Origin of the sequence: Burkholderia reimsis (genome assembly GCF_003294055.1) — a bacterium.
GTDB classification, from domain to species: domain Bacteria; phylum Pseudomonadota; class Gammaproteobacteria; order Burkholderiales; family Burkholderiaceae; genus Burkholderia; species Burkholderia cepacia.
The window spans coordinates 1-49,960 of the sequence record NZ_QMFZ01000050.1; the positions used below are offsets into that span (position 1 = coordinate 1).

Sequence of the window (49,960 nt, forward strand, 5' to 3'; positions counted from 1 at the left end):
GCGCGGGCGGGGCGGCGGGCGCCGACGGTGCGGCGGCCGGCCCGTCGAAGAGCGGCAGATCCATCTGGCGATGATCGAGGGCCACGACGGCAGGCCGTGGCCGCGGACGCTGTTTCATCAGTTCGCTTCTTTTTGTCGTACGCAACGGCTGCCACCCGGGGGCGTCAGACACGCGCGGCATCGCGCGTGCCGGCGTTGCCCGCCTGGCGATACGAATCCGGATCGATCCGGCGCATTTCCGCTTCGATCCATGCTTCGACCTGCGAGTTCAATGCATCGGGCGTCAGCCCCTCGCTGGGGATCGGCTTGCCGATCGACACGGTGACGACACCCGGGAATTTCGTGAACGAGTTGCGCGGCCACACCCGGCCTGCATTGTGCGCGATCGGTACGACGGGTGCACCGGTTTCGATCGCGAAGCGCGCGCCACCCGTCTTGTACTTGCCCTGCTTGCCGACCGGCGTGCGCGTGCCTTCCGGGAACATGATCATCCATGCGCCTTCCGACAGGCGCTTCTTGCCCTGGCGGATCACCGACGTGAACGCGTTCTTGCCTTCCTTGCGGTTGATGTTGACCATGTGCAGCAGCCCGAGCGCCCAGCCGAAGAACGGCACGTACAGCAGCTCGCGCTTGAACACGTAGCAGAGCGGTTTCGGCATCAGCGCGGGAAACGCGAGCGTTTCCCATGCGGACTGGTGCTTCGACAGCAGTACGGCCGGGCCGTCGGGCAGGTTCTCGTAGCCTTCGATCCGGTAGCGGATGCCGTTCAGCCAGCGCACGACCCACAGCGTGGACTTGCACCAGCCGGCCGCCATCCAGTAGCGCGCGTCGGCGCGCATGAACGGAAAGGCGATGAAGCACGCGGTGGCGTACGGCACCGTGTACACGACGAAGTAGATCAGCAGCAGCAGGGAGCGGACGAAGCGCATCGGCGTAAGTCTGGCGTTAGGGAGGATGCGCGCGGCGGCCGCATCACTCGTGTTCGTGTGAAAGGAAATCGAGCGCGAACGCGCGCAGGTCGTCGTGCACCTTCGTGCCGGGCGGCAGGTTGCCGGCGGCGAGCGTCTTCTTGCCCTTGCCGGTGAGTACGAGGTGCGGCTGGCAGCCGACCGCGACGCCGGCCTGCAGGTCGCGCAGCGAATCGCCGACCACCGGCGTGTGATCGGGATCGATCTCGAAGCGCTCGGCGATCATCTGCATCATCCCGGGTTTCGGCTTGCGGCAGTCGCAGTGATCCTCGGCCGTGTGCGGGCAGAAGAACACCGCGTCGATCCGCGCGCCGACCGAGGCCGCCGCGCGATGCATCTTCAGGTGCATCTCGTTGAGCGCGGCCATGTCGAACAGCCCGCGACCGATGCCGGACTGGTTGGTCGCGACGACCACGCGATACCCCGCGTGGTTGAGCCGGGCAATCGCCTCGAGGGCGCCGGGCAGCGCGATCCATTCGTCGGGCGTCTTGATGAACGCATCCGAATCGACGTTGATCACGCCGTCCCGGTCGAGGACGACGAGCTTTCGGTTGGGGCTGGTCGGCATCGTGCGGCCCTTATGCGGCGAGCTTCGAGATGTCGGCGACGCAGTTCATCTGCTGGTGCAGCGCGGACAGCAGCGCGAGACGGTTCGCGCGCAGTGCCGGATCTTCCGCGTTGACCATCACGTCGTTGAAGAACGTGTCGACCGGTGCGCGCAGCGCGGCGAGCGCCGACAGCGCGCCCGTGTACGCCCGCGCCTCGAGCTGCGACTGCACGTGCGGCGTCACGGCGGCGAGCTGTTCGTGCAGCGCCTTCTCGGCGGCCTCGACGAGCAGCGTCGGCTGCACCGCGCCGTTCGCCCCGCCTTCCGACTTCTTCAGGATGTTCGAGATCCGCTTGTTCGCGGCCGCGAGCGCTTCGGCTTCCGCGAGGTGCGTGAATTCGCGCACCGCGTCGAGGCGCGCGACGAGATCGTCGACGCGCGTCGGGTTCAGGCTCAGCACCGCGTCGATTTCGCCGGCCGAATAGCCGCGCTCGCGCAGCAGGCCGCGCAGGCGATCCATGAAGAACGCGAGGATCGCGTCGGTCGATTCGGCGACGCCCGGCACGCCTTCGAAGCGCGCATGGGCCGTGCGCAGCAGCGACACGAGATCGAGCGGCAGCTGCTTCTCGAGCAGCAGGCGCAGCACGCCGAGTGCGTGGCGGCGCAGCGCGAACGGATCCTTCTCGCCGGTCGGCGCGAGGCCGATCCCCCAGATGCCGACGATCGTCTCGAGCTTGTCGGCGAGCGCGACGGCGGTCGACACGGGCGTGGTCGGCAGTGCGTCGCCGGAGAAACGCGGCTGGTAGTGCTCGGCGCAGGCGAGCGCGACGTCGTCGGCTTCGCCGTCGTGGCGCGCGTAGTACGTGCCCATCGTGCCCTGCAGTTCCGGGAACTCGCCGACCATGTCGGTCAGCAGGTCGGCCTTCGCGAGGCGCGCGGCGCGCTTCGCGTGCGCGGCGTCGGCGCCGATCGCCGGGGCGATCTCGCCGGCCAGCGCCTCGAGGCGCTCGACGCGCGCGAGCGCCGAACCGAGCTTGTTGTGATACACGACGTTCGCGAGCTGCGGCACGCGGTCGGCGAGCGGCTTCTTCTTGTCCTGCTCGAAGAAGAACTTCGCGTCGGCGAGGCGCGGGCGCACGACGCGCTCGTTGCCTTCGATGATCTCGCCCGGCGTCTTCGTCTCGATGTTCGACACGATCAGGAAACGCGAGCGCAGCTTGCCGGCGACGTCGGTCAGTGCGAAATACTTCTGGTTCGTCTGCATCGTGAGGATCAGGCATTCCTGCGGAACCTGCAGGAATTCGTCCTCGAAGCGGCACGGGTAGACGACCGGCCATTCGACCAGCGACGTCACTTCGTCGAGCAGCGACTCGGGCATCACGACGGTATCGCCGTTCGCGTGTTCGTTCAGCTGCGTGCGGATCGTTTCGCGGCGATCGGCGAAGTGCGCGATCACGCGGCCCTTGTCGCGCAGCGTGTCGGCGTACGCGCGTGCATGCTGGATCGCGACGAGGCCGTCGGACAGGAAGCGGTGGCCGAGCGTCGTATCGCCGGCATCGACGCCGAATGCGGTGACGGGCACGATGCGGTCGTCGTGCAGCACCGTCAGGCGATGCACCGGGCGCACGAACTTCACGTCGGAGCCGTCCGGGCGCTGGTAGGTCATCACTTTCGGGATCGGCAGCTTCTCGAGCGTTTCGTCGAGCGCGGCCTGCAGGCCGTCGGCGAGCGTCGCGCCGGCTGCCGAATAGTTGATGAAGAACGCTTCGGCCTTGCCGTCCTGCGCACGCTCGAGATCGGCGATCGACAGGTTCGGGTGGCCGAGCGCCGCGAGCTTCTTCGCGAGCGGGGCGGTCGGCTTGCCTTCGGCGTCGAGCGCGACCGACACGGGCAGGACCTTTTCGCGGACCTGCTTTTCAGGGGCGACGGCGCGCACGTTCTGCACGACGACGGCGAGGCGGCGCGGCGTGGCGTAGCGTTCGAACACGAGTTCGCCGTCGACGAGGTCGCGTGCCGCGAGGCGTTGCGCGAGGCCTTCGGCGAATGCGTCGCCGAGGCGCGCGAGGGCCTTCGGCGGCAGCTCTTCGGTCAGCAGTTCGACGAGCAGGGGGGCGGGATGATTGTGCGTCATGTCTGGAATAAATCTCGTCTCGTCAGTCCTGATCGATCTTGCGTTCGACCTTGAGCGGCGGCGCCCATGCCGGCTGCGCGGCATCCTGGGCGTCGGTGGTGAGGCCCGGCACGCCCGGCGGGTTGCCGAGCATCGGGAAGCCGAGCTTCTCGCGCGAGTCGTAGTAGGCCTGTGCGACGAGACGCGACAGCGCGCGGATGCGGCCGATGTACGCTGCCCGCTCGGTGACCGAGATCGCGCCGCGCGCGTCCAGCAGGTTGAACGTGTGGCCGGCCTTGAGGACGAGCTCGTACGCGGGCAGCGCGAGCTGCGCGTCGATCATCTTCTTCGCTTCCGCTTCGTAGCTGTTGAAGAACGTGAACAGCAGGTCGACGTTCGCGTGCTCGAAGTTGTAGGTCGACTGCTCGACCTCGTTCTGGTGATAGACGTCGCCGTACGACAGGCGGCGCAGCTCGGGGCCGTTCGGGCCTTGCTCTTCCCACTCGGTCCACACGAGGTCGTAGACGTTCTCGACCTTCTGCAGGTACATCGCGAGGCGCTCGAGGCCGTACGTGATCTCGCCGAGCACCGGCTTGCAGTCGAGGCCGCCGACCTGCTGGAAATACGTGAACTGCGTGACTTCCATCCCGTTCAGCCACACTTCCCAGCCGAGGCCCCACGCGCCGAGCGTCGGGTTTTCCCAGTCGTCCTCGACGAAGCGCACGTCGTTCTGCTGCAGGTCGAAGCCGAGCGCCTCGAGCGAGCCGAGGTACAGGTCGAGGATGTTTTCCGGCGCCGGCTTGAGCACGACCTGGTACTGGTAGTAGTGCTGCAGTCGGTTCGGGTTCTCGCCGTAGCGGCCGTCCTTCGGGCGGCGCGACGGCTGCACGTACGCGGCGCGCCACGGCTCGGGGCCGACCGCGCGCAGGAACGTGTGCACGTGCGACGTGCCTGCACCGACTTCCATGTCGATGGGCTGGAGCAGGGCGCAACCCTGCTTGTCCCAGTAGGACTGCAGCGTCAGGATGATTTGCTGAAACGTAAGCATGAAGAGCCTTCGTGGCGCTGGCGCTCCGTTGCGGGCGGCGCTCCGGGCGGGGCCCGGAGGGTCGGCTCGCGCGGCGGCGCGGCTTGTTAGTGTGCTGAAACGCGTAATTTTACCGGATCGGCGAGCGGATGCGGCCGGAACGCGGGCGGGCGTGCCGTCGGCCCCGTCCGGGCGGCCTGCGCGGGCATGGCCGGCGCGCGCCGGGCGGCCGCGCGCGACAGGTCGCGACGCGCGTGCCGCACGGCTTCGCACGGGCGTTAAGATGCGCGTATTGCGGTGCGCGCGACGCGTGCCGCGCCACCGCTTGCCGATCCCGACTGCATGGACGAACCGACCGACATCCTCATTCCGCTGCTTCCGCCCTTCCTCGCGCTGCTCGGGCAGGCCGCCGACGCGCAGGCGCGCGGCGAGGCCGCCGCGCACGATCTGTGGCTGGCCGCCGCCGCGCACCTGCATGCGGTCGACGCCGATGCGCTCGCGCAGCTCACCGGCGCGCTCGTCACGCGGCAGCGCACGGCCGATGCGGTCGCGCTCGCCGAATGCGCGGCGCGCGTGCAGCCGGGCGCGACCGCGTACTTCAATCTCGGCTACGCGCTGCAGATGGCCGGTCGTCACGCGGACGCCGTGGCGCCGTATCGCGCGGCGCTGGCGCTCGACGCCGGGCGGCCGTCGCTGCGCAACAACCTCGCGATCGCGCTGCGGCTGTCGGGCAGCGACCGCGCGGAGGAGATCGCGCTGCTCGACGCGGCCGTGCGCGCCGATCCGTCCGACGTGCAGGCATGGATCAACCTCGTCGTCGCGCGGATCGCGACGCACGACCTGGACGGCGCGCTCGCGTGCGCCGCGCGGCTCGTGGAACTTGCGCCCGACAACGCGCTCGCGATGAACAACGTCGCGATGGCGATGAAGGAGGCGCAGCGCTGGGACGATGCCGAGCGCTGCGCGGCGCGCGCGTGCGAGCTGGCGCCCGACGACGCGTCCTACCGTTTCAACCTGGCGATCATCCAGCTCGTGCGCGGCAACCATGCGGCCGGCTGGCGCGGCCACGAGGCGCGCTGGGACGGCGCGGGCGAGTTGCGCGGCCGCCGGCCGGTGCTGCCGGGCCCGCGCTGGCAGGGCGAGCCGCTCGCCGGCAAGACGCTGCTCGTGTGGGGCGAGCAGGGGCTCGGCGACGTGCTGCAGTTCTGCCGCTTCGTCGCGCCGCTCGCCGAGCGCGTGCATCGCGAGGGCGGCCGGCTCATATGGAACACGTTTCCGCAGGTGGGCACGCTGATGCAGCGCAGCCTCGGCGCGCATGCGGATGCGTTCAGCGCGGGCGGCGGCGTCGACGTGCTGCCCGCCTTCGATTACGAAATACCGCTGATCGGCCTGCCGCTGATGCTCGGCATGGAAGTGTCGACGCTCGCGTCGTCGGTGCCGTACCTGCATGCCGATCCGCCCGCGCGCGACGCGTGGCGCGCGCGGCTCGCGGGCGACAGCCGGCTGAAGGTCGGGCTCGTGTGGACGGGCAGTGCGGGGCACCAGCGCAACCCGTTCCGGCGCGTCGGGCTCGAGCGTTATGCCGACGCATTCCGCGGGATCGACGGCGTCGCGTTTCATTCGCTGCAGCCGGGTGCGCAGGCGGATGTCGCGGCGGCGCGCGCGGCCGGCTTCGCGATCGAGGACTTCACGGCGGAACTGACGAGCTTCGACGATACGGCCGCGTTCATCGGCGCGCTGGATCTCGTGATCACCGTGTGCACGTCGGTCGCGCACCTGGCGGGCGCGCTCGGCGCGCGCACGTGGGTGCTGCTCGACGTGAATCCGCACTGGCCGTGGTTGCTCGAACGCACGGACAGCCCGTGGTACCCGAGCGCGACCCTGTACCGGCAGCCGGCGTTCGGCGCATGGGAGCCCGTGATGGAAGCGGTGAGCCGCGACCTGCGGCGCCTGTCTGCGCAGCCGGTTCAGGCGGCGGAGTCGGCGGAGTCGGCCCGGCAGGCCTGAGCGGCCTGAGCGGCCGGCCGGTTCGCGGTCAACGGCCGCTGCATGCGGCGGCCGCCACCACGCGCTGCGCGGCGGCGGCGTGCCGCATCATTTCGGCGGGGCGTCGCCGTTGTTCCTGCCGTTGCGCCGGCGCAGCCCGGGGCCGAACGTGAAGCCGAACGCGAGCAGCACCAGCGACACCGCGAGCACGATGTTGTTGCCGCTCGTCACGTAAGGCGTGAAGCCGCTCGTGCCTTCGATCCGCACGTCGAGCGAGCCGATCGTGAACGGCTTCAGCTGGCCGAGCACGCGGCCGCGCGCATCGATCGCGGCCGTCATCCCGGTGTTGGTCGAGCGCAGCATCGGCCGGCCCGTCTCGAGTGAGCGCATCCGTGCGATCTGCAGGTGCTGGTCGAGTGCGATCGTGTCGCCGAACCACGCGAGGTTCGTCACGTTGACGAGCACGCCCGGCGGCTGCGGGTTGTCGCGGATCGTCGCGGCGATTTCCTCGCCGAACAAGTCCTCGTAGCAGATGTCGGCCATCACCGGCTGGTTGTGCACGAGGAACGGCTTCTGCACCGGCGCGCCGCGCGCGAAGTCGCCGAGCGGCATCTTCATCAGGTCGACGAACCACCGGAAACCCCACGGGATGAATTCGCCGAAGGGCACGAGGTGGTGCTTGTCGTAGTGATAGATGTCGCGCGAATTCGGCGTCACGCCGTACAGGCTGTTCGTATAGTCGACGTAGTGGCCGTCCTCGGTCACCGATGCGCCGACCGCGCCGAACAGCACGGCCGAGCCCGTCGTGTCGCTGAACTTGCGGATCGCGACGGCGAACGGCTCGGGCAATTCCTGGATCATCACCGCGATCGCGGTTTCGGGCGTGACGATCAGGTCGGCCGGCTTCTCGACGATCATCTGCGTGTACATCTTGATCGCCGCGTCGATGCCCGCTTCCTCGAACTTGATGTCCTGCTTCACGTTGCCCTGCAGCAGCCGCACGGTGAGCGGCGCGTTCGCGGGCACGGTCCACGTGACCTGCGACAGCCCGAGACCGGCCGCGATCAGCGCGACCGCGATGCCGGCCGGCGCGGCGATGCGCACACGCGCATTGCCGGCACGGGGTTCGGCGAGCGGCGACGGCCGGGCGGCGGCGAGCGCCTGTACGACGAGCGCGGTGAACAAGGCGAGCACCCACGCGATCCCGTACACCCCGGCGACCGGCGCGAAGCCCGCGAACGGGCCGTCGACCTGCGGATAGCCGCTTGCGAGCCACGGGAAGCCGGTGAAGACGGTGCCGCGCAGCCATTCGCCGAGTGCCCATGCGCTCGCGAATGCGAATGCGCCGTGCCAGGTCGGCGAAAACGGCCGCGGGTCGGGCGTGCGGCGATGCCACGCATGGCCTGCGCAGAACGACCACAGCCCGGCGGAGAACGCCGGGTACAGCGACAGGTACAGCGAGAACAGCACGAGCGCGCCGCCTGCGAGCGGCGCGGCCATCTCGCCGTAGACGTGCATGCTGATGTAGAGCCACCAGATGCCGCTGATGAAGTTGCCGAAGCCGAACGCGCCGCCGGTGAGCGCGGCGCTGCGCCAGCTCGCGGTGCGCGTGAGCTGCGCGAAAAACCAGACGAATACGACGAGTTGCAGCCAGCCGCCATGCGGCGTCGGCGCGAAGCTGAGCGTATTGGCGGCGCCGGCGAGCAGCGCGGCCGGGTAGTGCCAGCGCGGCAGCGCGCGCCCGGGAGGCGGCGCGAGAAGACCGCCAGCCGGGCGGGACAGGATCGGATCGTCCATGTGAAGCGAAGGTGGGCGAGCGGTTGTGGAACGCGCGGCTGGCGCGCGACGGTCAGTCCTCGTGCGAGGTTTCGGCGCGACGGCTCGCGAGCGGATTGCGGCGCACCAGCAGCACGTGGACCTGGCGCGCATCGCCGCGCTGGATCTCGAACACGAGGTTGCCGAGCTGCAGCTTCTCGCCGCGATGCGGGACGCGGCCGAAATGATGCGTGATCAGCCCGCCGATCGTATCGACTTCGTCATCCGGGAAATCGGTGCCGAACGTCTCGTTGAACTGTTCGATCTCGGTGAGCGCACGCACGCGGTAGCGGCCGTCGGGCCCCGAGATGATGTTGCCGGCTTCCTCGTCGAAATCGTATTCGTCCTCGATGTCGCCGACGATCTGCTCGAGCACGTCCTCGATCGTGATCAGGCCCGCGACGCCGCCGTATTCGTCGACGACGATCGCAAGGTGGTTGCGGTTCACGCGGAAGTCGTGCAGCAGCACGTTCAGGCGCTTCGATTCGGGAATGAACACGGCCGGGCGCAGCATCCCGCGCACGTCGAATTCCTCTTCGGCATAGAAACGCAGCAGATCCTTCGCGAGCAGCACGCCAATGACGTTGTCGCGGTTCTCCTCGTACACGGGGTAGCGCGAGTGCGCCTTTTCGAGGACGAACGGGATGAAATCCTCGGGCTTGTCGGCGATGTTGATCGCGTCCATCTGTGCGCGCGGCACCATGATGTCGCGCGCGCACAGGTCGGACACCTGGAACACGCCTTCGATCATCGACAGCGAATCGGCGTCGATCAGGTTGCGTTCGTGGGCGTCCTGGAGGATTTCCAGCAGCTCGCCGCGGGATTCGGGCTCGGGCGAGATGAAGTCGGTCAGGCGCTCGAGCAGCGAGCGCTTTTCTTGCGGTTTGTCGGTTGGCTTACGACTGGGATACGAATCGTTCATGGTGGTGCGCCCGGGTCATGCCGGAGCGCGCTGTCACGGAGTAGGCAAGGATACACCAAGGGCACGACGCGACCGTGTCACACCGGCCGCACGGCCAGGGTGGGCAGCGCGTACGGGCCCCGCTCGCGGACGGCCGCGCCGGGCGCGACATCGTCCTCGCGCCCATCCTATCCCAGAAAAGGGAGGCGGGGCAGTGGCGAAAAAAACGGGTGCGGACGGGAAGCGGAGCCGTGACGCGGAAAAGCGTTCGGCCGGGGTGGTGAGCGGCGGCATTCTGCCGCACGCGGACTTCGCCCGGCCGCGGCTCAGAACCGCATGCCGGCCGAGCAGCCGCCGGCGGCCGCGCCGTTGGTCGCGGCGCCGCCGCAGCCGAGTATTCCGCAGCCGGACAGCGCGACGCTCGCGGCGACGATCAGCGCGGCAACCCTGCAACGCGACCAGCGAGACGGTCTCATCGGTCTTGCCCTCCCAAGAATGCGCCCACGGCGCGGCAGCGCGTGGCGGCGAGCCGGGCGCCGTGCCGCGTCACCGGCATCGCGCGAGCAGCCCTTCGAGCGCGCGATCGGGGATGCCGCTCGCGCGCAGCGCGTCGACCGTGCGGCTGACGTAGTCGAGCGTCGTGCCGTAGCGGCCGGCCGCGCAACTGAACACTTCCTTGACGACGGGGTCGGGCAGCTTGCCCGTATAGGTCGGCGCTTCGCGGCGCATCACGAACGCGAGTGCGTTCACGCGCTCGCCGTTCTCGAGCGAGCACGGCAGCCATGCGGGCCGGTACGAACCCATCGGCATCTCGCGTTTCCACAACGTTTCGAGGTGCGGTTGCGCGGTCGGGCCGGCGAGCCGGAACGCGATGCCCGAGCACGAGCCGCCGCGATCGAGCGCGAGCACGAGGCCCGGGCGTTCGGGCGTGCCGCGGTTCACGCGCGACCACAGATAGAGCCCGCGATGATAGCCGTGCACCTTGCCGCGTATGGCTGCGACGGTCGGCAATCCCGGGTTCCAGATCAGCGAGCCATAGCCGAACAGCCACAGATCCTGCCGGCCGTCCCAGTCGCGCATCGTGTGCGCGAGCGACGCCGCGAGTTCGTCTTCCGTCAGCAGGCGCCCGTCGCCGATCGACGGCGGGTAGGCGGGCGAGAGCGTCGCGGCGTTGCGCATCGTGCGGACGGCTTACTGGTACGGGTTCGGGAAGCCCAGCTTCGCGAGGATGTCGACTTCGAGCGCTTCCATTTCGGCTGCGTCCTCGTCGCTCGTCTCGTGGTCGTAGCCCTGCGCGTGCAGCGCGCCGTGCACCAGCAGGTGCGCGTAATGGGCGGTGAGCGGCTTGTCCTGATCGTGCGCTTCCTTCTCGACGACCGGGCAGCACAGCACGAGGTCGCCGATCACGGTGCCGTCGGGCGCCGCGTCGTACGCGAAGGTCAACACGTTGGTCGGATAGTCCTTGTGGCGGTAGCCGGCGTTCAGCGTGCGGCCTTCTTCTTCGCCGACGAAGCGCACGGTGAGCTGCGCACTGGAGAACAGCGCCGGTTCGAGCCATTCGGCAATCAGCTTGCGCTTGGGCAGCGTCTTGCGCACGTCGCTCGTGATCTCGTCGCCGTACTGCACGGACAGGTCGAGCTCCGGCTCGCGCAGTGCGTCTTCGGTGTCGTCCTCGCGCGGTGCGGGCTCGGCACCCACGTGCAGCGTCACGCTGTCGTAGTGCTCGGGCTGCAGCGCGATCTTCGCGCGCATGGCCGGATCGTTGTGCTGCGCGACGATCGCGACGGCGGCTTCCCCGGAACTGCCCGACAGGTCGAACATCAGGCTGCGGCCGTCAGGGAAGTCGATGCGCAGCCCTTGCGCGTTGACGGTCCGGGCCTTGCCTTTCGCATCGAACAGCGAAAGGCGGGGGGAGGCGGGCGCGGCGGACTGGGCGCGCCCGGACTTGCGGGAACGGGAGGATTTCATGACGCGTGCGGCGATTAGGACGCGTTGAGGATACACCAAACGGCCGATCGCGCCCGAATTCGCACAGGCGAAAAAAAGCCCGGCGCGCCGTCTGGCGGGCCGGGCCGGGCTGTCAGGCCGGGCGGCGTGCAGGTGCTGCCGGCCGGTCAGCCGTCCTGGTGCTGAGCGTGGAATTCGTCGTACGCCTCGACGATGCGCGCGACGAGCGGATGGCGCACGACGTCCGCGCTCGTGAAGCGCGTGAGCGCGATGCCGCGCACGCCGCCGAGCACCTGCTGCGCCTCGACGAGGCCGCTCTTGTGGCCGCGCGGCAGGTCGACCTGGCTCGTGTCGCCGGTCACGACCGCCTTCGAGCCGAAGCCGATCCGCGTGAGGAACATCTTCATCTGCTCGGGCGTCGTGTTCTGCGCCTCGTCGAGGATGATGAACGCGTGGTTCAGCGTGCGGCCGCGCATGTACGCGAGCGGCGCGATCTCGATCATCTGGCGCTCGAACATCTTCGCCGTCTTGTCGAAACCGAGCAGGTCGTACAGCGCGTCGTACAGCGGACGCAGGTACGGGTCGACCTTCTGCGCGAGATCGCCCGGCAGGAAGCCGAGCCGCTCGCCGGCCTCGACGGCCGGGCGCGTCAGGACGATCCGCTTGACCTGGTCGCGCTCGAGCGCGTCGACCGCGCAGGCGACCGCGAGGTAGGTCTTGCCGGTGCCGGCCGGCCCGATGCCGAACGTCACGTCGTGCGACAGGATCTGCTTCAGGTATTCGCGCTGCGCCGGCGTGCGGCCGCGCAGGTCGGCTCGCCGCGTGTAGAGCTTCGGCGCGGGCTCCTCGTCCGGCTCGCTGGCGTCGAGCTGGACGACGGGGTCGTCGAACGGATGGTCGGGGTCGCCGCGGAAGCGCACGTCGAGCGTGTCCTGGCGGCCGTTGCCGCCCGTGTGGCGCACTTCGACCAGCGCGAGCTGGATGTCGTCGACTGACAGCGCATCGCGCGCGCGGTTGTAGAAGTTCTCGAGCGCGGCGAGCGCGAGCTTGGCGCCGCGCCCGCGGATCGCGATCCGGTGGCCGCGTCGCGACAGCGTGACGTCGAGCGCCTGTTCGATCTGCCGCAGGTTCTCGTCGAGCGGGCCGCAGAGGTTGGCGAGGCGCGCGTTGTCGTCGCGCGGCGCGACGAATTCCAGTGCTTGGGTCGGCTTCAAAGTGGCGTCGGGCTCCAGTGGAACGTCAGTGCGTGGCCGCGCTCGCGTCGTCGCTCACGAGCACGAGCTCGCCGCGCAGCGAATGCGGGTACGCGTGGTTGATCTTCACGTCGATCATCTGGCCGATCAGGCGCGGGTGCGATGCGAGCGGCGCCGGGAAATTCACGACCCGGTTGTTCTCGGTGCGGCCCGCGAGTTCGTTCGGGTCCTTGCGCGACGGGCCCTCGACGAGGATCCGCTCGACCTTCCCGACCATCGACTGGCTGATGCGCGCGACGTTTTCCTCGATGGTCGCCTGCAGATGTTGCAGGCGTTTGAGCTTGACCTCGCGCGGCGTGTCGTCGTGCAGGTTCGCGGCCGGCGTGCCGGGGCGCGGGCTGTAGATGAACGAGAAGCTGGTGTCGTAGCTCATCTCGTGCACGAGCGCCATCATCTTGTCGAAATCGTCCTCGGTCTCGCCGGGGAAGCCGACGATCATGTCGGTCGACAGCGACAGGTCCGGGCGGATCGCGCGCAGCTTGCGGATCACCGACTTGTATTCGAGCACCGTGTAGCCGCGCTTCATCGCCATCAGGATGCGGTCGGAGCCGTGCTGCACGGGCAGGTGCAGGTGGCTCACGAGCTTCGGCACCTTCGCGTAGGTGTCGATCAGCCGCTGCGTGAACTCCTTCGGGTGCGACGTCGTGTAGCGGATCCGCTCGATGCCCGGGATGTCGGCGACGTATTCGATCAGCGTCGCGAAATCGGCGATTTCGGACGAGCCGGCCGCCAGCGCGCCCCGATAGGCATTCACGTTCTGGCCGAGCAGCGTGACTTCGCGCACGCCCTGGTCGGCGAGGCCGGCCACTTCGGTCAGCACGTCGTCGAGCGGGCGCGACACTTCATCGCCGCGCGTGTACGGCACCACGCAGTAGCTGCAGTACTTCGAGCAGCCTTCCATGATCGACACGAACGCGCTCGGCCCCTCGACGCGCGCGGGCGGCAGGTGGTCGAACTTCTCGATCTCGGGGAAGGTGATGTCGACCTGCGCGCGGCCGCTCTCGCGGCGCGCGTCGATCATCTGCGGCAGGCGGTGCAGGGTTTGCGGGCCGAACACGAGGTCGACGTACGGCGCGCGCGACACGATCGATGCGCCTTCCTGGCTCGCGACGCAGCCGCCGACGCCGATCAGCAGGCCGGGCTTCGCTTCCTTCAGCTCGCGCACGCGGCCGAGATCGGAGAACACCTTCTCCTGCGCCTTCTCGCGCACCGAGCACGTGTTGAACAGGATGATGTCCGCGTCTTCCGGCGTGTCGGTCTTTTCGAGGCCTTCGGCCGCATTCAGCACGTCCACCATCTTGTCCGAGTCGTACTCGTTCATCTGGCAGCCGAAGGTCTTTACGTAAACTTTCTTGGTCATGGGGATTCGCCGTTCGCAGTGGTTGACCTGGGGGCGTCGTCAAGAGTGAATCGGGACGGCCGCGCGCGCCGCACGCGGATCGCGTGCAGCCAGCATGTGAAAGGCCGTCGGGAAAGCTTTCCATTATAGCTTTTCACGCTGCCCGGGACGGGCGGCGGGTTGCGGCCGCGCGACGCCGGCCGGCGCGTTCCGACCCTCGAGCCGCGATGCGCCGGCCGTCAGCGGCACGCGTTCAGCAGGTCGTCGTGCGCGGCTTCCTCGCGTGCGAAGCGTTCGGCGAGAAAGTCGAGCAGCACGCGCACGCGCGGCGCCATGTAGCGCTTGCCGGGATAGATCGCGTGCAGCGGCGCGCTCTGGTGCCGCCAGTCGGGCAGCAGGACCTTGAGCCGCCCGGCGCGGATGTCGTCGGCGACATCCCAGATCGAGTTCAGCACGATGCCGCGGCCGCGCAGCGCCCATTCGCGGGCGAGGCCGCCGTCGTTGGTCTCGAACGCGGTGGCGAGCGGCACCGTGCAGGTCTGCGTGTCGTCGCCGCGCGTGAAGCGCCACGTGTTCATCGGCCCGGACGCGACCGTGATCACGTTGCATGGAAAGCGGGCCAGATCGTGCGGATCGCGCGGCATGCCGTGGCGTTCGACGAACGACGGCGCCGCGCACGGCACGCGCCGGTCCGCGGCGAGCCGGCGGGCGATCAGCGCACCGTCGGGCGGCGCGGCGAAACGGATCGCGAGGTCGATCTCGTCCTGCCACAGGTTCACCGTCGAGTCGGACGCCGTCAGCGAGAACGTCACGTCCGGGTGAAGCGCGGTGAATTCGTCGAGCCAGTCGAGCAGCCGGCGGCGGCCGAAATCGGACGTCGCCGACAGCCGCACCCGGCCGGCGACCACGTTGCGGCCGGCCTGGAGCAGCGCGTTTGCGTCGTCGAGCGCCTGCAACGCCTGCCGGCAGCCGTTCAGGTACAGGCGGCCCTCGTCGGTGAGCCGCAACTGCCGGGTCGAACGGTCGAACAGCCGGGTGGCGACCGCCGCCTCGAGCTTCGCGAGGCGCGCGCTCGCCGCGGCCGGCGTGAGGTTCAGCTTGCGCCCGGCGGCGGACAGGCTGCCCAGTTCGGCCGCCTCGACGAACAGCCGGATATCGCCCAGTCGGTCCATGAGATTTTTCAGAAATATTTGAAAATGGTTCAAACGCCACGCCAATTATCAAATATCGATGTCTTCGGGACAATGCGCACATCCTGCCTTTTGTGCGGTGCGGCACCGACCGGGCGCCGCGTCCGCCGCCTTCCGGAGAACGTCATGCCCATTCCGTTACTGGCGCTTGCGATCAGCGCCTTCGCCATCGGTACCACCGAGTTCATCATCATGGGCCTGCTGCCCGAAGTGGCGCACGACCTGGCCGTGTCGCTGCCGTCGGCCGGCCTGCTGGTCACCGGCTACGCGCTCGGTGTCGCGGCCGGCGCGCCGCTGCTCGCGGTGCTGACGAGCCGCATGCCGCGCAAGGCCGCGCTGCAGCTGCTGATGGCGATCTTCATCGTCGGCAACGTGCTGTGCGCGACCGCGTCCGGCTACGCGATGCTGATGGTCGCCCGCGTCGTCACGTCGTTCGCACACGGGTCGTTCTTCGGGATCGGCGCGGTGGTCGCCGCGTCGCTCGTGCCGGCCGACAAGCGCGCGAGCGCGATCGCGCTGATGTTCACGGGGCTCACGCTGTCGAATGTGCTCGGCGTGCCGTTCGGCACGTTCGTCGGCCAACTGCTCGGCTGGCGCGCGTCGTTCTGGATCGTCGCCGGGCTCGGCGTGCTGGCGCTCGGCGGCGTCGCCGCGCTCGTGCCGAACCGTCACGACAGCGGGCCGGGCGGCCTCGGCCACGAAGTGCGCGTGCTGAAGGAGCCGCAGGTGTGGCTCGCGCTGTTGATGACCGTGCTCGGCTTCGGCGGCGTGTTCGTCGTGTTCACGTACATCGCGCCGATCCTCGAGACCGTGTCCGGTTTCTCGCCGCGCTCGGTCGCGCTGATCCTCGTGCTGTTCGGCGCGGGGCTGACGATCGGCAACACGCTCGGCGGCAAGTTCGCCGACCGCGCGCTGATGCCGTCGCTGATCGCGATCCTCGTCGCGCTGATGGCCGTGATGGCCGTCTTCGCGAAGACGAGCCACCTGCCGGTCGCGGCCGCCGTCACCGTGTTCGTGTGGGGGATCGCCGCGTTCGCGACGGTGCCGCCGCTGCAGGCGCGCATGGTCGAGAAGGCCGCGAGCGCGCCGCATCTCGCGTCGACGCTCAACATCGGCGCGTTCAACGTCGGCAATGCGGGCGGCGCGTGGCTCGGCGGCCTTGCGCTGGAACACGGCCTCGCACTCGATGCGCTGCCGTGGGTCGCCGTCGCGGTGACGTTCGCGGCGCTCGTCGTCACGTGGTTCGCGATGCGGCTCGACACGCGCGGGTCGGCACGCGGTGCGGCGCCGGCGGCGCAATGAGCGAGCCCGGCGGCGCGACGCGATAGCGGCGGGAAACGGGGCGCGAGAAACGCATTCCTCCGCGATGCTGATAACGGTGTGAAGATAACTTCGTTTGCCGGTGCAAGGCCGGGTGATAGCGTTTCGATACGCGCCGTTGCTGGCGCAACCCGATTCCCCATCCCGGCTTACCCCATACGCAGGGCCGCACAGCGGCCCGGAGGCAATGCTATGTCTTCATCCCTGGCGCTCGTGCGCGACGTGTCTTCCTTCGAGTCCGGCGACGCCGCCGATGCGCGGGCGTCCGCGTCGCTCGACGTTCTCGAGCAGGTCGTCGGCGTGAACCTCGCGCGGTTGCGTGCCGAGCGGCAGTTGTCGCTCGATGCGCTCGCGCGGCTGTCCGGCGTGTCGCGCGCGATGCTCGCGCAGATCGAGTCGGCGCGCAGCGTGCCGTCGATCAAGGTGCTCTGCAAGATCGCCGCGGCGCTGAAGGTTTCGGTCGCCGCCTTCCTGCGCCGCCATGCGGTGAACGGCTTCGAGCACCTGGCGGCCGAGCGCGCGTCGCGCGTCGTCAGCTCGAACGGCCGCTTCTCGGCGCGCGCGCTTTATCCGGAAGGCGAGCCGGCCGCGGCCGAATTCCACGAGCTGCGGATCGCGCCGCTGCACACGGAGCCCGGCGCACGCCGCGCGCCCGGCACGACGGTCAACCTCGTCGTCAGCGAGGGCACGCTCGAAGTCAGCGTGCACGACCGCCGCCAGTTGCTCGCGACCGGCGATGCGATCGTGTTCGATGCCGACCAGCCGTACAGCCTGCGCAACCCGGGCGACAGCGAGGCGCGCGCGTTTCGCGTGACGGTGAGCCCCGAGGTGCCGCCCCGCTGGCTCGTGCCCGATGCGGCACACGCCGCGCATGCGGCCGGCTGATCGCGCAGGCCGCCCGGAGCGGGCCGCGTTCCCGTCGTCCGGGCGGGAGCGCAGGTCGTCCGTCGGCCGTTCGGACGATGCCGTTAGACGGGGTCGTCGGTAAGGTTTTAGCTGGAGTTCACTGCGCCGCGCGCGCAGCTGTTGTATGCTTGGCCCGCCGTTGACGGGGTTGTCCCGTCCGGCAATCAGTGCGTCTTCAGGGCGGGGCGAAATTCCCCACCGGCGGTAGGCTGGCGTAAGCCGGCGAGCCCGCGAGCGCCCGCGCATCCGCGCGGGGTCAGCAGATCTGGTCGAATGCCAGAGCCGACGGTCACAGTCCGGATGAGAGAAGATGTGCAGATAGTCATGTCCGCCAGGGCCGCTTCGCCACATGTGCGAAGCGGGTTGTCGTTCTGTCTGTTTGCAATGCCCTGAAACGTTTTTCGCCCAAACCGTATTTGCGAGGAGCGTTTCACATGTCCTTGATGTCCGTTTCGTCGGCACCTGCCGACGCCTTTGCCGATCTCCCGTTGCTGGATTCCGAACCGGTGCCGCCGCGCATCGCCGCCGCGCTCGATGCGATGCGCGCAGGCCGTGCGGTCGTGCTGCAGGACGACCACGACCGCGAGAACGAAGCCGACCTGATCGTTGCCGCCGAGCGCATCACGCCCGAGACGATGGCGCTGCTGATCCGCGAGTGCAGCGGCATCGTATGCCTGTGCCTGACCGACGACACGGTGCGCGCGCTCGAGCTGCCGCCGATGGTGCAGACCAACGAGAGCCGCAACGGCACCGCGTTCACCGTCTCGATCGAGGCACGCGAAGGCGTGCATACGGGCGTATCGGCGGCCGATCGCGTGACGACGATTCGCGCGGCGATCGCCGAAGGGGCGAAGCCGCACGACATCGTGCGCCCCGGCCACGTGTTTCCGTTGCGTGCGCAGCCGGGCGGCGTGCTGGCACGCCGCGGTCACACCGAAGGCACGGTCGACCTGTCGATCCTCGCGGGCCTGAAGCCGGCCGGCGTGCTGTGCGAGCTGATGAATCCCGACGGCACGATGACGCGCGGCGACGATGTCGAGCGTTTCGCGCAACGGCACGGGCTGCCGATGCTGACGATCGCGGAACTCGTCGAGTTCCGCGAGGCGCTGGCCGCCGCGCGCGAGCGCTGCTGCGAACCGGCCTGAGTGAAAGGGAAGGGGAAAGCGGGCGCGTTCATGCGCCCGTGGCACGGCGTGCGTGAAGCGGCGCACGCCGGACAGGCCCGGTCAGCCTGACCGGGCCGGAACGACCGTCAGGACTGTACGTCCGCGAATTCTCCGCGCATGCCGGCTTCGACGAACGCCGGCAGCTCGTCCATCCTGCGCATGATCCGCGTGATGCCCATCGCGCGCAGCGCGTCCGCGTAGTTGTCGGGGATGTGGCTCGCGCCGACGAACGCGATCGTCTTCATGCCCGCCGCCCGCGCGGCATTCAGCCCGGACACGCTGTCTTCGACGACGATGCAGCGCGCCGGCGCGACGCCGAGCGTTTGCGCCGCATGCAGGTAGACGTCGGGGTAGGGCTTCGGCCGCGCCACCTGCTCGGAGCTGAACACGCGATCGCCGAAGATCTCGGTGAGCGATGCGCGCTTCAGCGAACTGCGCACGCGCGCGAGCCGGCTGTTCGACACCACGGCCGCCGGCAGGCTCACCTGCAGCAGCGCGTCGCGCACGCCGGTGATCGGCGCGAGCGATTGCGCCAGCGCGCTCTCGATGTTGTGCTCGATCGTTTCGATGAAGTTGGCGGGCATCTCGATCCCGAAGCGGGATTCGATCCCGGCCAGGAAGCGCGACGTCTGCTGGCCGAACGCCGACTTCGCGGCGGCTTCGAAATCGATGTTCGGGAACGTGGAGGACAGCGTATCGAGCAGCACGCGGTCGGCGATGACTTCGCTGTCGACGAGCACGCCGTCGCAGTCGCAGATGAGGTGATCGAGCATGGTGGTGAAGAAGCGGAATGTCGGCGACGCAGATCAATTCGCCATCATACGTGCTTTCACGCGCATGCCGCGAGACGCTTCGGCAGGTTTTCCCGATGCCGCGCGTGTGGCCTGACGATTCCGGTCGCGCGGCTCGTCGCCGCGCGCGGGTTCGGCCGTGCGGTGGGGTTCGTCGAGGAAATGCGCGTGGGCGAGCATGCTGGTCGAACGCGGGATCGATGCGAGCCCGGCGGCCGTGGCGGATGCGGGCGTGAAGCTGAAGTCGCTCGTGTCGGCCGGAGGCGAGCGCCAGCGCGAACGTGGCGAGGGAGGCGCGAAGAAAGGCGCATGAAGCGCGCGGCAGTGGCGGCCGCGCGCTTCGGTCAGGCCGAGATCAGGTCGCGATCAGGCCATCGCGTGCAGGTGCAGGTACAGGCCGGCTGCCGCGGCGCCGCCCAGCAGCGGGCCGACGACGGGCACCCATGCATAGCGCCAGTCGCTGTCGCGCTTGCCGGGGATCGGCAGCAGCGCGTGCATGATGCGCGGCGACAGGTCGCGCGCGGGGCTCATCGCGTAGCCGGTCGGGCCGCCGAGCGAAATGCCGATGCCGAGCACGAGCAGGCCGACGGGCAGCGCGTCGAGCGCGCCGAGGCCGACCTGCGGCGACGCGAGGTACAGCACGCCGAGGATCAGCACGAACGTGCAGATCGCTTCGGTCAGCACGTTGTGCGTGACGCTGCGGATCGCGGGCGCCGTGCAGAACACCGCGAGCTTCAGGTCCGCATCGGCTTCCTTCGCGAAGTGCTGGCGATACGCGAGCCACACGAGCAGGGCGCCCGCCATCCCGCCGAGCATCTGCGCGAGGATGTAGCCGCCGACTTTCGACCACGCGAACTTGCCCGCGAGCGCGAGACTGATGGTGACGATCGGGTTCAGGTGCGCGCCGCTGAACGACGCGGTCACGTAGACGGCGACGAATACGGCCATCGCCCAGCCCATCACGATCACGATCAGGTCCGCGCCTTTGCCCTTGGTCTTTGCAAGCAGCACGTTTGCGACCGCGCCGTTGCCGAGCAGCACGAGGATCGCTGTGCCGATGAACTCTGCAATATAAGGTGACATGGTTGTCTCTCGTATGTCATCGCGGACTCGCGCGCGAGCGCGGTCCGCCGGTGTTGTTGTATTTCGTATGGATGGCTGACGATTACTGGGTATCGTCGGCCCACGCCTTCGCGGCGCGTACCGCGCGCTGCCAGCCGGCCATGCAGCTTTCGACCTGCTCCTTCGGCATCGACGGCGAGAAGCGGCGATCGAGCTGCCACTGGCTGCGCACTTCGTCGAGGTTCTTCCAGTAGCCGATCGCGAGGCCCGCGAGGTAGGCCGCGCCGAGCGCGGTCGTCTCGGTGATCTGCGGACGCACCGCGTCGACGCCGAGCAGGTCGGCCTGGAACTGCATCAGCAGGTCGTTCGCGCTCGCGCCGCCGTCGACGCGCAGCTCGCCGATGCTGATGCCCGAATCGGCTTCCATCGCGGCCAGCACGTCGAGCGACTGGTACGCGATCGAATCGAGCGCCGCCCGTGCGAGGTGCGCGGAGGTCGTGCCGCGCGTGACGCCGAATACCGAGCCGCGCGCCCGTGCGTTCCAGTGCGGCGCGCCGAGGCCGGCGAACGCGGGCACCAGGTAGACGCCGTCGGTGTGCGGCACGCTCGCGGCGAGCGCTTCGATTTCGGCGGCCGACTTGATGATGCCGACGCCGTCGCGCAGCCACTGCACCACCGCGCCCGCGATGAAGATGCTGCCTTCCAGCGCGTACTGCACGTTGTCGCCGATCTGCCAGGCGATCGTCGTGACGAGGTTGTTCTTCGATTCGATCGGCTTGTCGCCGGTGTTCATCATCAGGAAGCAGCCGGTGCCGTAGGTGTTCTTCACCATGCCGGACTGCGTGCACATCTGGCCGAACAGCGCCGCCTGCTGGTCGCCCGCGATGCCCGCGAGCGGGATCTTCGACGCGAACACGGTGGTCTTCGTGTGACCGTAGATTTCCGACGATGCCTTCACGTCCGGCAGCATGCTGCGCGGGATGTCGAGCAGCTCGAGCAGCTCGTTGTCCCATTCGCGCGTGTGGATGTTGAACAGCATCGTGCGCGACGCGTTCGTCACGTCGGTCACGTGCAGTTCGTGCTTCGTGAAGTTCCACACGAGCCAGCTGTCGACGGTACCGAACGCGAGCTTGCCCTGCCTGGCCTTCTCGCGTGCGCCCGGCACGTTGTCGAGGATCCAGCGGATCTTGGTCCCGGAGAAGTACGAGTCGATCGGCAGGCCGGTCTTCGCGCGCACCTTCGCCTCGAGGCCCTGTGCTTTCAGCGAATCACAGAAGTCGGCCGTGCGGCGATCCTGCCAGACGATCGCGTTGTAGACGGGCTGGCCGGTCTCGCGATCCCAGACGATCGTGGTTTCGCGCTGGTTGGTGATGCCGATCGCGGCGATCGACGTGCCGTTCAGGCCCGTGCGCGTGACGGCTTCGGCGGCGACGCCGGCTTGCGTCGACCAGATTTCCTGCGGGTCGTGCTCGACCCAGCCGGGTTGCGGGTAGATCTGCTCGAATTCCTTCTGGGCGATCGATACGATATTGCCCTGGCGATCGAACAGCATCGCGCGGGAACTCGTGGTGCCCTGGTCAAGCGCGAGGATGTACTGATCCTGCATGTCTCTCATCTCCATCCGTGGATTTGGCTTAGTTGTGATGCGCGCCGCATGGGGGGGCGGCGCGTCGGTGAGTCAACGTCGGTACGGCAACTGCTACTGCATTCGGGTCAGGCCTGCGGCGCGTGCGCGGCGGCGAACCACGCGTCGATCGCGGCCGTCACCGCGTCGAGCGTGCCCGGCGCGACGTGCAGGCCGAGCTTCGAGCGGCGCCACAGCACGTCCTGCGCGCAGGTCGCCCATTCGGCGTCGCGCAGGTAGCGCAGTTCGGCGTCGTGGATGCCCGGGGCGATTTCGGTGCCGAGATCGGCAAGCGACTTCGCGCCGTCGATCACGCGCTCCGCGCGCGTGCCGTACGCACGTGCATAGCGGCGGGCGAGCGCGGCGGGCAGCCACGGGTGGCGTTTCGCGAACGCGGCGGCGAACACGTCGAAGTTCGCGTTCGCGATGTCGCCGCCCGGCAGCGCGACGCCGGCCGTCCAGGTCTTCGCGTCGCGGCCGAGCGCGCGGGTCAGCATGTCGCCGGCTTCTTCCGCGAGCTTGCGGAACGTCGTGATCTTGCCGCCGAACACCGACAGCAGCGGCGCACCCGCGCCTTCGTCCATTTCGAGGCGGTAGTCGCGCGTGACGGCCGATGCGTTCGCGGCGTTCTCGTCTTCCAGCAGCGGGCGCACGCCCGAGTAGGTCCAGTGCACGTCGGCCGGCGAGATCTTGCGCTTGAAGTAGCGGTTGATCGAATCGCACAGGTACTGCGTCTCGTCGCGATCGATCGCGACCTTCGCGGGATCGTTCGTGTATTCGACGTCGGTCGTGCCGATCAGCGTGAAATCGTGTTCGTACGGAATCGCGAAGATGATCCGCTTGTCCGGGTTCTGGAAGATGTACGCGTGGTCGTGATCGAACAGGCGGCGCGTGATGATGTGGCTGCCCTTCACGAGCCGCACGCTGTGGTGCGCGCCGCGGCCGAGCGCGCCTTTCAGCACTTCGCCGACCCACGGGCCGGCCGCGTTCGCGATCGCGCGCGCATGCACGACGCGGATCGAGCCGTCGGCGTGCTGCAGCCGCGCTTCCCATTCGTCGCCGCGGCGCTCGGCGGACACCAGCTTCGTGCGCGTCAGGATTTCGGCGCCACGCTCCTTCGCATCCATCGCGTTCAGCACGACGAGGCGCGCGTCGTCGACCCAGCCGTCCGAATAGACGAAGCCGCGCTTGATCGAATCGATCAGCGGCGCGCCGGCCGCATGGCGGCGCATGTCGATGCCGCGCGAGCCGGGCAGCAGCTCGCGTTTCGCGAGGTGATCGTAGAGGAACAGGCCGATGCGGATCAGCCAGGCCGGACGCAGGTTCGGCATGTGCGGCATCACGAAGCGCAGCGGCCACATGATGTGCGGCGCCGCGCGCAGCAGCGTCTCGCGTTCCTGCAGCGCCTTGCGCACGAGCCCGAACTCGTTGTACTCGAGGTAGCGCAGGCCGCCGTGAATCAGCTTCGTGCTGGACGACGACGTGTGCGACGCGAGATCGTCCTGCTCGCAGAGCATGACCGACAGGCCGCGGCCGGCCGCATCGCGCGCGATGCCCGCGCCGTTGATGCCGCCGCCGACGACGAGCAGATCGTAGCGATTCGGTTGGGTCACCTGCTGTCCTTATCGTCTGAGGGAAATGGTTGAACAGAAAATGTTCGAATTCGAAATTTAACGAACGAAATCGAAAAAGTAAAGTTCGATAAAGCGGGGCCAGTAGCGCGCTGCGCGATCCCGGACGATACTGGCGGAATCGACCGTTTCGCGAGGTGAATCATGCGTATTGGGATGTGGGCCGGCGTGTGCGCCGTCCTTCTGGCGGGGTGCAGTGCCGGTATGCCGCCGCTCGTCGGCAATTGGCGCACGCCGTCGTTCGTCGATCTGCAGACGTCGTGCGGCGGCGCGGCGCGCGACTGGGGCGCGGACGCGCAGCCGGTCTATTCGACGCTGTACGACGCATACGTGGCTAAACGGTATCGCGGGCTGACCGAAGCGAACTATTGTGCGTTCGTAAACGAACTTTCGACGCGCTATGCGGCGCCCGACGCGGCGGCGCGTGCCGGCTGGATCGCGTATTTCAACGGTGCGCGCGCGCAAGCCATCAGCTGGCGGGCGGCGGTCGATCCGACGCTGCGCGGCGGCTGAAGCAGGTGGGGGGCGAGGCGGGGAAGCGAGGAAGCAGGAACGACCGCGCGGCCCGGAATCCGGGCCGCGCGGTCAGGTCGGTAACGGTGTGGTTTTACGAATAGCGGTATTTGATGGATCGCAGCGCGGCGTCGCCGGTCTCGGTCACGCAGTACTTGCGCCCCGATCCGAGCCCTTCCAGGCGGACGAGCTGCTGCTCCAGCAGTGCGTCGATTTCGTCCCGATCCATCGAGGTTTGATCGGGAGCGTCCTTCACAAGCAATAGCGTGGCGAATTCATGCGGACTCAGCATCGTTCTCTCCATGGCGACCAGTCAGCCCGCGCGGCTGGCGCAACGGCCGGCGCGCGATACCCAGCGGGGTATGGTTTGGGGGGAAAAGCTGCATTCGCCGGCCATGCCATTCGTCCGCGCCCTGGCACAGGCGCAACGGTCGGACGGGCCGGGGAACTGGAGTCTAGTCGAGCATGCGGGCAACCACAAATCGTGCCCCGTTAATTTTCCGTTTGACAGCCGGGCCCCGCGCAAGCGGTTTGCTCGCAGCGCCAACTTCTTGATTTCACTTGAAGTTTCAGGTGCGGTGCAGCATCGCGGGCGTCACTCCGCGACGTACACCTGCGTGCCGGCGGTCGCCACCGCGTCGGCCATCTCCGGCGGCAGCGGCTTGTCGGTGAAGAGTGCGTGCACCTGGCTCAGGTGGCCCTGGCGCACCAGTGCCGGGCGGCCGACCTTCGAATGGTCGGCGACGAGGTAGACCGTGCGCGCATGCTGCATGATCGCCTCGGCCACACGCACCTCGCGCGTGTCGAAGTCGCGCAGCGTGCCGTCGGCCTCGATCGCCGACGTGCCGATGATCGCGTAGTCGACCTTGAACTGGCGGATGAAGTCGATCGCGAGTTCGCCGACGATCCCCTTGTCCCATGGCCGCACGATGCCGCCCGTGATCAGCACCTCGCAGTCGGGGTAGCCGCTCATCATCGACGCGACGTTCAGGTTGTTCGTGATCACGTGCAGCCCGTGGTGGCGGTTCAGCGCGCGTGCGACTTCCTCGGTGGTCGTGCCGAGGTTGATGAACAGCGACGCCTGGTCGGGAATGTGCGACGCCGCGAGCGCCGCGATGCGCCGCTTCTCGTCATGGAACATCCGCTGGCGCGCCGTGTACGACACGTTCTCCGAGCTGGTCGGCAGGCTCGCGCCGCCGTGATAGCGGCGCAGCAGGTTCAGGTCGGCCAGCCAGTTCACGTCGCGGCGGATCGTCTGCGGCGTCACCGCGAAGTGCGCGGCGAGATCGTCGACGGTCACGAAGCCGTCGCGCTGCACCCATTCGAGCAGTTCCTGCTGGCGCGCGTTGAGGGTGAGGCGGGGATCTCGGGTCATGGCTCGGTGGTCGTGTCGTGAGACGGAGCGGGTATTGTAAGGGCGGCAACGCCGTTAGGCCGGTATGGCCGCCAGGGTCGCCTGCAATTCATGCGGAAATTGCATTGATTCATGTGACAAATGAATTTGTGCGATTGCGCTGATCGCGCTGCAATGGCGGATTGCTCGCGCGCGCGGGTGCGCGCCCGGCGCTTCATTCAGCTTTCGACGAGGTGGAACCGATGACTGGCTTCAACTGGCACAACCCGTATCCGACGACTCGCATTCCGGTGTTCGCGCGCAACGTCGTGTCGACGTCGCACCCGCTCGCCGCGCAGGCCGGGCTCCGGATGCTGTGGAAGGGCGGCAACGCGGTCGACGCGGCGCTGGCCGCCGCGGCTGCGATCACGGTCGTCGAGCCCGTGTCGTGCGGGCTCGGCGGCGACGCGTTCGCGCTCGTGTGGGACGGCGAGCGGCTGTCCGGGCTGAACGCGTCGGGCGTCGCGCCGGCCGCGTGGAACGTCGACTATTTCCGCCGGCGCCACGGCGAGGCGGCGAACGGCATCGCGAACAAGCCGACACGCGGCTGGGATACCGTCACCGTACCGGGCGTGATCGCGGGCTGGGAAGCGCTGCATGCGAAGTTCGGTTCGCTGCCGTTCGCGGACCTGCTCGAGCCGGCGATCGAGATAGCGGAGCGCGGTTATGCGGTGCCGCCGATCGTCGCGCACAAGTGGGCGGCCGCCGTGCCCGAGCTGCAGGGGCTGCCGGGCTTCGCGGAGACCTTCATGCCGCGCGGCCGCGCGCCGCTCGTCGGCGAGCGCGTGTGCCTGCCCGGTCATGCGCAGACGCTGCGCACGCTCGCGAAGGAGGGGGCCCGCGCGTTCTACGAGGGCGCGCTCGCCGAGCGCATCGCCGCGTTCTCGCGCGAAGGCGGTGGCGCGCTGACCGCGGCCGACCTGCGAGCGTACCGGCCGGAATGGGTCGAGCCGATCGGCAAGCGTTTCGGCCGTCACACGATCCACGAGATTCCGCCGAACGGGCAGGGCATCGCCGCGCTGATCGCGCTCGGGATCGCCGAGCACGCGGGCGTGACGGAATGGCCGGTCGATTCGGTCGACTCGCAGCATCTGCAGATCGAGGCGATGAAGCTCGCGTTCGCGGATGTCTATCGCTACGTCGCCGATCCGCGCGCGATGGAGGTCACGCCCGAGCAGATGCTCGACGACGCGTATCTCGCCGAACGCGCGAAGCTGATCGATCCCGCGCGCGCGACGCACTTCGGCGCCGGCCGGCCGCATTCGGGCGGCACGATCTACCTGTCGGCGGCCGACGAGCGCGGGATGATGGTGAGCTTCATCCAGTCGAACTACATGGGCTTCGGTTCGGGGCTCGTCGTGCCCGGCACCGGCATCGCGCTGCAGAATCGCGGGCACGGCTTCTCGATGGACCCGGCGTCGCCGAACGTCGTCGCGGGCGGCAAGCGGCCGTTCCACACGATCATCCCGGCATTCGTCACCGAGGAGGCCGACGGCCGCACGCAAGCCGTGATGAGCTTCGGCGTGATGGGCGGCGACATGCAGCCGCAGGGGCACCTGCAGACCGTCGTGCGGATGCTCGGCTACGGGCAGCAACCGCAGGCCGCCTGCGATGCGCCGCGCTGGAAGGTCAACCGCGACTTCACGCTCGACGTCGAGGCCACGATGAATCGCGCGACCGTCGATGCGCTGGCCGCGCGCGGCCATACGATCAAGTCGATCGACGATCCTTACATGGATTTCGGTTCCGGGCAGTTCATCTGGCGTCTCGACCGCGACGATCGCGAGCGCGGCTACGTGGCCGCGAGCGACAGCCGGCGCGACGGCCTGGCGGCAGGTTTCTGACGGATTGCCGCCGGCTTTCACCGGCATTTCCTGCGCTTCACGGGCGGCCGGACGGCCGCCCGTTTCGTTTGTCGCGGCCCGTATCGTCGAGCGGGTGCAAGCGGTTTGAAGGACTCATCTAACGAACGGCAACAGACGTCGTGGAACTGCGCTTGTCAGGTATGGTCAGTGCTCTGGAGCACGAACATCAAAGTCCGGCTAAGATGCCAGCATGGTTCGGCCGGACCAATCCACTATAAACGCAAGTAAAACGCCGCCTGCGGGTCGGTCGGCGCCTGTGCCGAAGGCATGGGCCGGCCCCCGTGCGACGACTGGGAGCGCACCACCATGGACACCAAAACGACGCATGTGATGCCGTGGCGCATCGAGGACATCGACCTGAACCGGATCGATCGTCAGCGTGCCGCCGCGAACGAGGATCTGTTGTTGCTGCTGTGCGCGTCGTCGTTCATCGAAAGCGGCTCGGATCTCTACACGAGCAATCTGAGCCAGTTCTTCAACGACGATCCGGAAGTCTCCGCATGGCTCAACAATGCATGGGAGCACGAAGAATTGCAGCACGGGCGCGCGCTGAAGGCGTACATCGCGCACGTGTGGCCCGAGTTCGACTGGGATACCGCGTTCGCGAATTTCTTCGCCGAGTATTCGTTGACCTGCAAGGTCGAGGCATTCGAGAAGACCCGCGCGCTCGAGATGGTCGCACGCTGCGTCGTCGAGACGGGCACGGCCACGCTCTATCGCGCGATCAACGAATGCTCGGACGAGCCCGTGCTGAAGGAAATCACCGACAACATCCGCACGGACGAAGTGCGTCACTACAAGCACTTCTTCAAGTTCTTCAAGAAGTACAACCAGCTCGAAGGCAACGGCCGGCTCGCGGTGCTCGGCGCGCTGGCGCGCCGCGTGATGGAAATCAAGAACGAGGATTCCGAGATCGCGCTGCGCCACGTGTTCGCGGTCCGCTATCCGGATCGTGTCGGCGACAGCCAGTACAACCGAGAGCGCGCCGCGCGCATCAGCAAGCTGGTACGGCGCAACCTGTCGGCCGACATGTGCGTGAAGATGCTGCTCAAGCCGCTCGACCTGCCCGCGAAGATCCAGCCGGGCGTCCACTATCCGCTCACGAAGATCACGCGGCACGTGTTCCTGCGCTGATCGCCGCGGCGCGGCCCGTCGCGCGTATGCTGCGGCTTGTTCATCCGCTTTCCACCGGGGCCACGCCATCATGACCGATACCCATCGCCACGCGCTCGAACAATGGACGTTCGATGCGTGGCCGCCGGCCGTCGTTTCGCTGTTCGACGGCACGGCGCTCGAGCGTCATGCCGACTTCGCCGCATCGCTGATCGTCGCGACCGACGACGGCCATTTGCGCACGACGCTGCTCGGCGTCGGCGAGATCTATGCACACGATGCGCGCACGCTGCTGCTTGCGCTCTGGCCGCAATCGCGTGCGGCGCGCGCGGTCGCGCAACGGCGCACCGCCGCGCTGACGCTCGTCGCGGACGGCGCGTTCTTTCAGGCGCAATTGACGATGGAGCCGCTCGAAGGGGACTTCGGCGGGCTGGCCGGATTCGCTGCGACGATCGCGCATGGCGATGCGCAGCGGGTCGGCTATGCGCGTCTCGCGACAGGCGTCACGTTCACGCTGGAAGGGGAGCGCGCCGCGGTGCTCGAACGCTGGCAACGCCAGGTCGAGCACCTGCGGCGCGCGGCCGCGCGGCTTCAGTGACCGCGCTGGCCGCTGCGCGACGAACGGTTGCGGTTCGGGTGCGCGGCGTTGCCGTTCGCGGGGCGTGCGCCATTGCCGCCGCCCGCCGGGCGCCCGCCGCTGCCGCCGGCACCGCCTTGCGTGCGCGGCTTCGCGGCCTTCTGCTGCGATGCTTTCGGCTGTGCGTTGCCGTCGCGTTTCGCGGCCGGCTGGCCTGAGCCGCCCGCACGCGGCTGGCGATTGCCGCCACCGCCGCCACCGCCGCGCGGCTGCTGTTGCCCGCGGCGCTGCTGGATCGGCTCCGGCTTCGCGTTCGGATCGGGTTCGAAGCCCGCGATCACTTCTTGCGGAATCTCGCGCTTGATCAGCCGCTCGATGTCGCGCAGCAGCTGCTTTTCGTCGACGCACACGAGCGACACGGCTTCGCCGGTCGCACCCGCGCGGCCCGTGCGGCCGATCCGGTGCACGTAGTCTTCCGGCACGTTCGGCAGGTCGAAGTTGACGACGTGCGGCAACTGGTCGATGTCGATCCCGCGCGCGGCGATATCGGTCGCGACGAGCACCTGCAGCGTGCTGTTCTTGAATTCCGCCAGCGCGCGCGTGCGGGCCGACTGGCTCTTGTTGCCGTGGATCGCCATCGCGCTGATGCCGTCCTTCGTCAGCTGCTCGGCAAGCCGGTTCGCGCCGTGCTTCGTGCGCGTGAACACGAGCACCTGGAACCAGTTGTGTTCGCGGATCAGGTGCGTGAGCAGTTCGCGCTTGCGGTCGCGGTCGACCGGGTGGATCTTCTGCGCGACGCTCTCGGCGGTCGTGTTGCGGCGTGCGACCTCGATCAGCGCGGGCGAGTCGAGCAGGCTGTCGGCGAGCGCCTTGATCTCGTCGGAGAACGTGGCCGAGAACAGCAGGTTCTGGCGCTGCGGCGGCAGCTTCGCGAGCACGCGCTTGATGTCGTGGATGAAGCCCATGTCGAGCATCCGGTCGGCTTCGTCGAGCACGAGGATGTCGAGGTCCGACAGGTCGATCGTCTTCTGCTGCATGTGATCGAGCAGGCGGCCCGGCGTCGCGACGACGATGTCGACGCCGCGCTTGAGCGCGTCGATCTGCGGATTGATGCTGACGCCGCCGAACATCACGGTCGAGCGCAGCTTCAGGTACTTGCTGTAGGCACGGACGCTTTCCTCGACCTGGGCGGCGAGTTCGCGCGTCGGCGTGAGGATCAGCGCGCGCACCGCGCGCTTCGCGCCGCGATGCTCGGCGTAGAACGTGTGCAGGCGTTGCAGGATCGGCAGCGTGAAGCCTGCCGTCTTGCCGGTGCCCGTCTGCGCACCGGCGAGCAGGTCGCCGCCGCCGAGGACGGCAGGGATCGCCTGCTGCTGGATGGGAGTCGGCGACGTATAGCCGAGCTCGTTGACCGCCTTGACGAGCGGTTCGGCCAGGCCGAGAGATTCGAAAGACATAGATACCACTCTTCAGTTTTATGATCGGCGACGTCTCGCGCGGCCCGCGCGGGAGGTGACATCGCAAATTGCAAAATGCAAAAGGGCGCGGCCGCGGTTTCCCGCAGCCGCGCCCCGTGTTTGTCAGCCGCTTCTTAGTCGAGCGGCGCGGAACGCAGGTCACTCACCTGTTGCGGCGAGATCGGCGTACCGTTGTTGCCCCACGACATCCGGATATACGTGACGACCGCCGCAACCTCCTGGTTCGACAGCGACTGTGCGAACGGCGGCATCCCGTACGGACGCGGATTCTTGAACGTGCTCGGCGGATAGCCACCGTTGAGCACCATGCGGATCGGGTTGACCGCCGATTCCATCACGATCGAGTGGTTGCCCGCGAGCGGCGGATAGGCCGGCGGCTTGCCCGCGCCGGTTTCGGCGTGGCAGGTCGCGCAGTTGTCCGCGTAGATCTTCTTGCCCTGGTCGAACAGCGCGTTGCCGAACTGCTTCGACGGCTCGTACTGCATGTTCTTCGGCGCTTCAGCCTTCTGCGGGATCGACTTCAGGTACGTCGACATCGCGCGCGTATCTTCGTCGCTCATGTACTGCAGGCTGTTGTGCACGACGTCGGCCATCGGGCCGAACACCGCGCCCTTGTTCGACACGCCGGCTTGCAGCAGGTCGGACAGCTCCTGCACGTGCCAGTCGCCGAGGCCGAGTTCCTTGTCGTTCGTCAGCGACGGCGCATACCAGTTCTGCAGCGGGATCAGGCCGCCCGCGAAGGCTGCCGAGCTCACCGGGCCGCCCATCATGTTGATCGACGTGTGGCACATCGAGCAGTGGCCGAGGCCCTCGACGAGGTACGCACCGCGGTTCCATTCGACCGACTTGGTCGGATCCGGCTTGTACTCGCCTTCCTTGAAGAACAGCGTGCGCCAGCCGATCAGCAGGTTGCGGTTGTTGAACGGGAACTTCAGTTCGTGCGGACGGCTCGGCACCGACACCGGCGCGACCGAACGCAGGTACGCGTAGATCGCGTCGGAATCCGCACGCGTGACCTTCGTGTAGCTCGCGAACGGGAAGCCCGGATAGAGCAGGCTGCCGTCCTTCGAACGGCCGGTGTGCATCGCGCGGTAGAAGTCGTCCGACGTCCACTTGCCGATGCCGTCCTTGTCGTCCGGCGTGATGTTCGGCGTGTACATCGTGCCGAACGGCGTCGCCATCGGCAGGCCGCCCGCGAACGACTTGCCGCCGCGCACGGTGTGGCACGCGATACAGTCGCCGACGCGCGCGAGGTACTCGCCCTTCTTGATCAGCGCAGCCTGGTCGGCCGGCGCGGCCGCGACGGCGGCAGCGCCGTGCAGCGTGTCGTTGCCCGGCCACAGGACCGGCACGAGGGCGGCGGCCGCGACGATCGCGACAGCCGAGAGTGCAAACAGGGACTTGCGTTTCATTGTGTCTGTCTCCCTTGCCTTATTGCGGTTCGCTGCCGCAGGCGAGCGGAGTCTTCATCGAACGCGCCGGAGCCGGCACGGGGTTGGCGGGCGCCGGTTGCGCGGCGAGCCATGCGGTCACGGCCGTCACGTCTTCGTCGGAAAGCTTCGAAGCGACTTCATGCATGCAATCGGGCGCCTTCGCGTGGCGGTTGCCCGAGCGCCATGCACCGATCTGCGCGCTCAGGTAGTCGGCGTGCAGGCCGACCAGGCCCGGGATCGCCGGCTGCATGCCGGTGAGCGTCGCGCCGTGGCAGGCCACGCAGGCCGGCAGCTTGCGGGACGGGTCGCCTTGCGTGACGAGCTGCTTGCCGCGCGCGAGCGTCGCGGCCGGCAGCGTCGGCTTCGCCGGCGTCGGGTACGGCGGGCGTTCGGCCGAGAAGTGCTCGGCCATCTCGCGCAGGTAGTCGTCGTTCAGGTACGTCAGCAGGTAGTTCATCGGCGGGTACTTGCGCCGGCCGTCACGGAAGTTGACGAGCTGGTTGTACAGGTACTCGGCCGGCTTGCCGGCAAGACGCGGGAAGTAGTCGTTGTCCGTACCCTGGCCATGGACGCCATGGCAGGCCGTACAGCCGCGCACGCGCTCGGCCATGGTATCGGGTGCCTTGAGCGGCGCCTGCTGGGCGTGCGCTTGCTCCGTGGGCTTGGTCTGCGCTTGGGCAGCGCTCATAAGGCCCGCGCCGCCGAACATCAGAACGGCGAGCAGCGGACGGAAGAGGCGTCTTGAAGACACACGAGACTCCATGTTTATTCGACGGGGACCTGTCCGGGCTACGATCGGCTCGGCGCATGACGGCAAGGCAGCCGGGCTGCTGCGACGCGGCATTCTATCATCGATGGGTAATGACGGCTATTTGGCAAAAGGACATCGGTTCCTGTCCGTTTGCGACTTGCGACAATTTGACGCGCATTGCGCCGCACCTGTGTGAACCGGCGTGCGTTTTCACCATCGAAGACCGTACACTCGCGGGTCGCGCGGCGCCGCCTCCGCCGCAGGTCCAGTCATTTCTCCCGTTTCCGGATTCATCGATGACGTTTTCTACCGTGCCGTTGCCTTCCTCACGCTGTCCGTCCCGTTGCCGCATCGTCGGCCTGCCGCTTTCGGGAGGGTGTGCGCGATGAAGTTCGACAGCTTGTGGATCGGTCAGGTCGCGCTCGCGGCGCTGATGGACGCCGCGCTCGCGATGGCGGTCGGCTCGGCGCTGCTCAAGGCCTGGCTCGGCAAGGACGGTGCACGTCCGGTCGTCGCGCCGTCCCATCCCGCGTGGCTGCGCGCGCAACATTCGCTGGTTGCGGCGGTGCTGGCGCTGGTGCTCGCGGATCTCGGCTGGCTCGTCTACGAGGCCGCGACGATGAGCGGCGCGGGGCTCGGCGGCGCGTTCGCCGCGATTCCCGTGATGCTGACGCAGACCCATACGGGCTTCGCATGGAGCGTCGCATTCGCCGGCGCCGTGGTGCTCGCGATCGTCGCGCTGGCGAAGCCGGAAGGCCCGGCCGCGCACGCGGTGCTGTGGCTCGCGGTGATCGTGGTCGCGGCCGGCAAGGCTTCGCTCGGCCATGCGGCCGATACGGGCGCGCTGTCCGCGGCGGTCGGCGTGCAGACGCTGCACCTGCTCGCGACCGCCGTGTGGGGCGGCCTCGTGCTCGCGGGCGGGCTCGCGGTGCTGCCGGCGCTCGGTTCGTCGGTCGCGCGCGGCGCGCTGATCCGCATCGGCCAGCACCTGTCCCGCACGTCGATCGTCGCGGTCGTGTTCGTGCTCGGCACCGGCGCGCTCAATGCGATCCGCGGGCTCGGCGGGTCGCTTGCGCCGCTCGACGGCAGCACGTGGGGGCGCGTGTTGCTGCTGAAGCTGCTGCTCGTCGCGCTCGCGCTCGTGCTCGGCGGCCTGAACCGCTTCTCGGCGCTGCCGCGCCTGCGCCGCACCGCGTCGACCGAGGATGCGCACACGTTCCGCAACATCCTGCATCTCGAGGCGCTGACGATGATCGGCGTGTTCGTCGCGGCCGCGGTGCTGTCGTTCAGCGTGCCGGGGTTCGCGGCGCTCGGCTGACGGCCGGTTGCGCGCGGCGCGACGCCAGGCCGCCGACGCGCATCCGCCACATGCATTCACCATGTGCCCGGCGCCGCGCCGGGCATGCAAAAACGGCTGCCTGTCGGGCAGCCGTTCTCGTATCGATACTTGCCGCGACTCAGCGCGACCCGCCGTGCACGCCGCGCATCGCGCTCACCACTCGGCGACGCTGCCGTCCGCGTGGCGCCATACCGGGTTGCGCCAGCGGTGGCCCGTCTTCGCCATCTCGCGCACCTTCTCCTCGTTCACGTCGATGCCGAGCCCCGGGCCCTGCGGGATCGCGACGAAGCCGTCCTCGTAGCGGAACACCTCGGGGTTGCGCAGGTAGTCGAGCAGGTCGTTGCCCTGGTTGTAGTGGATGCCGAGGCTCTGCTCCTGGATGAACGCGTTGTAGCTGACCGCGTCGAGCTGCAGGCACGCGGCGAGCGCGATCGGGCCGAGCGGGCAGTGCAGCGCGAGCGCGACGTCGTAGCTCTCCGCGAGCGTCGCGATCTTGCGGCACTCGGTGATGCCGCCCGCGTGCGACGCGTCGGGCTGGATGATGTCGACGTAGCCGCCCGCGAGGATGTGCTTGAAGTCCCAGCGCGAGTAGAGCCGCTCGCCGAGCGCGATCGGCGTGTTGGTCTGGTTGACGATGTCGCGCAGCGCCTCGGCGTTCTCCGACAGCACGGGCTCCTCGATGAACATCAGCTTGTACGGGTCGAGCTCCTTCGCGAGCACCTTGGCCATCGGCTTGTGCACGCGGCCATGGAAGTCGACGCCGATTCCGACGTGCGGGCCGACCGCGTCGCGCACGGCCGCGACGTTCGCGATCACCTGCTCGACCTTGTCGTAGGTGTCGACGATCTGCAGCTCCTCGGAGCCGTTCATCTTCACGGCCTTGAAGCCGCGCTCGACCACCGCGCGCGCATTGTTCGCGACGTCGCTCGGCCGGTCGCCGCCGATCCACGAATACACCTTGATGCGATCGCGCACTTGGCCGCCGAGCAGCGCATGCACCGGCACGCCGTGATGCTTGCCCTTGATGTCCCACAGCGCCTGGTCGACGCCCGCGATCGCGCTCATCATGATCGGGCCGCCGCGGTAGAAGCCCGCGCGGTACATCACCTGCCAGTGATCCTCGATCAGCAGCGGGTCGCGGCCGACGAGGTAGTCGGCCAGCTCCTGCACGGCGGCCTCGACCGTGTGCGCGCGGCCTTCGACGACAGGCTCGCCCCAGCCGACGATGCCCTCGTCGGTTTCGATCTTGAGGAACAGCCAGCGCGGCGGGACGACGAAGGTTTCGAGGCGGGTGATTTTCACGATGCGGGTCTCCAGGATTGACCGGCGCGGGCAGTCGGGCGCCGCGCGCGGTCGCGTGCTTTCGCGGTTATCCTAGCGCAGGCCGATAAAAAATAGTATTAATAGCACTATTGTGCAGATAGTGGGCAGCCGGACCACCCGGGTACCGGCATAACGGAGAACGATCATTCGACGCGACCTGCATGGACAGACGGCCTTCCGGCTCGCCACGGCGATCCTGCGCGGCGACTACCCGCCCGAGTCGCTGCTGCCGAGGGAACCCGACCTGATGGAGATGTATGGCGTGAGCCGCACGGTGATGCGCGAGGCGCTGCGCACGCTCACGTCGAAGGGGCTCGTCGAGTCGCGGCCGAAGATCGGCACGCGCGTGCGGCCGCGCGGTGTATGGAACCTGCTCGACGCCGACCTGCTCGACTGGTATGCGCGCGTCGCGCCGCCGCTCGCGTTCGCGCTGAAGCTGCAGGAGATGCGCGAGATGGTCGAGCCATACGCGGCCGCGCTCGCCGCGCGCATGCATACACCGGCAACGTTCGATGCGATCGACGGCGCGGCGCGTGCGATGGCCGCCGCGCGCAACGTCGACGAATGGGTGCGCGCCGACCTGCGTTTTCACCTGAGCGTGCTCGAAGCCGGCGGCAACGAACTGCTGGTGCCGCTCGGCACGCTGATCGATCGCACGCTCGAGGCGCAGCTGCACCTGAATGCGCGCCGCGCGGACGTGTACAACGCGTCGCTCGCCGAGCACACGGCCGTCAGCGACGCGATCCGCATGCGCGACGAGGACGGTGCGCGCCGCGCGATGGCGGCGCTGCTCGCGGTGACGCGCGCGCGGATCGAGATGTCGTGACGCGAAACGGCGGGCGGCGCGGCGCGGTCAGGCGTTCGCGCAGCCGCCCGGCTTGTGGATGCGCTCGGTCGACGCCGGGTATTTCGCGAGCAGGCTCGCGGGTCGCCGCGGGCGCACGGCGAAGTCGCCGCCGCAGTTGGGGCAGCGGCCCTTCAGCACGTCGTCGGCGCAGGTCGCGCAGAACGTGCATTCGAACGTACAGATGCGGGCATCCGCCGAATCGGGTGGCAGGTCCTTGTCGCAGCATTCGCAGCCGGGGCGCATTTCGAGCATGACGGTTTTCCTTGTTCGGACAGGGGCGGGAAGGGCGCCGCCGGACATTGCGCGCGGCGCATCTGCGCGCTACTGTACCCGCCTTGATCGGTCTGGCCAACGGTGTCCCGCCGGGGCGCCGCCGATGCGCACGGGCCGCACCGGGAGACGACCATGATTTATCGCGGAAGCTGTCATTGCGGAGACGTGAAGTTCGAGGCGGAAGGCGACCTGCAGGACGTGATGGCAGTGCAACTGCTCGATATGCCAGCGCAAGGGCGCGCTGATGTGGTTCGTGCCGCGCGATCGCATGACGCTGCTCACGCCCGACGCGCATCTCGCCACCTACATGTTCAACAAGCACGTGATCAAGCACCGCTTCTGCAAGCGCTGCGGGATTCACACGTTCGGCGAGGGCGTCCACCCGAACGGCACCGCGATGGCCGCGATCAATGTGCGCTGTCTCGAAGGTGTCGATCTCGACGCGCTGCCGGTCACGCACTACGACGGCCGCTCGCACTGAGCGGCGCGTCGGCGCATGACACGACGTGCGGCCGTCAGGACGGTTGCGCGGCCGCGGTGCCCGTCGCCGGCGCTGCCGCCTGCGGGGCGGCGCCCGCGGTATGCGTGCCGTTGCCGGCCGGGCGTTCGATCAGCGGCGCGAGTGCCGGTGCCATCGACTTCAGCAACTGCACGGCCATCGCGCTCGTGAAGTCGTAGCGTGCCGCGTACGGTTCGTGCGCGGTTGCCGTCAGGACCCCGAAGAACCGGTCGCCGAGCACGAACACGAACGTGCCGCTGCGGTTCACCTTGCGCGACTCGATCAGCCGTGCGCCGCGCGCATAGACGTTGAAGCGCTGGTCGCCCGTCCCGGTCTTGCCGTACACGTCGAGCGTCTTGCCGTCGGGCAGCGTGAAGCCGCCCGCGAGGCGGCGCGCGGTGCCGTTGAGTACGACGTCGCGCAGCAGCGTGTGCGCGACGTTGACGATCTCCGGCGACAGCATCGGTTGCGGCTGCGCGGCCGCGCGCACGAAGCGCGTTTCGTACGGCGTGCCCTTCGCGAAGTCGAGCTGCGTGATCGTCTCGGTCGGCGCTTTCTGCCCGCCGTTCGCGATCAGGCCGATCAGTTTCGCGAGCGCGTCGGGCTGGTCGCCCGATGCGCCGATCGCGGCCGCGTACGACGGCGTGACTTCCGCGAACGGGTAGCCGAGTGCCCGCCACGACTTCGTGATCTCCGCGTACGCGCGCAGTTCGACCATGCGACGGATGCGCCGGTCCTGGGTCGCGTGGTAGCGCGTCTTGTACAGCCACGAGTACGTGTAGAAACGCGCGTCGCGGCTGTCGCGCTGGACATCGGCAAGCGCCGCCGCCGGGTGGGCGCGCAGGTAGTTGAGCGTCCACAGCGCGAGCGGATGCACGCTCGCGATATAACCGCGATCGTTGAGGTTGAAGCGGTCGATCGCATACTTCGCGTAGAGCCTGGCGAGATCGTCGTCGGACAGTGTCGCGGCCGGCGTGCCCTTCAGTTGCGCGCGCATCTGCGCGTCGAACCACGCGAGCGATTCGTTCGGCGCGACGCTGCGCAACACCGTCGCGATCTTCGGCGGCGACTTGCGCACGTCCTTCAGCATCAGCGCGAGCGCGTCGTCGGGCGCCTTGCCCGCATAGCGCGTGTAGTAGCGCTTCACGTAGACCTGGCTTTCGCCGTCGACGAACTGCTGCAGGTAATGCCGGCGCTGTTCGGGGTCGCCGAGCCACGACGACGACGGGCCGGCCGCCTGCAGCGTCTCGTAGTGGACGATGTCGCGCATCAGCCGCACGAACACGAGGTTGACCGAATGCTCGAAGGCCGCGTGCAGCGTCAGGATGCGGCCGTTGTCCGACTTTTCGAAGTTTGAGAACACCTGTGCGCCGCCGCCCGTGTAGAACACGTCGGGGCTCGCCGAATACTTGCGTTCGACGGCCGCGTCGAGCATCGCCTGCAGCGAGCGGTCGCGCGTATGCGACAGGTAGTCGAGCGCCCAGTGCGACAGCCCGTCGATCGGGTCGGGCTTCACGCGGGCCAGCTCCGCGTTCGACAGGTTCGCGTAGCGCGCATGCAGGTCGGACACGATCTGCAGGTAGGTGATCAGCGTGCGCAGCTTCGCGGTCGAGCCGAGGTTGATGCGGCCGCCGCGATTGACGTCGAACGGCTCGTTCACGCTGTCGGTCTGCACGCGCAGCAGGTTCGCGCCGTTGCGGTGTTCGTACAGCGTGAAGCTGTACGTGAGGTGCGACGGGTCGTCCTTCGGCGCGAGCATCTCGAAACCGTACAGGCCGGCCGCCTGCGCGCCGTCGCGCGTCGACGCCCGTGCGAGCCGTTCGGCGACGGCCTGCTGCACGCCGTTGTCGAGCGTGCTGGTCGCCTGCAGGTCGAACTGGTCGAGCTGGTACAGGTCGCTGATGCCGAGCGCCGACAGCAGCGACGCGCGCGCGGACGTCACGGCCTTGCGCGACACGAACGACTGCACGTGCGCGGCGGCCGGCGGCGCGCTGCGTTCGATCTGCGCGGCAAGCGCGGCGTCGCGCAGCGCCGGCGAGATCACGCCGCCGTTCGACAGCAGCCTCAGGTAGCTGTCGGTCAGCCGCTCCAGGGCCGGATAACCGCGATTGAGGAAGTACGACGGCGCGCGCTGCGCGATGATCAGCGACAGCACCTCGCGGAACGCCTTGCCCTGTTCGTCGACGTTGTCGCCCGTCGTCGGCGCGGACAGGATGCGGTTCACGTCGTTGAAGTCGCGGCCGTACCACGCGGCGAGGCCGTCGCCGATGCCGGTGATCTCGCCGATGTGCGGCCGCGCGGCGAGCGGGACGGAATTCAGGTAGCGCACGACGATGGTACGGCGCGCGGGCATCGTCTGCGGGCCGTTCAGGTACGCACGCACCGACGCCGACGCGATCTGCCGCAGCTTCTCGGGCGGCGTTGCGGTGCGGCCCTCGGGCGAATGTCGGAACTTCTCGATCTGCGTCGCGAGCGTGCTGCCGCCCGGGCGCGCCTGGTGGCGGTTGACGACGTGCAGCGCCTGGTCGGCGAGCGCGCGGCTGAAGCGCCCCCAGTCGATTGCCGGGTTGCGGTTCGGCTCGTTCGCGTCGAGCAGGTAGCGATCCTCGATGAACAGCAGCGAATCGGCGATCACGCGCGGCACCCCGTCGAAGTCGGCATAGACGCGCTGCGGGAACACGGTCGCGAACAGCGGTGCACCGGTCGAGTCGAACAGCGTCAGGCCCGCCTGGTCCTTCTCCTCGAACGGGAGGAACAGCCCGTGATCGCCGATCGACAGCATCCGCTGCGAATCGCGCGCCTGCTTGCCGACGACGAAGCCGCGCGCGAGCAGCCGTTCCTGGAACGCCGGAATCATCGCGTAGCCGAGGCGCTGGTCGTACGGGCCGTTCGCGGGGAAGCGGATGCGATCGCTCGGGCCCGCCTCGAGCGTGTAGCCGACGTCGCGGGTGAGATCGGACAGGTAGTGCGCCTGCAGCCGGGACGTTTCGATCTCGCTCTGCACGAGCCGCGCGACGATCGCCACCGCGATCAGCAGCGCGGCGAGCAGGGACCACTTGACCCACGTCCAGACCGATGCGGGACCGGTCACGCGCGGCAGGATACGATTCAGCGGCCGATTCATGGCGGCGTCTCCCTGAAGGCGCGGGCTCCGGCCGCACCCCATTAAGGATTAGTGTAGTCCTCCGCAGCGGGCTGCCAAGGGCGTCGACTACCGAGATGCGTCGACGCAACGTGCATGCCTGTGACGCGGGGCAACGGGCGCCGCGCCGCGATGGTGCGCGCCGCTGCGGCTTAAACGTTTGCGCGTTGCGCGCGGCGACGTCCGCGTGGCAGGGGCGACGCCGGGCAGGCCCGCGTGGCCGGGCCGACGGACGATGCACGGATTTCGTGCGCTGCGGCATCGTTCCAATTCGGGCCGGAACCCGTTCGTGAAAAGGGGGCGTCGCACGGCGACGCTACGGGTTTCCGCGATAGCCGCGCGCGCCGGCGGCGGGTACGATCGCCGGATGTGCGGCGCATGTCCGCTTCAGCCCGGAGTCCCATGGCGATCCATCCCGTCGCACTCGTGTGCACGGCCATCCTCGGGCTGCTGCTGTTCGGGCTCGGGTTCGTCGTGTCCGTCACGCGCTTTCGATGCACCATCGGGTCCGGGTGTGCGTCCGACCCGACGAACGGGCTGCACAAGATCGTGCGTGCGCACGGCAACACGGCCGAATACGCGCCGTTCCTCGCGGTGCTGTTTCTCCATTTCGGCGCGCACGATCCGTCTCGCGCGATCCTCGTGCTGATCGTCACGGCAACCGCGTGCCGCTGCCTGCTGGTGATCGGATTGCTCGCGTGGCCGACGATGGCCAACCCGAATCCCGTGCGTTTCATCGGCGCGCTCGGCACGTACCTGTGCGGGGCCGCGCTGTGCATCGCGCTGTTCGTCTGAACGGCGGCGCTACCGCCACAGCAGCGTCGCGCGATCGTGCCGGCGCACGGCTTCGACGAAGCAGTGGATCAGGTAGTCGCAGGCAATCGTGTTCAGCGCATCGCGGCGCGTGAGCACGCCGACCGACACGGCCGGAATCGTTTCCTCCACGTCGATCGCGACCATCCGCTCGCGAATCCAGTCGATTTCCATGAAGCTCTTCGGCACGCACGACACGGTGTCGGTGTGCACCGACAGCGAAAACGCCGCGCTGAACGACGTGCATTCGACGATCGGCTGCGGCGCCGGATAACCGTGCGCGACGAACACGTCCTGCAGCAGCCGGCCGATGCTTTCAGGCGACGTGTTGAGAATCCACTGCGCGTCCTGCAATTGCGCGAGCGACGTGCAGTGACGCAGCGGATTGCTCGCGCGCGTCATCAGGATCAGTTCCGATTCGAGCAGCGGCCGGAACGTGAATTCCGGCGACAGCCGGGCCGCGTCGACGATCGCGATCACGAAGTCGAGCGAGCCGTCGCGCAGCCGCGGCAGCGCCGTGTCGAGAAATCCTTCGCGCACGTCGAGGCGGATCGTCGGCATGCGCTGCCGGAACGCGTCGAGTGCGGCCGGCAGGAAGCCGAGCGACACCAGCGGCGTCAGCGCGCATGCGAGCGCACCTTCCTTGCCGCCCGACAGCTGGATCACGTCGTCGCGCGCGTGCTGCATCTCCGCGAGGATCAGCCGTGCGCGGGCATAGACGGCCTGCCCGAAACGCGTGAGCTGCGCGCCGCGCGCGTTGCGCGTGACGAGCGGCACGCCGAGATCGAGTTCGAGTTCGCGGATCGCCTTCGTCAGCGCGGGCTGCGACAGGTGGATCGCGCGCGCGGCCGCGCGCAGGCTGCCGTGTTCGGCGATGGCGGCAAGCGCCCGGAGCTGGTGGTGTTTCACGGCGAGGCGGGGCGCGGCGGCGGTGGCGACGTTCGTATCCTACACCGCGTTTCCGCGCGGAAAGCACGCGATAACCGTGCGTTATCACGATCGAAAAATGTCGCTCCGGGCTGCGTATTTTGAATGCCTAGACTGCATGCGCAGGCCGTCCAACGGGCCGTGCACACGACACGCATAACCAGTACGGAGACACACCTTCATGAAGGCGCCCCGAGCAGGCAGCATGTTCGGCGGGCATGTCGGCGACGTTGCCGCATCCCCGTCCAATCGTCAGCTGATTGTCGCGATCACGATCGGCAACGGCCTCGAATTCTTCGATCTCACCGTGTTCAGTTTCTTCGCGGTGCTGCTCGGCAAACTGTTCTTTCCCGCGGTCTCCGCGCAGCAGCAGTTGTTGATGTCGGTCGCGACCTTCGGCGTCGGTTTCATCGCGCGGCCGATCGGCGGTGTCGTGATCGGGCTCGTCGCCGACCGCTTCGGCCGCGTGCCCGCGATGAACCTCACGCTCGTCACGATGGCGATCGGCACCGGGATGATCGGCGTGCTGCCGACCTATGCGCAGATCGGCATCGCGGCGCCCGTGCTGGTCGTCGTCGCGCGGCTGCTGCAGGGCTTTTCGGCCGGCGGCGAGGTCGGCGTATCGACGTCGCTGCTCGCCGAGCGCGCGCCGGCCGGCGAACGCGGGTACTACACGAGCTGGCAGTTCGCGAGCCAGGGTGCCGCGGCGCTGGCCGGTTCGTTCGTCGGCTTCCTGCTGTCGCATTTCCTCGATACCGCCTCGCTCGAAGCGTGGGGCTGGCGCGTGCCGTTCCTGCTGGGCGTGCTGATCGCACCGATCGGCCTCTACCTGCGCGCACGCTTCAGCGCGCTCGAGCAGCACGCGCCGGCCGCGGCCGCGCGGCGTTCGTCGGCCGTGCTCGGCACCGTGCTGCGGCGCGACGGCGGCGCCGTGCTGACCGCGCTCGGCCTCGTGGTCGGCGGCACGGCCGCGCACTTCATCGTGCTGTATTACATGTCGACGTACGCGATCAAGGTGCTGCACCTGCCGATGGATACCGCGCTGTGGTGCGGGATCCTGTCCGGCGCCGTGATGTTCGTCGCTGCGCCGGTCGGCGGGCGGCTGGCGGATCGCAACGGCAGCAAGCGCGTCGCGCTGTGGTCGCGCCTCGCGCTGACCGTGCTGATCCTGCCGGGCTTCTGGCTGATCCGCGCGGTGCCGTCGATCGCGACGATGTACGCGGTCGTGATGCTGCTCGCCGCGCTGCACTCGATCAACGCCGGCGCGAACGGCGTGATCCTCGCCGAGCTGTTCCCGAAGAGCACGCGCGCCACTGCACTGTCGATCGCATATGCGGGCGGCGTGTCGATCTTCGGCGGCTTCGCGCAGTTCATCGTCACGTGGATGATCGGCGCGACCGGCAATCCGGCGGCGCCCGCGTGGTACGTGATCGTCTGCGGCGTGCTGTCGCTCGTCGCGCTCGCGTTCGCATCGGATCGCAGCGAACACGATGCGTGACCGCTGCCGCCGCCTTCCTTTCCGCTTTCTTCCCCGCTTTTTTCCCTCTTCGCCCCGAACCGTATGACCGCCACCGTTTCGCTATCGTCCCCGCCCGCCGACGTGATGGCCGGCGACCTGTGCGACCTGTCCGCCCGCACGATGCTCGACCTGCTGAAGACCCGGCAGATCGGCGCGTGCGACCTGCTCGATGCGCATCTCGCGCGGATCGCGACGGTCAACCCACGCGTGAATGCGCTCGTGACCGTCGTCGATCCCGACGTGCTGCGCGCCCGTGCGCGCGACATCGACGCCCGCTGGATGCGCGGCGAATGGCAGGGGCCGCTGCACGGGCTGCCGGTATCGCAGAAGGATCTCACCGCGACGCGCGGCGTGCGCACGACCTACGGTTCGCGGTTGTTCGCCGATCACGTGCCGCTGCATGACGCGCTCGTCGTGCGCCGCTGCGCGAGCGCCGGTGCGCTGATGATCGGCAAGTCGAACACGCCCGAATTCGGCGCCGGGTCGCATACGTTCAACGACGTGTTCGGCGCGACGCGCAACCCGTGGGACCTGACGCGTTCCGCGGGCGGCAGCAGCGGCGGCGCGGCGGCCGCGCTCGCGTGCGGGATGAATCCGCTCGCGTGCGGCAGCGACATGGGCGGTTCGCTGCGCAACCCGGCCGCGTGGAACAACGTCGTCGGATTGCGGCCGTCGCCGGGCCGCGTGCCGCGCGCGCCCGACCTGAACGGCTGGGCGACGCTCGGCGTCGACGGGCCGATGGCGCGCGACGTGGCCGATACCGCGTTGCTGCTGTCGGCGATCGCCGGGCCGGGCGGCGAGACCGCGACCGAACTCGCGGACCCGGGCGCACGCTTCGCGCAGCCGCTCGAACGCGACTTCCGCGGCACGCGCATCGCGATGTCGCGCGGCCTGCCCGGCGTGCCGGTCGATCCCGAGATCACGCGGGCGGTCGATGCGCAGGCGCGTGTGTTCGCGGCGCTCGGCTGCGAAGTCGAATTCGACGATCCCGATCTGTCCGACGCCGAGGACGTGTTCCGCATCGAGCGCGCATGGATGATCGGCACGCTGGTCGACGGGTTCGACGATGCGCAGCGTGCGGCGCTGAAGCCCGAGATTCACGATGAATACCGGCTGCATCGGTCGCTGACGGCCGCCGATCTCGGCCGCATGTTCGTGCGCAAGACGCGGCTGTTCGAGCGGATGCGCACGTTCATGCAGCGCTACGCGTTCTACGTGCTGCCGACGACACAGGTGATGCCGTTCGACGTCGGCTTGCGCTCGCCTGCGTACGTGCAGGGGGCCGCGAGCACGTCGTACATCGACTGGATGCGCGTGTGCTGGTACCTGTCGTCGACCGAGGCGCCGATCCTGTCGGTGCCGTGCGGCTTCGGCGCGACCGGTTTGCCGATCGGCATGCAGATCGTCGGCCGCTATCGCGACGACTGGGGCGTGCTGCAGTTCGGTCACGCGTACGAAGTCGCGGCCGGCCGCCGCTGGGCCCCGCCGGCGGTCGTCGCCGACGCGATGCGCTAGCCGTCCTCCCCGATTTACCCCTGACCGTTCCGGTTTGCTCCGGAGCAGGCCGCGCGCCTGCGGGGGACGCGCACGCCTGCGTTTTGCCATTCGACCCGCGCAATGGAGACCTTCCGATGAAAAAACGGCTGTTGGCAGGCGCGGGCGTCGCGCTGATCGCGGGTGCGGCGCACGCACAGAGCAGCGTGACGCTGTACGGCATTATCGACGAAGGGCTGACCTACACGAGCAACCTTGCGGTCGCCGGCCCGAACGGCACCGTGAGCGGCAAGCCGGCGTGGCGGATGCTCGGCGGCGTGCAGCAGGCGAGCCGCTGGGGGCTGCGTGGCGTCGAGGACCTCGGCGGCGGCCTGGCGGCCGTCTTCACGCTCGAGAACGGCTTCGACCCGAGCACCGGCAAGCTCGGGCAGGGCGGGCTGATCTTCGGCAAGAAGGCGTTCGTCGGGCTGTCGGGGCCGTTCGGTACCGTCACGCTCGGGCGCCAGTACGACACCAACGTCGACTTCCTCGGGCCGCTCGAGGCCGCCGCGCTGTTCGGCGGCTACATGGTTGCGCACCCCGGCGATCTCGACAACGTGAACAACGCGAACTCGACCAACAACGCGATCAAGTTCACCAGCAACGACTACGGCGGATTGCGCTTCGCGGCCATGTACGGCGTGGGCGGCATCGCGGGTGCGGCGACGCGCAACCAGGTGTGGTCGATGACGGCCGGCTACACGCGCGGGCCGCTCGTGGTCGCGGCCGGCTACCTGAATGCGCGCAACCCGAACGTGTCGTTCTTCGGCACGACCGGCAGCCCCGCGCCGGTCGTCGGCGGCGTGCCGGGCAACAACATGCTGTCGCCCGTGTATTCCGGTTATGCGTCGGCGCGCACGCTGCAGGTCGCGGCGGCGGGCGGCACCTACGCGATCGGCGCGGTGACGCTCGGCGCGATGTACACGAACACGTCGTTCCGCGGGCTCGGCGACCTGTCGTCCGGGCCGAACCCCGGTGGCGTGTCCGGCAACGCGGTGTTCAACAACGTCGAGGGCAGCGTGCGCTACCAGTTCACGCCCTACCTGTTCGGCGGCGTCGCGTACGACTACACGCGCGGCGGCGGCGTGAACGGCCGCGACGGCGCGACGTACCACCAGGTGGCGGCCGGGCTCGACTATTTCCTGTCGAAGCGCACCGACGTGTATGCGACCGCCGTCTTTCAGCGCGCGTCGGGCACCGATTCGACGGGGCACGCGGCGGTTGCCGCGATCAACGGCCCCGGCGCGTCCGCGAACGACCGGCAGTTCGAGGCGCGGATCGGCATTCGGCACAAGTTCTAACGGATGCGGCGATCGGCAGGCGGCGGCCGCGAGCGGTGATATGCTCGCGGCACGCCCGCGATCGACGGGCGGATTCCGATTGCCCGTGTGCGGCCTTGATGCCGCGCTGCACGGCATTTCCGAGGGAAGAACCGACACATGAGCCGCAAATTCATTCTGAAGGGCGACACGACCGACCACGGCGGCGTGGTGCTCGAAGGGATCGCCAATTCGTCGTTCGACGGACGTGAACTCGCTTATCTCGGCGCGTCGGTGTTCTGCGCCGCCTGCAAGTCGCCCGGCGTGATCGTGTCCGACGGCGGCGAGCGGACGATGACCGTGATGGGCAAGGTCGTCGCGCTCGAACACGACCTGTGCCAGTGCCAGTGCACGCCGCAGCCGAAGCTGATCGCGTCGCAGGCCACCGGGACGATCTCCGGATGAAACCCGCCGCGCGGATGCGGTCGGCATCCACGCGGCCCCGGCGCACGGCCAACGGCCGTCAGGCGCTGCCTTCGGTTTCGATCACGAGGATGCGTGCTTCGCCGAGCGGATGCGCGACATGCTCGGTGCCGGCCGTCGCGTGGAACACGTCACCCGTTTCGAGCACCGTCGCGTGCTCGACGCCTGCTTCCCGATAACGCATCTCGACGCGACCGTCGAGCACCGCGAACACTTCCTCGCCGTCGTTCACGTGCCATCGATACGGCTGGTCGGTCCAGTGCAGGCGAACCGTGATGCCGCCCAGGTTCGCGATGTCGAGCGCGCCCCACGCACGGTCCGCGGTGAACGCGGCGCTGCGGACGATGTTCATCGATATGTTCTCCGGCGCGAGTGCGCGTCGTCTTTCGGTCATCGAGGCAATTTCCCGTACCCGCATTCAGCGCGACACCGCGCGCAGCGCCTGTTCGATCGTCGCCTTGCGCTTCGCGAAACTGGCCGCCGAACGTTCGGTGACGCGCTTCACGACGGCTGCCGGCGCGGTGTCCGGCGAACCGGCGTCGAACGGCGGTGCGGGCGCGTATTCGAGTTGCAGCTGGATCGCCTGCGCTTCCTCGTCGCCGGCCAGTTCCGCGGCGATCGTCAACGCGAAGTCGATGCCGGCCGTGACGCCGCCGCCCGTGATCAGGTTGCCGTCGCGCACCACGCGCTCGCGCACCGGCACCGCGCCGAGCGGTTCGAGCAGCGTGTGGAATGCCCAGTGCGTCGTCGCGCGCCGCCCGCGCAGCAGGCCGGCCACGCCGAGCAGCAGCGCGCCTGTGCAGACCGACGTCACGTAGCGCGCGGTGGCCGCGCGCTGCTGCACGAAGGCGATCGTTTCGGCATCGAGCAGCAGTTCGTTGATCCCGATGCCGCCCGGAATGCAGATCACGTCGAGCGGCGGGCAATCGTCGAACGTGCAGGTCGGCGCGAGCGCGAGCCCGCTGCTCGACGCGACGGTGTCGAGCGACTTCCAGACCAGGTGGACGGCCGCGTCGGGCAGCGACGCGAGCACGTCGTGCGGGCCGGTGAGATCGAGTTGCTGGACGCCCGGGAACACGAGAAAGCCGATATGCAGGGTCATGCGAAGACTCCGGTTGGAAGGGGGCGCACCGTTGCCGGCGCGGGATGGACAGATCGATTCTAGGCGCGTAGTGTTTGGCGAAATTGCCATATCGCCCACGTTTTCAGCCAATCGCCATGCCTGCCGCCCCGCGTTCGATCCTGGTCCTCGCGTTCCCTCGTGCCCAGCTGCTCGACGTGTCGGGGCCGCTGCAGGTGTTTGCGTCCGTCAACGAGCTCGCGCTGGAGCGGGGCCAGCCGGCGCCCTACGCGCCGCGTGTCGTCGCGGCCGAGGCGGGGCCCGTCGAGACGTCGTCGGGTCTCGCCGTGATGGCCGAGTCGCTGCGCTCGGCCGCACGCCATCCCGATACGCTGATCGTCGCCGGCGGCAAGGGCGTGCATGCGGCATCCCGGGACGCGCGGCTGGTGCGCTGGGTGCGGCAGCAGGCGGCGCGCACGCGGCGCGTGGCGTCCGTCTGCACCGGCGCATTCCTGCTCGCCGAGGCCGGCCTGCTCGACGGGCGCCGTGCGGTCACGCACTGGGCGCGCTGCGACGAGTTCGCGGCGCGCTATCCGAACGTGCGCGTCGAATCCGATCCGATCTTCATCCGCGAAGGCGCGCTGTGGACCTCGGCCGGCGTGACGGCCGGCATCGATCTCGCGCTCGCGCTGGTCGAGGAGGACCTGGGGCGGGCGACCGCGCTCGACGTCGCGCGCGAACTCGTCGTGTTCCTGAAGCGCCCGGGCGGACAGGCGCAGTTCAGCACGATGCTGTCGATGCAACGCACCGACGACCGGTTCGGCGAACTGCATGCGTGGATGGCGGAGCACCTGACGGCCGACCTGTCGGTGCCCGCGCTGGCCGAGCGCGCAAGCATGAGCGAGCGCAGCTTCGTGCGCCACTACCGCGCGGGCACCGGCCGCACCCCCGCGCGCGCGGTCGAGCAGCTCCGCGTCGAGGCCGCGCAGCGCCTGCTCGGCGAAACGGCGTGGCCCGTCAAGCGGATCGCCGCGCGTTGCGGCTTCGGCTCCGAGGAGACGCTGCGACGCTGTTTCGTGCGGGTGCTGGGCGTGTCGCCGCAAGGCTATCGCGAGCGATTCGTGCGATAACGCACGGCGTACGGCTGCGCTCGGGGCCGGAACGATCGCCGAGTGCGACTGAACGAAAATCGATCGCTTTCCAGTCCGAAACGCAGAAACTATTCAGGATCGGAGAACAATGGACGGGGGCTTGTGCCGTGCCCGTCGCGCGCTCTATTCTGTTCCGTTGGCGATTCGAAGGGGGAGCAGCATGGACCGAATCCAGGCAATGGAAGTTTTTACCCGTGTGGTCGACGCGAACAGCTTCACACGCGCGGCCGACACGCTCGCGATGCCGCGCGCGTCGGTGACGACCATCATTCAGAACCTCGAGGCGCTGCTGGGCGTGCGCCTGATGCACCGGACGACACGCAGGCTGTCGCTCACGCCGGAAGGTGCGGCGTACTACGAGCATTGCACGAAGATCATCTCGGAGATCGCGGAGGCCGACGCGAGTTTCCAGACGGGCAACCGCAAGCCGAGCGGCGTGCTGCGTGTCCACATGCCGAGTTCGCTCGGGCGGCGCATCGTGCTGCCGTCGCTGTCGATTTTCCGGCAGCGCTACCCCGACATCACGCTCGAACTGGGGCTCTCCGACCGCTACGTGGATCCGGTCGAGGAGGGCATCGACTGCATGATCCGGGTCGGGCCGCTCGAGGATTCGTCGATGGTCGCGCGGCGGATCGGGATGCTGAAGCGCGTGACCTGCGCGTCGCCCGATTACTTGGCGCGTCACGGCGAGCCGCACGAGATTGCCGATCTCGCCGACCATCACGCGGTGAATTTCCGTGCGAGCCACGGCGCGCGGGCGATTCCGTGGGTGTTCATGATCGACGGGAAGCCGTTCGAGGTGCGGATGAACGGCAGCGTCACGGTCAACGATTCGGATGCCTACGTGACGTGCGGGCTCGAAGGGTTCGGGATGATCCAGCCGACGCTGTTCATGGTGCTGCCGAACCTGCTCGACGGCTCGCTGGTCGAGGTGCTGCCTGACTGCAATCCGAAGCCGAAGCCGATTTCGATCGTCTATCCGCACAACCGGCACCTGTCGCAGAAGGTGCGCGTGTTCGCCGACTGGGTCGCGGAGGTGTTCGAGGCGACGCCGTCGCTGGAAGGGGGGGAGAACTGGCGCGGGCG

44 protein-coding genes, 3 pseudogenes and 1 riboswitch are annotated in these 49,960 nt (G+C 68.5%); of the genes and pseudogenes, 19 read left to right on the forward strand and 28 right to left on the reverse strand.

Going from position 1 to position 49,960, the window contains the following annotated elements; translation table 11 throughout:
- The 5 genes and pseudogenes from DPV79_RS36345 to glyQ form a co-directional block, all read right to left on the reverse strand.
- Positions 1-118, reverse strand: a pseudogene (locus DPV79_RS36345) (metal-dependent hydrolase); the annotation flags it as partial.
- Positions 119-164: 46 nt separating this feature from the next.
- Positions 165-929 (reverse strand): lysophospholipid acyltransferase family protein, encoded by a 765-nt coding sequence (locus DPV79_RS36350; RefSeq protein WP_021161198.1) that lies wholly within the window; start codon positions 927-929, stop codon positions 165-167.
- A gap of 43 nt (positions 930-972) precedes the next feature.
- Positions 973-1,536 carry a D-glycero-beta-D-manno-heptose 1,7-bisphosphate 7-phosphatase gene (gmhB, locus tag DPV79_RS36355; RefSeq protein ID WP_113047697.1) on the reverse strand — a complete coding sequence of 188 codons (564 nt, stop codon included), beginning with the start codon at positions 1,534-1,536 and terminating at the stop codon, positions 973-975.
- A 10-nt stretch (positions 1,537-1,546) separates the two neighbouring features.
- The gene (gene glyS, locus DPV79_RS36360; protein ID WP_113047698.1) at positions 1,547-3,646 is read right to left on the reverse strand and encodes a glycine--tRNA ligase subunit beta; all 2,100 of its coding nucleotides are present in this window, start codon (positions 3,644-3,646) and stop codon (positions 1,547-1,549) included.
- A gap of 22 nt (positions 3,647-3,668) precedes the next feature.
- The gene (glyQ, locus tag DPV79_RS36365; RefSeq protein ID WP_011885965.1) at positions 3,669-4,673 is read right to left on the reverse strand and encodes a glycine--tRNA ligase subunit alpha; all 1,005 of its coding nucleotides are present in this window, start codon (positions 4,671-4,673) and stop codon (positions 3,669-3,671) included.
- 321 nt (positions 4,674-4,994) lie between these two features.
- Between glyQ and DPV79_RS36370 the strand changes: the two genes are divergently transcribed.
- A complete protein-coding gene (locus DPV79_RS36370) occupies positions 4,995-6,659 on the forward strand; it encodes a tetratricopeptide repeat protein (protein ID WP_113047708.1) in 1,665 nt (554 codons plus the stop codon).
- Between the two features lie 87 nt (positions 6,660-6,746).
- Here DPV79_RS36370 and lnt read toward each other — a convergent pair whose 3' ends face one another.
- The 8 genes from lnt to DPV79_RS36405 form a co-directional block, all read right to left on the reverse strand.
- Positions 6,747-8,435 (reverse strand): apolipoprotein N-acyltransferase, encoded by a 1,689-nt coding sequence (gene lnt / locus DPV79_RS36375; protein WP_113047699.1) that lies wholly within the window; start codon positions 8,433-8,435, stop codon positions 6,747-6,749.
- 52 nt (positions 8,436-8,487) lie between these two features.
- On the reverse strand, positions 8,488-9,375 hold the full coding sequence (locus tag DPV79_RS36380; protein WP_021160150.1) for an HlyC/CorC family transporter: 888 nt from the start codon (positions 9,373-9,375) through the stop codon (positions 8,488-8,490).
- 305 nt (positions 9,376-9,680) lie between these two features.
- Positions 9,681-9,830, reverse strand: coding sequence for a hypothetical protein (locus tag DPV79_RS42895; RefSeq protein ID WP_165843613.1), 150 nt, complete (start codon positions 9,828-9,830; stop codon positions 9,681-9,683).
- Between the two features lie 70 nt (positions 9,831-9,900).
- On the reverse strand, positions 9,901-10,533 hold the full coding sequence (locus DPV79_RS36385; protein WP_021160152.1) for a gamma-glutamylcyclotransferase: 633 nt from the start codon (positions 10,531-10,533) through the stop codon (positions 9,901-9,903).
- 12 nt (positions 10,534-10,545) lie between these two features.
- Positions 10,546-11,322, reverse strand: coding sequence for an rRNA maturation RNase YbeY (gene ybeY / locus DPV79_RS36390; RefSeq protein ID WP_059708193.1), 777 nt, complete (start codon positions 11,320-11,322; stop codon positions 10,546-10,548).
- 146 nt (positions 11,323-11,468) lie between these two features.
- Positions 11,469-12,515, reverse strand: coding sequence for a PhoH family protein (locus tag DPV79_RS36395; protein ID WP_021160154.1), 1,047 nt, complete (start codon positions 12,513-12,515; stop codon positions 11,469-11,471).
- A 25-nt stretch (positions 12,516-12,540) separates the two neighbouring features.
- Positions 12,541-13,914: a tRNA (N6-isopentenyl adenosine(37)-C2)-methylthiotransferase MiaB gene (miaB, locus tag DPV79_RS36400; protein ID WP_059495421.1), complete on the reverse strand. Its 1,374-nt coding sequence runs from the start codon at positions 13,912-13,914 to the stop codon at positions 12,541-12,543.
- Positions 13,915-14,132: 218 nt separating this feature from the next.
- Positions 14,133-15,065 carry a LysR family transcriptional regulator gene (locus DPV79_RS36405; protein WP_059688779.1) on the reverse strand — a complete coding sequence of 311 codons (933 nt, stop codon included), beginning with the start codon at positions 15,063-15,065 and terminating at the stop codon, positions 14,133-14,135.
- 144 nt (positions 15,066-15,209) lie between these two features.
- Between DPV79_RS36405 and DPV79_RS36410 the strand changes: the two genes are divergently transcribed.
- From DPV79_RS36410 to ribB, 3 genes are all read left to right on the forward strand, one after another.
- On the forward strand, positions 15,210-16,385 hold the full coding sequence (locus tag DPV79_RS36410) for an MFS transporter (RefSeq protein ID WP_059586758.1): 1,176 nt from the start codon (positions 15,210-15,212) through the stop codon (positions 16,383-16,385).
- 210 nt (positions 16,386-16,595) lie between these two features.
- On the forward strand, positions 16,596-17,288 hold the full coding sequence (locus tag DPV79_RS36415) for a helix-turn-helix domain-containing protein (protein ID WP_021160158.1): 693 nt from the start codon (positions 16,596-16,598) through the stop codon (positions 17,286-17,288).
- A 188-nt stretch (positions 17,289-17,476) separates the two neighbouring features.
- A riboswitch (FMN riboswitch) is annotated at positions 17,477-17,625 on the forward strand.
- 118 nt (positions 17,626-17,743) lie between these two features.
- On the forward strand, positions 17,744-18,454 hold the full coding sequence (ribB, locus tag DPV79_RS36420) for a 3,4-dihydroxy-2-butanone-4-phosphate synthase (protein ID WP_027789183.1): 711 nt from the start codon (positions 17,744-17,746) through the stop codon (positions 18,452-18,454).
- A 107-nt stretch (positions 18,455-18,561) separates the two neighbouring features.
- Here ribB and DPV79_RS36425 read toward each other — a convergent pair whose 3' ends face one another.
- Complete coding sequence (locus DPV79_RS36425; protein ID WP_048025979.1) at positions 18,562-19,248, reverse strand: HAD family hydrolase; 687 nt, start codon at positions 19,246-19,248, stop codon at positions 18,562-18,564.
- 126 nt (positions 19,249-19,374) lie between these two features.
- Here DPV79_RS36425 and DPV79_RS36430 point away from each other — a divergent pair.
- A pseudogene (locus DPV79_RS36430) lies at positions 19,375-19,579 on the forward strand (hypothetical protein); the annotation flags it as partial.
- Positions 19,580-19,632: 53 nt separating this feature from the next.
- Here the strand turns inward: DPV79_RS36430 and DPV79_RS36435 are convergent.
- From DPV79_RS36435 to glpD, 3 genes are all read right to left on the reverse strand, one after another.
- On the reverse strand, positions 19,633-20,349 hold the full coding sequence (locus DPV79_RS36435) for an MIP/aquaporin family protein (protein WP_021160162.1): 717 nt from the start codon (positions 20,347-20,349) through the stop codon (positions 19,633-19,635).
- 82 nt (positions 20,350-20,431) lie between these two features.
- Positions 20,432-21,934, reverse strand: a complete 1,503-nt coding sequence (gene glpK, locus DPV79_RS36440) for a glycerol kinase GlpK (protein WP_113047700.1) — start codon at positions 21,932-21,934, stop codon at positions 20,432-20,434.
- A 107-nt stretch (positions 21,935-22,041) separates the two neighbouring features.
- Positions 22,042-23,565, reverse strand: coding sequence for a glycerol-3-phosphate dehydrogenase (gene glpD, locus DPV79_RS36445; protein WP_113047701.1), 1,524 nt, complete (start codon positions 23,563-23,565; stop codon positions 22,042-22,044).
- 162 nt (positions 23,566-23,727) lie between these two features.
- Between glpD and DPV79_RS36450 the strand changes: the two genes are divergently transcribed.
- Positions 23,728-24,096: a hypothetical protein gene (locus tag DPV79_RS36450; RefSeq protein WP_042975499.1), complete on the forward strand. Its 369-nt coding sequence runs from the start codon at positions 23,728-23,730 to the stop codon at positions 24,094-24,096.
- A 94-nt stretch (positions 24,097-24,190) separates the two neighbouring features.
- Here the strand turns inward: DPV79_RS36450 and DPV79_RS36455 are convergent, their stop codons facing one another.
- Both DPV79_RS36455 and DPV79_RS36465 read right to left on the reverse strand, forming a co-directional pair.
- Complete coding sequence (locus DPV79_RS36455; RefSeq protein WP_021160166.1) at positions 24,191-24,388, reverse strand: hypothetical protein; 198 nt, start codon at positions 24,386-24,388, stop codon at positions 24,191-24,193.
- 303 nt (positions 24,389-24,691) lie between these two features.
- Positions 24,692-25,471 carry a DeoR/GlpR family DNA-binding transcription regulator gene (locus DPV79_RS36465; protein ID WP_027789189.1) on the reverse strand — a complete coding sequence of 260 codons (780 nt, stop codon included), beginning with the start codon at positions 25,469-25,471 and terminating at the stop codon, positions 24,692-24,694.
- 221 nt (positions 25,472-25,692) lie between these two features.
- On the opposite strand from DPV79_RS36465, the gene DPV79_RS36470 reads away from it, so the two are divergent.
- From DPV79_RS36470 to DPV79_RS36480, 3 genes are all read left to right on the forward strand, one after another.
- Complete coding sequence (locus DPV79_RS36470) at positions 25,693-27,333, forward strand: gamma-glutamyltransferase family protein (RefSeq protein WP_113047709.1); 1,641 nt, start codon at positions 25,693-25,695, stop codon at positions 27,331-27,333.
- A gap of 327 nt (positions 27,334-27,660) precedes the next feature.
- Entirely contained in the window at positions 27,661-28,488 is an 828-nt protein-coding gene (locus tag DPV79_RS36475; RefSeq protein WP_027789191.1) for a ferritin-like domain-containing protein, read from the forward strand.
- Between the two features lie 70 nt (positions 28,489-28,558).
- A complete protein-coding gene (locus DPV79_RS36480; RefSeq protein ID WP_113047702.1) occupies positions 28,559-29,065 on the forward strand; it encodes a hypothetical protein in 507 nt (168 codons plus the stop codon).
- On the opposite strand, the gene DPV79_RS36485 is transcribed toward DPV79_RS36480, so the two are convergent.
- From DPV79_RS36485 to DPV79_RS36495, 3 genes are all read right to left on the reverse strand, one after another.
- Positions 29,059-30,501, reverse strand: coding sequence for a DEAD/DEAH box helicase (locus DPV79_RS36485; RefSeq protein WP_027789193.1), 1,443 nt, complete (start codon positions 30,499-30,501; stop codon positions 29,059-29,061). The two genes, DPV79_RS36480 and DPV79_RS36485, sit on opposite strands and share 7 nt — an antisense overlap.
- Positions 30,502-30,635: 134 nt before the next feature.
- On the reverse strand, positions 30,636-31,934 hold the full coding sequence (locus DPV79_RS36490) for a c-type cytochrome (RefSeq protein WP_113047703.1): 1,299 nt from the start codon (positions 31,932-31,934) through the stop codon (positions 30,636-30,638).
- Positions 31,935-31,953: 19 nt separating this feature from the next.
- Entirely contained in the window at positions 31,954-32,718 is a 765-nt protein-coding gene (locus DPV79_RS36495) for a c-type cytochrome (RefSeq protein ID WP_027789194.1), read from the reverse strand.
- 373 nt (positions 32,719-33,091) lie between these two features.
- Here DPV79_RS36495 and DPV79_RS36500 point away from each other — a divergent pair, with 373 nt between their 5' ends.
- Positions 33,092-34,024, forward strand: coding sequence for a copper resistance D family protein (locus tag DPV79_RS36500; protein ID WP_113047704.1), 933 nt, complete (start codon positions 33,092-33,094; stop codon positions 34,022-34,024).
- A gap of 174 nt (positions 34,025-34,198) precedes the next feature.
- Here DPV79_RS36500 and dgoD read toward each other — a convergent pair whose 3' ends face one another.
- Positions 34,199-35,347 carry a galactonate dehydratase gene (dgoD, locus tag DPV79_RS36505; protein ID WP_021160175.1) on the reverse strand — a complete coding sequence of 383 codons (1,149 nt, stop codon included), beginning with the start codon at positions 35,345-35,347 and terminating at the stop codon, positions 34,199-34,201.
- Between the two features lie 163 nt (positions 35,348-35,510).
- Here dgoD and DPV79_RS36510 point away from each other — a divergent pair, with 163 nt between their 5' ends.
- On the forward strand, positions 35,511-36,194 hold the full coding sequence (locus DPV79_RS36510; protein ID WP_111938853.1) for a FadR/GntR family transcriptional regulator: 684 nt from the start codon (positions 35,511-35,513) through the stop codon (positions 36,192-36,194).
- Positions 36,195-36,221: 27 nt separating this feature from the next.
- Here DPV79_RS36510 and DPV79_RS36515 read toward each other — a convergent pair whose 3' ends face one another.
- Entirely contained in the window at positions 36,222-36,467 is a 246-nt protein-coding gene (locus DPV79_RS36515) for a DUF1272 domain-containing protein (protein WP_021160177.1), read from the reverse strand.
- Between the two features lie 153 nt (positions 36,468-36,620).
- On the opposite strand from DPV79_RS36515, the pseudogene DPV79_RS36520 reads away from it, so the two are divergent.
- A pseudogene (locus DPV79_RS36520) lies at positions 36,621-36,969 on the forward strand (GFA family protein).
- 34 nt (positions 36,970-37,003) lie between these two features.
- Here the strand turns inward: DPV79_RS36520 and DPV79_RS36525 are convergent.
- A complete protein-coding gene (locus DPV79_RS36525) occupies positions 37,004-40,111 on the reverse strand; it encodes a transglycosylase domain-containing protein (protein WP_113047705.1) in 3,108 nt (1,035 codons plus the stop codon).
- A gap of 420 nt (positions 40,112-40,531) precedes the next feature.
- On the opposite strand from DPV79_RS36525, the gene DPV79_RS36530 reads away from it, so the two are divergent.
- Positions 40,532-40,924 carry an MAPEG family protein gene (locus tag DPV79_RS36530; RefSeq protein WP_060219633.1) on the forward strand — a complete coding sequence of 131 codons (393 nt, stop codon included), beginning with the start codon at positions 40,532-40,534 and terminating at the stop codon, positions 40,922-40,924.
- Between the two features lie 9 nt (positions 40,925-40,933).
- Here DPV79_RS36530 and DPV79_RS36535 read toward each other — a convergent pair whose 3' ends face one another.
- Positions 40,934-41,851 carry a LysR substrate-binding domain-containing protein gene (locus DPV79_RS36535; RefSeq protein ID WP_021160181.1) on the reverse strand — a complete coding sequence of 306 codons (918 nt, stop codon included), beginning with the start codon at positions 41,849-41,851 and terminating at the stop codon, positions 40,934-40,936.
- A 199-nt stretch (positions 41,852-42,050) separates the two neighbouring features.
- Here DPV79_RS36535 and DPV79_RS36540 point away from each other — a divergent pair, with 199 nt between their 5' ends.
- The 4 genes from DPV79_RS36540 (at position 42,051) to DPV79_RS36555 (ending at position 46,645) form a co-directional block, all read left to right on the forward strand.
- Positions 42,051-43,367 (forward strand): MFS transporter, encoded by a 1,317-nt coding sequence (locus tag DPV79_RS36540; protein WP_059688791.1) that lies wholly within the window; start codon positions 42,051-42,053, stop codon positions 43,365-43,367.
- Between the two features lie 63 nt (positions 43,368-43,430).
- A complete protein-coding gene (locus DPV79_RS36545; RefSeq protein ID WP_113047706.1) occupies positions 43,431-44,903 on the forward strand; it encodes an amidase in 1,473 nt (490 codons plus the stop codon).
- Between the two features lie 116 nt (positions 44,904-45,019).
- A complete protein-coding gene (locus DPV79_RS36550) occupies positions 45,020-46,222 on the forward strand; it encodes a porin (RefSeq protein WP_059674704.1) in 1,203 nt (400 codons plus the stop codon).
- A 138-nt stretch (positions 46,223-46,360) separates the two neighbouring features.
- Positions 46,361-46,645, forward strand: coding sequence for a PAAR domain-containing protein (locus tag DPV79_RS36555; RefSeq protein WP_059578632.1), 285 nt, complete (start codon positions 46,361-46,363; stop codon positions 46,643-46,645).
- 58 nt (positions 46,646-46,703) lie between these two features.
- Here the strand turns inward: DPV79_RS36555 and DPV79_RS36560 are convergent, their stop codons facing one another.
- Together DPV79_RS36560 and DPV79_RS36565 are read right to left on the reverse strand one after the other, a co-directional pair.
- A complete protein-coding gene (locus DPV79_RS36560; RefSeq protein WP_113047710.1) occupies positions 46,704-47,015 on the reverse strand; it encodes a cupin domain-containing protein in 312 nt (103 codons plus the stop codon).
- Positions 47,016-47,081: 66 nt separating this feature from the next.
- Complete coding sequence (locus DPV79_RS36565; RefSeq protein WP_113047707.1) at positions 47,082-47,765, reverse strand: DJ-1/PfpI family protein; 684 nt, start codon at positions 47,763-47,765, stop codon at positions 47,082-47,084.
- A 116-nt stretch (positions 47,766-47,881) separates the two neighbouring features.
- On the opposite strand from DPV79_RS36565, the gene DPV79_RS36570 reads away from it, so the two are divergent.
- Positions 47,882-48,853: a GlxA family transcriptional regulator gene (locus DPV79_RS36570; RefSeq protein ID WP_060306375.1), complete on the forward strand. Its 972-nt coding sequence runs from the start codon at positions 47,882-47,884 to the stop codon at positions 48,851-48,853.
- 181 nt (positions 48,854-49,034) lie between these two features.
- Positions 49,035-49,960: LysR family transcriptional regulator (locus tag DPV79_RS36575; RefSeq protein WP_133295758.1), on the forward strand; the 926-nt coding region annotated here is incomplete at its 3' end.

Bases quoted from the DNA above. Each gene is read 5' to 3' on its own strand.
- DPV79_RS36545 (WP_113047706.1), top strand. From the start codon at position 43,431: ATGACCGCCACCGTTTCGCTATCGTCCCCGCCCGCCGACGTGATGGCC.
- DPV79_RS36380 (WP_021160150.1), bottom strand. From the start codon at position 9,375: ATGAACGATTCGTATCCCAGTCGTAAGCCAACCGACAAACCGCAAGAA.
- lnt (WP_113047699.1), bottom strand. From the start codon at position 8,435: ATGGACGATCCGATCCTGTCCCGCCCGGCTGGCGGTCTTCTCGCGCCG.
- gmhB (WP_113047697.1), bottom strand. From the start codon at position 1,536: ATGCCGACCAGCCCCAACCGAAAGCTCGTCGTCCTCGACCGGGACGGC.
- DPV79_RS36555 (WP_059578632.1), top strand. From the start codon at position 46,361: ATGAGCCGCAAATTCATTCTGAAGGGCGACACGACCGACCACGGCGGC.
- DPV79_RS36450 (WP_042975499.1), top strand. From the start codon at position 23,728: ATGCGTATTGGGATGTGGGCCGGCGTGTGCGCCGTCCTTCTGGCGGGG.
- DPV79_RS36480 (WP_113047702.1), top strand. From the start codon at position 28,559: ATGACCGATACCCATCGCCACGCGCTCGAACAATGGACGTTCGATGCG.
- DPV79_RS36495 (WP_027789194.1), bottom strand. From the start codon at position 32,718: ATGGAGTCTCGTGTGTCTTCAAGACGCCTCTTCCGTCCGCTGCTCGCC.
- DPV79_RS36415 (WP_021160158.1), top strand. From the start codon at position 16,596: ATGTCTTCATCCCTGGCGCTCGTGCGCGACGTGTCTTCCTTCGAGTCC.
- DPV79_RS36525 (WP_113047705.1), bottom strand. From the start codon at position 40,111: ATGAATCGGCCGCTGAATCGTATCCTGCCGCGCGTGACCGGTCCCGCA.
- DPV79_RS36540 (WP_059688791.1), top strand. From the start codon at position 42,051: ATGAAGGCGCCCCGAGCAGGCAGCATGTTCGGCGGGCATGTCGGCGAC.
- DPV79_RS36475 (WP_027789191.1), top strand. From the start codon at position 27,661: ATGGACACCAAAACGACGCATGTGATGCCGTGGCGCATCGAGGACATC.
- glpK (WP_113047700.1), bottom strand. From the start codon at position 21,934: ATGCAGGATCAGTACATCCTCGCGCTTGACCAGGGCACCACGAGTTCC.
- DPV79_RS36350 (WP_021161198.1), bottom strand. From the start codon at position 929: ATGCGCTTCGTCCGCTCCCTGCTGCTGCTGATCTACTTCGTCGTGTAC.
- DPV79_RS36530 (WP_060219633.1), top strand. From the start codon at position 40,532: ATGGCGATCCATCCCGTCGCACTCGTGTGCACGGCCATCCTCGGGCTG.
- DPV79_RS36425 (WP_048025979.1), bottom strand. From the start codon at position 19,248: ATGCTCGATCACCTCATCTGCGACTGCGACGGCGTGCTCGTCGACAGC.
- DPV79_RS36405 (WP_059688779.1), bottom strand. From the start codon at position 15,065: ATGGACCGACTGGGCGATATCCGGCTGTTCGTCGAGGCGGCCGAACTG.
- ribB (WP_027789183.1), top strand. From the start codon at position 17,744: ATGTCCTTGATGTCCGTTTCGTCGGCACCTGCCGACGCCTTTGCCGAT.
- DPV79_RS36435 (WP_021160162.1), bottom strand. From the start codon at position 20,349: ATGTCACCTTATATTGCAGAGTTCATCGGCACAGCGATCCTCGTGCTG.
- glyS (WP_113047698.1), bottom strand. From the start codon at position 3,646: ATGACGCACAATCATCCCGCCCCCCTGCTCGTCGAACTGCTGACCGAA.
- DPV79_RS36570 (WP_060306375.1), top strand. From the start codon at position 47,882: ATGCCTGCCGCCCCGCGTTCGATCCTGGTCCTCGCGTTCCCTCGTGCC.
- DPV79_RS36455 (WP_021160166.1), bottom strand. From the start codon at position 24,388: ATGCTGAGTCCGCATGAATTCGCCACGCTATTGCTTGTGAAGGACGCT.
- miaB (WP_059495421.1), bottom strand. From the start codon at position 13,914: ATGACCAAGAAAGTTTACGTAAAGACCTTCGGCTGCCAGATGAACGAG.
- DPV79_RS42895 (WP_165843613.1), bottom strand. From the start codon at position 9,830: ATGAGACCGTCTCGCTGGTCGCGTTGCAGGGTTGCCGCGCTGATCGTC.
- DPV79_RS36550 (WP_059674704.1), top strand. From the start codon at position 45,020: ATGAAAAAACGGCTGTTGGCAGGCGCGGGCGTCGCGCTGATCGCGGGT.
- DPV79_RS36370 (WP_113047708.1), top strand. From the start codon at position 4,995: ATGGACGAACCGACCGACATCCTCATTCCGCTGCTTCCGCCCTTCCTC.
- DPV79_RS36565 (WP_113047707.1), bottom strand. From the start codon at position 47,765: ATGACCCTGCATATCGGCTTTCTCGTGTTCCCGGGCGTCCAGCAACTC.
- DPV79_RS36470 (WP_113047709.1), top strand. From the start codon at position 25,693: ATGACTGGCTTCAACTGGCACAACCCGTATCCGACGACTCGCATTCCG.
- DPV79_RS36500 (WP_113047704.1), top strand. From the start codon at position 33,092: ATGAAGTTCGACAGCTTGTGGATCGGTCAGGTCGCGCTCGCGGCGCTG.
- DPV79_RS36485 (WP_027789193.1), bottom strand. From the start codon at position 30,501: ATGTCTTTCGAATCTCTCGGCCTGGCCGAACCGCTCGTCAAGGCGGTC.
- glyQ (WP_011885965.1), bottom strand. From the start codon at position 4,673: ATGCTTACGTTTCAGCAAATCATCCTGACGCTGCAGTCCTACTGGGAC.
- DPV79_RS36515 (WP_021160177.1), bottom strand. From the start codon at position 36,467: ATGCTCGAAATGCGCCCCGGCTGCGAATGCTGCGACAAGGACCTGCCA.
- DPV79_RS36560 (WP_113047710.1), bottom strand. From the start codon at position 47,015: ATGAACATCGTCCGCAGCGCCGCGTTCACCGCGGACCGTGCGTGGGGC.
- DPV79_RS36490 (WP_113047703.1), bottom strand. From the start codon at position 31,934: ATGAAACGCAAGTCCCTGTTTGCACTCTCGGCTGTCGCGATCGTCGCG.
- DPV79_RS36410 (WP_059586758.1), top strand. From the start codon at position 15,210: ATGCCCATTCCGTTACTGGCGCTTGCGATCAGCGCCTTCGCCATCGGT.
- DPV79_RS36465 (WP_027789189.1), bottom strand. From the start codon at position 25,471: ATGACCCGAGATCCCCGCCTCACCCTCAACGCGCGCCAGCAGGAACTG.
- ybeY (WP_059708193.1), bottom strand. From the start codon at position 11,322: ATGAAATCCTCCCGTTCCCGCAAGTCCGGGCGCGCCCAGTCCGCCGCG.
- DPV79_RS36385 (WP_021160152.1), bottom strand. From the start codon at position 10,533: ATGCGCAACGCCGCGACGCTCTCGCCCGCCTACCCGCCGTCGATCGGC.